Source organism: Arthrobacter sp. efr-133-TYG-118, from assembly GCF_030209755.1.
Taxonomy (GTDB): domain Bacteria; phylum Actinomycetota; class Actinomycetes; order Actinomycetales; family Micrococcaceae; genus Arthrobacter.
The window spans coordinates 1-57,671 of the sequence record NZ_JARVRH010000031.1 but is presented as its reverse complement, the minus strand read 5'-3'; the positions used below and the strand labels follow the sequence as shown (position 1 = coordinate 57,671).

The window sequence follows — 57,671 nt, the reverse complement described above, 5'->3', positions numbered from 1 at the left end:
ACTGCGGGGCGAGGTCGAAGACCGGTTTGCCATCCGAGGAATCGGGTGTGGACGGTTTCATGAGATCCTCCTTGATCTGTGGAGCGCGCCTGCAAATCGCGAATGGCCCAACAATAACATGAAATTCGCGCAGTAGCGGGACTTTCGCCGGTCCAATCAATTCAGCCATCAGGAACGCCTCACTCAGCAGGCTCAGGGCACCAGAACTTCGCTCAAACTTTCGTCCCGCCACTGTGACAGGAGCCTGTGGAAGGCCACAGGTCCGGGACCATATGAGGTCATGGGCGATGGTGCGCCTTCCCGGTTGTAGTAGCCCGGCGTGCATTCGACCTTGAAGTCGTAGTTGTCCAAGGCGTTCTCCTGAATGACCTGATCCCAGAGAGCTTCGGCTTCGGCGGAGGGCTCGACATAGCTGGCTCCTGCTTCTCGAGCACCGGCAACGACAGCCGCTATGTGAGCTGCTTGCTCCTGCAGGATGTGTGCATAATTCACTGAGTTGGCATTCTGCAGGGATCCAAGATGGAAGAGGTTTGGAAATCCGTGGCTGAAAAAGCCGTGCAGGGTCCTTGGCCCCCGGGACCATGCTTCCAACAGTGGCTGGTCGTTGCGCCCATTAACGGGGAGCGTTCCGGAAACGGCTCCTGACACTCCAACTTCGAATCCCGTGGCAAAGATTACGCAGTCAACCTCATACTCCGTGTCACCGACGACGATTGAGTTTTCCGTCATCCGTGTGATCCCGCCAAAGTCGGCGGTATCCACGAGCCTGACATTGGAGCGGTTGAAGGCTTGGAGGTAACTGTCGCTGAAGCAAGGACGCTTGCACATATAGCGATACCAGGGTTTGAGGAGTTCCGCGGTGCTCGGGTCAATGACTATCTGATCCACCCTGGCCCGGATCTGGTTCATCTTCTGGAAATCGATGATCTCGTCGAGTCGCTCGCGCTCCTCATCGGACAATGTGGTGTGGAACGCTCCGGTGATCATCTTGCGCTGCAACCGCGCCGTGGAGGTCCAGCCATCCTGGACCAAGTCTTCCTTAGCTTGTTCACCGGACACCATCGCGAGAAAGTTCTCCATCCGCGCCTGCTGCCACCCCGGCGTCAGGGATTCAACCCACGCCGGTTCAGTGGGGTGGTTGTCGCGGCGATCCACAGTGGAGGGCGTCCGCTGGAAAACCAACAAGTGCGCGGCATCCTCAGCGACCTTCGGGATTACCTGTACCCCCGTCGCCCCCGTGCCGATCACGGCCACCTTCTTGTCCGCCAGCTTGTGCAAGTTCCCTTCCTGATTTCCGCCTGTGTAGTCGTAATCCCACCTGCTGGTGTGGAAAGTATGACCGCGGAACGAATCGATTCCGGGAATGCCAGGAAGCTTGGGCTGGGTCAGGGTCCCTGAGGATGCAATGACATAGCGAGCTCGCATCCGGTCACCACGGTCCGTTTCCACGATCCACTCCATTGCCGGTTCGTCCCATTTGAGGCTCGTCACCCGCGTCTGAAAGACCGCGTCTCGATACAGATCAAAGCGCTTAGCGATGGCGACAGCATGTTGGCGAATCTCCTCGCCGGGTGCATAACGCATCGTCGGGATGTACCCCACTTCTTCGAGCATGGGCATGTAGACGTAGGACTCGATGTCACAATGGATCCCCGGATACCGATTCCAGTACCAAGTCCCGCCAAAGTCCCCCGCTTCGTCCATCATCCGGATGGATTCAAAGCCCGCCTGGCGCAATCGCGCGCCTGACACCAGCCCTCCGAAACCTCCTCCGATGACCAGCACTTCCACCGAATCAGTCAACCGGTCCCGCTCCGTGCGGGGGGTGTAGGGATCGGCGGCATAGTATCCGAACTCCCCTGCCGCCCGGTGGTACTGTGCAGATCCGTCTGGGCGGATGCGTCGGTCCCGCTCTGCCTTGTACTTTGCCCGCAGCGCATCCACATACGCTTCTCCCCCTTCCAAACCGTCAAGTGCCGTTGACTCCGTGCGAATCGTGGTCATGGTCTTTTCCTCGCTTCGATTTATCCGTCTTGGCCCCGAACCGGCTGCCGATAGTTAGTCAACCATTAGAAGGTTAGGATCAAGCTAAGCATCTAATCTGAGAAAAGTCTGACAATTGGAATACGGTTGGGGAATGACAAAGGAGACAGACCGGCTCGAGCGGGATCGCCTGCTACAACACCTTGAGGAGATCTCCGCGTCCTTCGAGACCATGGCGCTCCCCTCAGTCGTGGGACCGCTGCGTTCGATCGAACTGACCATCCAGCAAATGAAAGTACTCATGGTCATAGCAACCACTGAAGACGGCACGAACGGTCGCGTCCTGTCAGAGTCATTCGACGTTTCCCTGGCATCTATGTCCGGGCTGCTGGACAGACTTGCGGCGCAAGGCATGCTTGTCCGATCCTTGGATCCCGAGGACGGCAGGGTTCGAAAAGTGCATGTCACACCCAAGGGGCGCGCAATGCTGCGCAGCCTTATGGCCGCCCGCCCGGAATTCAGCCCGGACATTCTGGCGCTCCTCGACCTGGAGGATCTCAAGGCCCTCGAACAAGGTCTGCGGGCCATCATGGCGAAAATGCTTTGGCTCAGCGGGCAGGGATGAGGTAGCTGGGCGGCTGACTGAATCCCAACCTGCCTTGCCTCACTACATGAGCGGCGGAGCCGACTGTTCGTTCCGGAATGGCATGCACGATCGTCGGCGTTCCTTGTACTATCAGTTTCGTCTTGCGTGGTCACGTTCGCGGGTGAGGCCGAACGGCACGTCGTGGGACAGTGCGACGGAAAACCAATCGAAGTCGTGGCGAGTGACGAGAACTCCACGAGTACCGTTCCCGACTGCTTCGAAGTAGGCTTCCGCAACCGCAGCGTCAAGCTTTTCGTACATCTCAGTCCTGCATTTAACGCGGAAGTCCGCGATAATCTGATTCGCTTGCATGCTTGCTTCCTCTTGGAGTAGTCCGTATTGGTTGGCGATAAGAAAATGATGACGTCAGGCTTATTTGCCCGTTAGTGCTTGAGCGGTCGAAGGAAGTGGTGGATCGCTGCTGGTCATCTATTTTGCGGTAGACGTGTGCGGCCACGAGGCTTGACTCGCTCCCGACAGGCCATGAATGGGGTGGACAGGGCATGGTCGCCTCGGCGGGACCTCGTGGTTCGGACGAAAGGAGCCTCGCGTAAGTTCCCGGCTGATTGATGACAAGTCGCCGCGAAGCCACGCCGTCGAGAGCCAGCCAGAGGATTGATCCGTCCGGCATTGCTGCTTCGACCCGCCCGACATCTACAACCTTGTTGCGTTCGTATATCTGGACGTATCGGCCGGTGAGTTCAACCCAGTCATCAACTGGTTGCCACGGGAAATCCGACGCAGACATATCATCTCCGCCTTCCGGTGAAAGCCCTGTCGAAGAAGCGTCGAACCTGGGCGACGACCGCGTGGTCTTCTGGCGCCTGACCGGCAAAGATGCCGTGCACGGCTGCTTCGAACACGTGCAACTCGGCGTCGACACCCGCATCCAGGAGCGCCCGGTGCATCCGTACGGTGTCGGAGAGCAGGAAATCGCGCGTTCCGGTCACGAGCAGCGTGGGCGGCCAGTCCGCGGCGAACTCACCATATAGGGGCGAAAGCAGCGGATCGCTAGGGTCCGCGCTGCCGGCATAGAGGGCGAGCGCTCCGGAGAAGTCCGAGCCGTTTCCGAAATCGTTCACGCTGAGGCTGTCACCAGACATCGTGAGGTCAACACCAGGGCAGTTGAGGACCAGGCCGGCGGGGAGGGGGAGGCCCTCCATCTGGGCGCGCAACAGCACCGACGCGGCGAGATTACCTCCCGCGGACTGGCCGCCGATGATGATGGAAGCAGGATCGTGCGTCTCGAGCAACAGGCGGTACGCTTCGACGCAGTCGTCGAGCCCAGCAGGGAACGGGTGGTCGGGAAGCAGTCGGTAATCGATCGTCCAGGTCGTGATGCCGTGCGAACCGGCCACCAGCCCTGCGGAGAGCCTCGCGGCGAGGCCGCCCCCGTCAGTGAACCCGCCGCCGTGGATCGCGAAGTACACCCGCCCGTCCGCGCTGGAGAGCTCTTCAGGGACTCCGACGTAGACAGTCGAATACGAGAGGGCGATCTCGCGTGTTTCCGTTGCTGCACCCGTGTCCACCGAACCGGTGGTGGCCAGCGCTATCGCGTAGGCCGCCTCCGGTGTCTGCCGGCTGGCCTGAACAGCCCGCCATGCGTCGAGGTTTCCCGGATTGAACGAGGGCATCTCCGGCCTCTTGGACAGCATGTTCAGGATCGCCTGCGCCTGCGGGCTCACTGTGGAGGGCGTCGGGAGTTCTCGCGCCGGGAGTTGCGCCGGCGGGTAGGAAGGATTCTGGGCCATGACTTCTCCATTCTCAACACCGAGCTGCATCGCAAGGTTTCCAGATCATATCGAAAATACACTTGCGATGGCAATTTCGATTAATGAAGGCATCTTGAAACTTCCGCCGTGGCGCGAAATTTGCTAGCGTCTAGCCAGCGCGCCACGAGGGGGTGCTGTGTGAGGAGGAACAAGTGATTGCAGCAGAGGCGCCCGCCTTAGACGGAATCATCGAACAGAGCGATGTGATGGTCTCCATGCGCGACGGAGTCAGACTCCGAACTGACATCTTTTATCCAGAAGGCGGCGGGACATATCCCACCCTTGTCCATCGGTATCCGTACAGCCCGCACGACGGGACCATGAGTATGTTCGCTCGCCTGATCGCGGGCCAGGGTTACGCAGTCGTCGTTCAGAGCACTCGCGGTCGCTACGGTTCCGAGGGCGTGTTCAATCCGCTCCAGTCCGATGTCGAGGATGGCTACGATACCGTCGAATGGGCGGCCGCCGAGTCATGGTCGAACGGCAGAGTGGGGATGTACGGTACCTCATTCGCCGGTATCACCCAATGGCTCGCCGCCATCGCGGGTCCGCCCCACCTCGTGTGCATCGCACCGACGGTGGCTCCCTGGGACGTCGCGCACGGAGGCTTCTACCACTCTCCAGGCATCCTGGCGGTCGGTCTGGCCACCATCTGGAATGCGCAAATGACTGTTTACGAAGCCGAGTCGCGAGGGGCTACCCCGCCGATCCCCGTTTTCGCCGAGGGGGAAAGGATGATGGAAGCTGGCGGACTCGGTGATTCCGAAATGCGCGCGAAGCTCTTCGCAATGCAGCCGGAAGCCGCGCGGGCGCTGATTGACCACCGACCCTTGCGCGACATTCCTGAGTTCCGTGAGTTCGCTGCCTGGTTCCGCGAGTGGTGCGGGCACAGCGACGCGCGAGACAGCTATTGGCAAAGGATCAGCGCCTCCGCGCACGCGGCGAACATCGCGCTGCCCGTGCTGCACATCGCCGGGTGGCATGACTACTTCACCAAGGGAAACTTGGATGCGTTCTCCACCCTGACCCATTTCGCCGACGCAGGCGTCCAGCGCCAGCAGCGGCTGGTAGTCGGTCCTTGGAATCACAGCACCATGCAGCTGCGTCCCGATCCGGGAGCTAACGCTGGCACCTTCTTCGATTTCAGCCCGGAAGGACCGACCATGCGGTTCTTCTCGCACTACCTGAAGGGAGAACTCCCGGACTACGAGCAGGAACCGCCCGTGCACCTCTATGTCATGGGCGAGAACACCTGGCGTGAAGAGAAAGAATGGCCCCTCGCCCGCACGGTCTGGACGCCGTACTACCTCCGTGCGGAGGGGCGCCTGACTCCGGACGCGCCGAGAGTAGAAGACCCGGACTATTTCACATACGACCCGGCTCATCCCGCCCCGGGACCGATCGCCCAAGGGGCAGTCTACGGCGACGCCGTCGACCTCGACGCGCTGCCCGAACGCGAGGACGTGCTCGTCTACGAGACGGAGCCGTTTGACCGTCCCGTCGAGATCACCGGACCGGTCACGGTTGAGCTTTGGGCTGCCAGTGATGCACCGAGCACGGATTTCACCGCCTCACTCGTCGAGGTCTTCGAGGACGGCACGACGGTTCTGCTGTGCCAAGGCATTGTTCGAACCAGCCACGACGGTATCCCCAGCGTTCCAGGAGCGGCGTATCGATACGAGATCGATCTCGTGGCGACGAGCGTGCTCCTCGGGGCCGGCCACCGCCTCCGGCTCGACCTGTCCTCGAGCATCTATCCGACCTTCGAGCTCAACCCGAATACGGGGAAGCGAATCACAGAAAGTGCCGAGACAGCGGTGGCCGCTCAGACCGTGTTCCATGATTCCGTGCATCCGTCTCGACTGATCCTGCCGATCATTCCGCGCTGAACGGCGCTGTCGAGCGGTCCGGCCGGTTTGCCGGACCGCTCGACAGCAGTCACTTGAGGAGACTCCGTGGCAAGCCGTGGTTCACCGAGACGTCGAAGGGACTCGTGCGCGGGCTACCGTGGAGGACGGGAGCTCAATAGGAGTACGTGCGCACCTTCAGGATCGCCGTCGCCTCCGTGAAAGGTGGGATCGGGAAGATCGACGGCAAGACCTCGCCTAGAGCGGGCAGCCTGACGCGTGATCCGGACCCGGTCTGATCGCCGTTGAGCTCGCGGACGACAGACCAGCCGTTGCCCAATTCGAGTTCAGTCACAGCCAGGATTCCGATCTTAGTGTCCCCGGAACCGGTGAAGGTAACGACGAACCCACGTCCGACGACGAACAGCTCGCCGGGGCTCGCCTCGACGACGATGCCATACGCAGGGTAAACCGGAACCTGGAACCCGTATGGATCCGCGGTCCCGACGAGCGCGCTGAATCCCTCGAACTCCAGCTCGGTTGTCGGATGGTCGACGTCCAGCATAAAGCCCCGCATGTGCGCGGCCGGGTGCTCGCGTAGGATTTCGCTCACGGCGGTCAGGAGCCGGTAGCCGTCCTTCAGTATCAACTCTTCGTCGGAATCGCGGGTAACTGCGTCCACACCGAACGGTGAGACGCCGACCGCCCGGTGCTCTCCGATCGCACGGAACATATGCGAGACGCCGATGGCGCTCGTCCGCATCTCCGGTATGAACAAGTGGCCGAATGTGGCTCGGTACGAAGCGAAGATGTCGTCGAACTCCCCGAAGTAGACGTCGGGAGAGACGAAATCGAGGGTTGGAGCGCACGCAGCCCACAACCGCGCCACTCGCATGACGGGCCCGCCGCTCGGGTAGATACCCGGCTGCATGCCGCCGGCGACGGCGAGGGCGGATTCCTTGAAACTCTCCGGCAAGTCCAGTTCGATGTCCGAATCCAGCCAGACGTTCGCGAAGAGGGGCACCGGGTTCACCTGACGCCCGGCGCGTGACACCGCTTCGACATAGGTGGCGTATCCCCACGCCATGAATGCTTCTTCGGCGTCGGTTCCCGTCCCGAGGACCTCGCTCCACGAGCCCTCGCGTCGAGCTCCGTTCGACCTCCAGGCGGAGTAAGCAGGCGTCTCCGTCGCCTCGGCAATGGCCGTCACGACCTCGGCGGGAACCGGCTGGGCCCACGCGACGTCTGCTGCCGAAGAGCGGTCACGTGAATCCCCGAGGAGTCCGACCTCGTTCTGAACCTGCACCAGGATTACGCGCCTCGCGACATCAACCCGGTCGATGTGTGCCATAAGCGCGGCGAAGGCGGTGGAATCGGCGAGACGCGATTCCACTCCGAACGGGGACAAATGCTCGATGATTCCGGCGGCACTCGTCCGCGCGCGCACGAAGCGTTCGGTGTCCCGCTTCACCCAATCCGGGGCATAGCTGGACATCCCGTTCTTCCAAGAGGCGAACCAGAGTGGAATTAGCCGGAGATTGGTCCTCGTTGCGGCCTCAAGCATCGCATCGATCAAGGAGAAATCGAACCGGCCTTCAACCGGCTCGAACTGCGCCCAGGACACGGGCGCCAAAACGGTGTTCGCGCCAAGGCTCCGGACATGCCGGAAGCCGGTATCGATCGCTTCGGCAGTACTGGAACTTGAGTTGTGCAGTTCCCCGCCCACGACGATGAAAGGATCGCCGTCGATCAGAAGGCCGGTTTCGGCGAGTTCGACGGCGGGGCGCGTGAGCTGTGGTGTCATGACTGACCTCTCGGACTGCGTGGTTGGAGGCGAAGAAGAATCGTCGGTGGCGGCGGGGCTGGTAAAGCCTTTCAGAACTCTACGGACGACAACAGAAACAGTATCCAATTCTGTTTCTTGGCGCAAAGACAACCGAAGACCAAGAACGGCCTTCGACCAGCAATTGCGGCCGCGACGCCTCGGACCGGCAGGAGAGCGCGAGGAACGTTTCGTAAACAATTGAATTTCGCGTTCCGATGGTACTTTAGAGCAGGACCATCTAAGGTCCACCAGACCATCTGCGACAAGGGAGTTACGCATGACCGAAATCTCATTCAACGACGGGTGGAGCGTTCGGCCGAAGAGCAGCATTTTCGCCGAACTGGGCGGCCCAGCCCCGGCTGCCGAGGCCGTCCGGCTTCCACACGACGCCCTCATCAAGGCAGAACGCGCGGCAACCGGTACCTCCGGTGCCCCGGGTGGCTACTTCCCGAGCGCGGCAGTCGAGTACTCAAAGACCTTCGACGTTCCCGAGGAATATCGAAGTAAGCGCCTGGCGGTACTGTTCCAGGGCGTATACCGCGACGCCATGGTCTACGTGAACGGGATCTTCGCAGCCCAGCGGCCCAATGGCTACTCGACCTTCGTCGTTCCGCTCGACCCTTATCTCCAGTACGGGTCGGCAAACACGATCCGGGTCGAAGCACGTGCCCACAACGACTCGCGCTGGTACACCGGAGTGGGAATCCACCGGGACACCAAGCTCTTCGTCACCGACCTCGTCCATGTCGCCGTCGACGGGGTTCGGGTCACTACGCCCGACATCGACGCCCGTCGCGCCGTAGTCGAGGTCGCCACGACCGTGCAGAACGACGGAATCGACACCCGGCATGTTTCGGTCACGACGAATGTCCATGATGCGGAGGGGGCCGTCGTCGCAAGCGACATCGCACCGGTCACCTTGCGCGCGGGCACGTCGGCTGTTGCCCATCAGCGCCTCTACGTACGGCAGCCCAAACTCTGGAATGTCGATTCCCCTTCGCTATACACCGCCACCTCGATGATCACCGGCACCGACGAGATCCTCGATGAGCGCGAGACCACGTTTGGCATCCGCACTCTTCAGCTCGATCCCGAGGACGGTCTGCGCATCAACGGCGTAACCACAAAGCTGCGGGGCGCGTGCATCCACCACGACAACGGGATCATCGGCGCCGCCACGATCGGCCGCGCCGAAGAACGGCGCGTTCAGATCCTCAAAGAGGCGGGCTTCAACGCCATTCGAAGCGCCCACAACCCCATCAGCCAAGCAATGCTCAACGCCTGCGATCGGCACGGGATGCTCGTCATGGACGAGACCTTTGACATGTGGGCCGAGAGCAAGTCGCCCTTCGACTACTCCCTGGCGTTCCCAGAATGGTGGGAACGCGACGTCGAAGCAATGGTCGCCAAGGACATCAACCACCCCAGCGTAATCTTCTACGCCATCGGCAACGAGATCCCAGAAACCGGCACCCCCCTCGGCTCCGGCTGGGGACGGAAGCTCGCAGAGAAGATACGCTCGCTCGACAACACCCGCTTCGTAACCAACGGCATCAACGGATTCGTGTCCGTCATGCCGGACGTGGTCACGATGATGAAGCAGCAAGACGAAGGGGCCGAACCCGGTGGGGTCAACACGGCCATGAGCCAGCCAGGTGACTTCATGAACATGATCAGCGCCTCTCCCTTGGTCACAGAGAAGACAGCGGAGTCGTTCTCCGTGCTTGACGTGGCTGGCATGAACTACGGCGACGGAAGGTACGTCCTCGACCGCGAGCTCTTCCCCAACCGCATTATCGTGGGAACCGAAACGTTTCCTGGCCGCATCAACGTGAACTGGCGTCTCGTCGAGGAGAACACGCACGTCATCGGAGACTTCACCTGGACCGGCTGGGACTACCTCGGCGAAGCGGGAATCGGCCGGATGCAGTATCTGGACGGCAACGAGCAACCGCAGTTTGGCGCCCCATACCCCTGGCTGCTCGCCTGGTGCGGGGACATCGACATCACCGGTTACCGTCGGCCCGCCTCCTACTACCGGGAGACGGTCTTCGGCCTGCGTCACGAGCCCTATATTGCCGTACAGCGACCAGAGTTCCACGACCGAAACCGCCAGCCAGGCCAGTGGACCTGGTCGGACTCCATCGCGAGTTGGAGTTGGGCGGTTCCAGAAGGCTCCCCCGTCACGGTCGAGGTATACAGCGACGCCGACGAGGTGGAACTCCTGCTGAACGGCAGGTCGGTTGGGCGCGCTCCCACCGGTCGCGAAAACGCGTACCGCGCAGAGTTCGAGCTGCGGTACGAACCCGGCGAGCTTGCCGCCGTCGGCTACGTGGGTTCGAGGGAACACGCGCGCACGATCCTTCGCTCCGCATCCGACGAATTCCAACTCGACGTCCGTGCGGACCGAATCGAGCTGAACGACGATGACAGCGATCTGGCGTTCGTAGCCATCGAACTGCGCGATGACGAGGGAGTTCTCGCGACGCACGTTGAGCGCAAGGTCTCCGTGGAGGTCACCGGCTCCGGCGTACTACAAGCCCTCGGCAGCGCGCGCCCCGACCCCGTCGACCCCTACGATGGCAACTGGCACAGCACCTTCGACGGACGCCTTCTGGCCGTCGTGCGCCCAACGGGACCTGGCCCGATCACGATTCGGACGACAGCAGAAGACGCCGACACCGTGACGACCACTCTGTATGTATTGGCACAGAATGTCGGCCGGCCGCAACCGGGTCAGGCGGACGGCTGAGAGAGCATCGTCTGCTCCGCAGGCTGCTCGGCTTCGCGCTCGACAGTTGCGGGGCAGACGGTCGCGAGGAAACCCAGTACGGCCGCTTCGACATCGATGCTCCTGTCATAGAGCCACTGCAGTTGCACACCATCAATAAGTCCGATGAAGATCTCCGCGAGCACAATCGGATCCAGCGGCGACTCAAGTTCGCCGGCGCTCTTGATAGATTCGAACGTCTCGGCGATATAGCGGCGGAAGTCGGCATAGCGCTTCGCGTAGTGTGCATGAGCGGGATGATCGGGCGACGTGGCCTCTGCTGAAATGATCGTCCGCAGTTCGATGAGTTCAGGGACCCTGGCGTTGTCGCGCACGACCTGAAGCAGCCCCTTGATCTCGCCACCTTTCCCTTCCAGTGGAAGCAGCAGTGCGGTCTTCCGGTCCCGATATTCGAGGACCTCAAGGAGCAATTCGTCCTTGCTTTTGAAGTGATGCACGAGACCACGCTGACTGATGCCCGCGCGCTCGGCAACGTCTTTCATCGTAGCGCCGCGGAATCCCGATTCAGAGAACACGCTCGTCGCGGCCTCGATAATCCCGACGCGCACCCTCGCGGTCTTAGCGTAGGGTCCCCGCGGTCCGGCCGTTGTCGTCATACTTCCCACAATATCTCCCACTCATCCTTACTGCTGCAGGTGCTTGGACATCGTCCACGAATCCCGGACGATAGGCGCACCCATCGGGCTATACTCAAATTACCATCTTAATGGTATTTTGCCGGTTCGCAGCATTCAACGGAGGTCCTGTGCCCACGCCCCTTTTCCCTTACCAAGACTCGACTGTCTCTATTCCGCAACGAACCGAAGACCTACTGGGGAGGATGAGCGTCGCAGACAAGGTCGGACTGATGTTCCACCCAATGGGCTTCCTCGCCCCACCGGACATACAACTCCCCGGTCTCGGCATCCCTCCTTTGCGTACGATGGTCGAGTGCCAGCGCATCTCCCACGTCAATCTCGTCAACTCGGCCACGACGCCGCGGCAAATCGCCGAGTGGCACAACGAAGTACAGCGGATCGCCGAGGAATCGGCGTGGGGCGTCCCCGTTACGGTCTCCACGGACCCAAGGAACTCCTTTACCGACAATCCCGCCGCCGCCCTGGCTGCCGGTGACTTCTCGCAGTGGCCAGAACCCCTCGGCCTTGGCGCAATCGGGTCGACACAGACCACCCAGGAGTTCGGCGACATAGTTCGCCGTGAATACCTTGCCGTCGGCATCCGGCTCGCCCTCCACCCACAGATCGACCTGGCGACCGACGCGCGATGGGCTCGTGCGAGTGGGACGTTCGGCGCCGACGTGGAACTCACATCCCGTCTGGGAGCCGCCTACGTGCGCGGATTGCAGGGTGAGGTCCTCGGCCCCGACTCCGTCGCCGCGATGATCAAGCATTTCCCCGGGGGCGGCCCCCAGAAGGACGGCGAGGACCCGCACTTCCCGTGGGGCAAGGAGCAGATCTATCCCGGCGGCCGATTCGCGGAGCACCTCAGACCCTTCGAAGTTGCGCTCGCTGCCGGCGCATCCCAGGTCATGCCTTACTACGGCATACCCATCGGGACCGAGCATGAGGAAGTCGGATTCGGATTCAACAAGTCGGTGATCACGGACCTTCTCCGAAACGTGCTTGGCTTCGACGGGATCGTCTGCACTGACTGGAGCATCCTGAGCGACCAGCAGCTCTTCGGTGGACTCGTCGGCGCCCGCGCCTGGGGCGTCGAAGGCCTGACCGTGGGTGACCGTATCGTGAAGGCGTTGGACGCCGGGGTGGATCAGTTCGGTGGCGAACACTGCACGGACGAACTCCTCGCTCTCGTGTCTTCCGGACGCGTTACGGAGGATCGACTGGATGTATCGGCGCGACGGATCCTCCACGAAAAGTTCACTCTCGGCCTGTTCGACGACCAGCGGTACGTCGACGTCGACGCAGCCGACGCCGTCGTCGGGGCCAATGACCTGCTACGGGCCGGCTTCGAGGCCCAGCGCGCCGCGACGACCCTCCTGACGAACAAGACACTTGCGGCCGGTCCAGTGCTGCCTCTCGACCGCGGGATCTCCATCTATGCCGAAGGCATAGATCCTTCAGTAGCCGCCGAGTATGCGGCCGTCGTCGATGATCCCGGCCAGGCCGACGTGGCCATACTCCGGCTGCAGACGCCGTTCGAGCACCGCGAAGGCCCCATTGCGTCGCACTTCCGAGCCGGTTCGCTCAAGTTCACGCCTGACAAGGAGGCTCACGTGCTGGATATCTGTCGAGCAGTTCCAACGGTCCTCGACGTGTTCCTCGAGCGGCCGGCTCTTCTCGCACCGCTCGTGGACGATGCGGCGGCGATCATCGCGAACTTCGGTGCGAGCGACCGCGCCTTGCTGGACGTGCTGTTCGGCGACGCCCAACCCGAGGGTCGGCTCCCCTTCGAGATCCCGTCGTCGACCGAAGCGATCGAAGCGAGCCAACCCGACGTCGCGTCCGACACCACCGATCCTCTTTTCCCGATCGGCCACGGATTGAGCTACGTACGAAGTTCAGTCCGCAGCTGACGGAACGGCGGAAGGTCTGACAGGTGATTTTCGCCGGTTTTTCGAGGATCCTGCAACACGACTGAAGGTGAAGCACAGATCACGCAAAACGCTCGGCTGGGATTTCCCAGCCGAGCGTTTTAGGAGCAGTCGGGTCCCCTCACACCGCGGATCCGTCGATCGCCACCGTCGTCGAAAAGTGGACGTCGGCCGAGCTGAGCGCAGCCATCACCGTGATGTCGCCCGCTTCGATTCCCCGCCGACCGTCCGCCATCGTGTAGTGCAAGCGTTCGATCGGTGCCGTCAGCGTGATGTCCTCGCGTCCGCCCGCAGGAATGCTGACGCGCGCGAACTCGAGGAGTTGCCGGACAGGTCTGACGATGCTCGCGGCTTCGTCACGCGCGTAGACCTGGACGACCGTTTCCCCGTTCAAGTCGCCCGTGTTGATTACCCTGCAACGGACCACCAGCACATCGCCGTCTACGGCGACCCCCGGGCCGAGCGGCTCGATCTTGAAGCTCGAGTATGAAAGCCCGTGGCCGAACGGATACAGCGGATCCTGGACGTCCAGATCGCCATACCCGTGCCTCGTCCCGGTCGGGTGGTCGTAGCCGCTGCCGAAGTGGTGCCCGTGGTAGATCGGGATCTGGCCGACGGTTCGCGGGAACGTACTCGGAAGCTTCCCACTCGGGTTGACCCGTCCGTACAGCGCGTCCGCGATGGCGACGCCGGCCTCCTCCCCAAGCAGAGGAGCCAGGAGCACAGCGCTTGATGCCTCTGCCAAGTCGCGAACGGCGAGCGGACGGCCGGACACCAGAACCGTCACCACCTGTTTTCCCGTCGAGGCGACAGCGTCGATGAGATCGTTCTGATTGCCGGGCAGCATAGGATCAGCCGTCGACTGTCCCTCGCCCGCGGTGTTGTTCCCGACCCAGCCGGTGCGCTCACCGACCACGACGACGACGATGTCGAAGTCTGCGACGGATGAGCCGACAAGGTCGCGGTCGATCTCCTCACCGGACTCGAAGCTGCCCAAAGGTGCGAAGGCGACGGTGGCATCGATGTCCCGGAGCGCGTCGATAACGACGCGCGCTCCCCCGTGGAGTTCGCGTGTCTTCGCCTCGAAGCGGCCCTCGATACCCGGCATTCGCGCCTGGAAGATGTCGGTGAAGTTGAAGGTGGAGGGATCGATCCCGGGGATCTCGCCGTTCCGGAGCGCCATCTGTCCGACCTGCATCTCCATGTTTGAGACCGAGGTGTAGGCACCGAAATGGATGCGTAATTCGTCAGCTGCAGGACCGGTGACGACCACACGCTTTCTCCCCTCGCCAAGAGGCAGCACGCCGTCATTTTTGAGGAGGACCATTCCGCGTTCCGCGATCGAGCGCCTGACTTCCGCGGCCTCCGCGGCGTCGGGCCGAGCGGCCGTCCTCGTCGCCCCCCGCATGTCGGGTAGCAGGCCTACGATCTCCTTGATGCGCAGTACACGGGCGACGGCCAGATCGATGATGTCCTCGCCGACAGTGCCGTTCTCGACCGCGGCGCGGAGATGGCTGAAGTTCGTGTCACCTGGAAGCTCGACGTCCAGGCCCGCTCTGACGGCCTGTGCCGCTGCGTCCTGCTCGCTCTGGGCTGTGTGGTAAATGGTTCTCAGCATGTTGACGGAGTCGTAATCACTGACGACGGCACCCCGGAATCCGAGATGGTTCCGCAACAGTTCGGTCAGCAGCCAGGGGTCGGCCGCCGAGGGCACACCATCGATCTCGTTGTAAGAATTCATCACGATCTCGAGTCCGGCGTCGCGGATAGCCCGGCGGAAAGGCTCTGCGTACTCATCCGCAAGGACCCGGCGGCCCAGCTGCGAGACGGCCTGGTTCAAGCCTCCCTCGGATGCGCCATATCCGACGAAGTGCTTGCCACCCGCGAGAACGGCTGGCCCGGCTCCGGGAGCTTGAACCCCGCGTACGAAGGCGACGGAGATCTGCGCCACCAGCTCTGGGTCCTCCCCATAGGTCTCGTGCACTCGGCCCCAGCGCGGATCTCTTGCGAGATCCATTACCGGCGCGAAGAGCAGGTGCACACCGGCGTCCCGCATATGGGCAGCCGTGACAGCCGACGCGCGTGAGACCAGTCCGGTATCCCAGGTGGCGGCCTGTGCCCACGAGGTAGGAAACTGCGATCCTGAGTCGTGCAGGAAACCGTTGATTCCCTCGTTGTGAACGAGGGCTCCGATACCGAACGGCGTTACTTCGCGAACGCCGTCCTGAATGCGGGCGATGCCGGCCCGCAGGCTGTCTGCCGTGTTCCCAAGGAACCAAGCCATCGAGAGGTGGCCGACTCCGTGCGGCCGGATGCCCGCGAGGCGCTCTGTCGCGAGCCCAAACGGTTCGTCGGGGGAAGTTGGTGGCCCGAACAGGTCAGTGACGAACATCCCTGTGAGCTGTGCGATCTTTTGGTCGAGGTTCAGTCTGCTCAGCAGTGAGAGGACGGTGGCTGAATCGATGGTGTCTGGCATGGGGTTCCTTGGGCTCGGAGGTTGTTGTTGCGATCATGCACCCGCGGAGTGCAGTTGCATCCGCCAGGTCCATGAGTACGTCCGTTCCTTAAGACGGAACTCCGAACGGACGTCCGGGCCGAGGATTCCCGTGCCCACTCCGCGGTGTGCGAAATCAAGATGGATGATCGTTCGAGAACTCGGCGCGAGCTTCCACCAGTGTGTGGCGTCTTCGAGCTCTTCGACTGTGTGCCGTCCGACCGTCATTTGGAAAGGCGAGGAGTGCGAGGTGGACATGGATCCGCCTCGGCCGGTGACGCGCAGTTGCTCGACGCCGCCTCGCCCGCCGTTCTCCTGTGGTAGCAGGTAGGGAACAACGAAGTCGTCGATGGTCGAGGACCACCGTCCGAGCAGGGCGGATGAACTCCGGTCCGGGTAGTTCTCCCACGGGCCCAGTCCCACCCATTCGAGTTCGTCGAACTCACCGGCCAACTCGACCTCGATGCCTACGCGTAGACCATCTTCCGATCCTTCCGGCAGCTCGACGTGTTCGATGAACTCGAACTCATCGGGTCCGGCCTCGACGATCCGACGCCTGTGGACCACTTTGTCGCCGAACGCGGTCCGATAGCCGATCGTGACCTCTGACAGTCCACTCTCGGGGTAGCTGACCTCGATCGATTCCCGTTCCAGACGGAAGAAGCCTGTCCGGATGAATCGCTGGTCCAGGAAGAAGGAACCGTCGTTGTCGGTGAGGGGACGCCAGAGGCAAAGACGTGGCGTCCGTGCGAGGAGGGGATGCAGCAACTCGCCATCCTCCTCGATCGGAGGAACGCCCGTGGCGCTCACCGCTGACGGCATCTCATCGAACGACCGGGCCAGGAGTACCTGGTGCTGGGCAATCAACGTTCCGCCATCGCCCCAGGGAGCGTCAACGGCAATCCGGACGTTCACAGTCAGGGCCAGCGCATCCGGGTCGGCGAGGAGATTGAGGAGGTGTGGCGGGACGGTGAACGAGGCGACTTCGCCGGCGTCGGCGCCCACTTCGATGGGGTGCCACTCGGAGGTTCCGGAGGAGAGCTCGACCGCGACCTCGAGTCGTAGAGTGGAAAGATCGGCGAAAGTCTGACGGTTGAGCAAGCGCACGCTCCCGTTGAGAGCTTCGGCTGGCGTGGACAAGATCCGGACGGGGCTGAAGATGCCCCGGGCTTCGTACATGGCCGGTTTCGGAGTGCCGTCGGCGAAGACTATGCCATTGAGCAGGACCGGCCCGTCGTTGGGCTCGTCCCCGAAGTCGCCGCCGTAGCGGTAGTGACCGTTGTGCTCTGGATCGAGCGCGTGGTCCTTGAACTCCCAGATGAAGCCTCCCTGCAGACCGGGAAGGGACTCGAACAGGCGCCAGTACTCGGCAAGGCCACCGGTCGAGTTCCCTTGGGAGTAGGAATACTCGCACAGGATCACGGGCCGGTCCACGGTCGGATCCTGCGCGTACGCCTCCAATGCGGAGAAGGCGGGGTACATCGGACAAACGATGTCCGTGGCCGCATGCCCCCCGTGCCAGTCGAGAGAGATTGCACCTTCGTAGTGAAGGGGACGGGTCGGGTCATAGTTCCGCACCCACCCCGCCGCGGCGTCATGATTGGCCCCATAGCCAGTCTCATTTCCCAACGACCAAGCGATGATGGAGGGGTGATTCTTGTCGCGGATCACCATTCGTGAGACGCGATCGACGAAGGCCGGCAGATACTGCGGATCCGAGCAGATCGAACTGGCATAGGCGTGCGCCTCAATATCCGCCTCGTCCACGACGTAAATGCCGAACTCGTCGCACAAGTCGAGGAATACCGGATCGTTCGGGTAATGCGAGGTACGAACGGCATTGAAGTTGAAGCGTTTAAGCAGCGACAGATCAGCGATCATGTCATCTCGGCTGAGGACGCGGCCGGTGTCCGGGTTGAAGTCGTGACGGTTCACCCCCTGGATCCAGATCCGGCGCCCGTTCACGAGCAGGTCACGACCCACGATCTCGACCCGGCGAAAGCCGGTACGCACCTCGGTGCGGTCAATCACCGCGCCGGCATCGTCGAGGAGTTCGACGACGACGGTCTCCAGGTGAGGCCGCTCGGCTGACCAAGGCTGCACATCCAGGTCGTCGAGACGCACCTTGCTCGAGCCTGGTATCGCAGCCGATTCCGCACCCGGATTCATGAACTGTGCCGCCTGCGCGAGTGGTGGGGGCATCGCCACCCGTGCCGCGCTCAGGCTAAGGATGTCCATGAATCCGTCCGGGAGGCTCTGCGGCGGTCTGGCCGACCGATCGGCCACGCCCGCGGGGATGGTCTGCGGACGTGACCGCGGCACCACTCCTTGCGCGGCCTGGAGTCCGAGTGCCATCACCCGAATCGAGTGCGTCCGCTCTTCCTCATACTCAAGACCCGACGTCGACGCAACGACCTCGAGCGAACCCGTGCCTTGGTCAGGGTCGAAGTCCGCCCTCACGACAACATCCCGGAGACCTACCCGCGGCACACGATGGATCTCGACCGGGCGGCTGATCCCGGCCTGCCACCATTGGTCCTGGTCCTCCAGATACGTGTGGAAAGACCACTTGGCGACGCGGAGTTCGACTTCGTTGAAACCGGGTACGCAGAAGTCCGTGATATCGAACTCGGCAGCCAGATGCGAATCGGTACTCTCACCGACCGGATCACCGTTGAGGAACACCTGCAGGTAGCCCTCTGCTGCACCTACGTGCAGGATGATCCGGTCCTCTCCCGTCGCGTCGAGCCGAAATGTTTTCCGATAGACGCCGGTCGGGTTGGTCTCCGGTATGTACGGGGGAACCAGATCAAAAGGCATGTCGATGTTGGTGTAGTGCGGCGGGTCCTCCGGCTCTCTCATCGTCCACAACTCGGGCACGGTGACGGATGTCCATTCCGGGCCGAGTTCGTGTTCGAAGGTCGGGAGCAATTGGAACGACCATTCACCGTCAAGAATCAGTTCCGGCAAACGCCTGAGAGAGTGCATCGGAAGTCGGTTTCTTGCGACCGTCGCCGATGATGGACCGCTTGGGCGGGGGGTAGTCGAGGCCAAGGGTTATGCTCCTTCGAGGTCCGCGGTGAAGTGGCTCAAGGCCGCGTGGAGGCGGGTGCGAGGATGTTCGCGCCGTTCAGACGCGCAACGTTGCCGAGCCAGCCGAGACTGGGCTTGGGTGTGCGCACGAAAGTTTCGCGGTCGACGCCGACCAAGCCGAAGGTGGGCTCCCAGTGGCCCCATTCGTAGTTGTCCAGAAGTGTCCAGTGCAGGTAGCCGCGGACGTCCACACCGTCTTCGGAAGCCGCGATGAGGTGCCCGAGTGCTTCCTGCGTGTAAGCGATTCGGCGTTCGTCATCTGTGGTCGCGAGTCCGTTCTCGGTGACGAGAACGGGCACTCCTTCCGTCACCTCCCAGGCATGCCGAACGGCCATTCCGAGCGCATCCGGACGATAGGCGGTGCCCACCATGGTGTTGTCTGGGTGTGGTGGGTGCGGAACGAGGCCGCTGGCATCTACTGCCTGCGACGAGTATGACTGGACGCCGATGAAGTCGTCTCCCCGTGCTGCCTCGAGGTACAGATTCTCGTAGTCGTATTGCACCTCGATGAACTTCTCCTCGTTACCCGGAGTCGGGGTCAGAGCGGCAGAGGCGACGGTCCAGCCCACCTTGGCATCCGTCAGTTCGTGTAGGACTTCCCGCGCTGCGTGATGCGCTTCGACGAACGGCTCACCGTACTTCCGGTGAGGAACCGGCAGGTTATTCGCGAGGTTCTTGCCCTCCTCAGCGGCTTCCACAGTGGGGCTCTTCCACTCGGATGCCTCGCCTGACTTCATCTGATCCATCAGCATTTCCATCATTGCCAGCATGTTCGGCTCATTGATGGTGGCGACCCACTCAACCCCGCCGAGGATGCTGGCAACCTCCGTGACGTAGGCACGGAAGTGGTCGATGGCGCCGTCGGCGGTCCAGCCTCCACGGTCGGCGAACCAACGTGGGCTGGAGAAGTGGTGGAGAGTGACCACAGGTGTGAGGCCGAGTTCGATCGCTGTCTCGATCATCCGGCGGTAATGGGCCAGCTCCGCCCGGGAGAAGTGGCCGGGTCGTGGTTCGATGCGCGCCCACTCGACGCCGAACCGGTAGGAGTTGCAGCCTGCATCCGCCAGCAGCTGCATGTCCTCGCGGTAGCGGTGGTAACTATCGACGGCATCGCCGCTGAGCTGCATTCCTGGAGAGCTTTCTTCACGAACCCACCAGTCGCTGTTGATGTTGTTGCCTTCGATCTGATGCGGAGCGGTTGACGCGCCCCAGAGGAAGTCGGGTCGGAGAGTTGTCATGGTTGAGCCTTTCTCAGTGAGAGCGATCGTCCTCGATCTGCCCGTCGCCAGGTTGCGGGTACGAGAATGACCACGACGTTACCACCAATTTCGCGGTCATGTGGTATTTTCGATTCACTCACCCAAATCCGAGTGAGCACTCACTCAATGACGGCGGCTTTTGATGACCCCCACTGACTCCTTGACCCCGGCGAACGGTTTCGACACGCGACGAAGGGCTCCCGCTCTGGCCTTGCACGAACGCCAAAGTATGATCGTTGACGCCGTCGTGCCCCTGCTTGCCGAGCATGGAACCGACCTGACCTCAAAGCAGATCTCGGAGGCGGCTGGCGTGGCCGAGGGCACGATCTTCCGCGCTTTCGGCGACAAGGAAACTCTGCTTCGCGCAGCTGCGGAGCGATACTTCCATGAGGACACCATGATCATGGGGCTGCGTGACATCGACGTGGACGGCGACCTCGAGTCGAAACTCGCGCAAGTCGTCAGGTTGATGTGTGTTCGATTCACCGGTGCGATTCGCGTAGTCTCGGCGCTCGACGGCGAGCGACCGAACGGCCACAGCGACGGCGAGGAGCTCGCCGTCGTCGTCGACCTGATCTTCGAGTCCGACGCTGAAAGGCTCGCGTGGAAGCCGGATCGGATCATGCACATCGTCCGCTTGCTTTCGTTCGCGTCGTCCGTCCCCGAGATCGCGGGGTCGGAGACTTCGTTCACCCCCGAAGAATTAGCGCGGATCCTCGTGCACGGAGTAACCGTCGAGGAAGCTCCGACGTCTCGGTCGAAAGGCCTGGACGGATGAAACTCCTTCGACTCATCGGCCCATACCTGTGCCCGCACGGTCGCTCGATTGTTCTGGTGGCTCGGGGCGACTCTGTTTATATCCTCTTCGCGGGAGCATGGATGCTCGGGATCACGGTGCTGCAACGCCATGTCGGCGCCGCGGGCGAACCGTACGAGCTTCGTTATCGCTCATCGCCTGTAGACGATCCGCGACGCCAGTTCGCCTCAGCCGCTCCTGTGGGAGCCCCCTGACGCACACCATCATCGCGCACACAGAACCGACACATCCCAACAGAAAGTCCGAAACAATGACATCGAGCGATGGCTTACGAAACCTCACCGTCCGCACCGGCGCGGCGACGAAGAAGGTTAGTCCAACACTGTTCGGCCTCTTCCTTGAGGACATAAACTTCGCCTGCGACGGCGGCCTGAACGCAAATCTGGTCAACAACTACAGCTTTGACGGCGTCTATCTTGTTAACGGGGTGATTCCCTACCTGCCGTTGGAACTCGTGCCTGAGGAGCATAGGGAGCGGCTCGCCAACACGCCGCCGGAACTTCTCACGACTCCGGCGAACACACCGGCTGGCCGGCTGGTCGATCACCTTCGTCATTGGACGATTCAAGATGGGCGCATCGAGGCGTCAGAGGAAAAACCCATCGCGCCAGGAGCCGGGTTCGCACGCGTCGAGTCGGCCGGGAGCGCCCGGTTGGAGAATCTCGGCTACCCGGGCAACCGACCAGGAATGCCGTTCGCGACCGGACGTCCTCTGCTTTTCTCAACGTTCGTCCGCGCCGACGACTTCATCGGGGCGGTCGAAGTCCGCCTCTTGGACTTGGAACGGCGTGTGGTCGCCGCGGGCGTCCTCCCATCGACTGGGTCTGGCTGGCAGGAGGCTGAACTGCGGCTCGTCCCGACCGCTACCGGTCTTGGCTCGCTCCAGCTCGTCTTGAACGGCTCCGGCCGGTTAGACCTCGATGAAGTCAAGCTGATCCCCACTGACCACTGGGGTGCCGATAACCCGCGATGGGGCCAAGGGCGCCTCCGACGTGACCTCGTCGAGACGATGGCCGCGCTAGCTCCCCGTTTCCTGCGTTTTCCAGGTGGCTGCATCGTCGAGGGCTGCGGGGACGGAAGTCACTACGACTGGAAAAAGACTGTAGGTCGGCTGGAAACGCGTCGTCAGGAATACAACCTGTGGGGGCAGGCTCGAGCGGACGGCGACTACAGCCAATCCAACCAAGTCGGTTTCTACGAGTATTTCCTTCTCTGCGAGGACCTCGGGATGGAACCCGTACCGGTTGTCTGGGCCGGGATCAGTTGCCAGACCCGGATGGATAAACATCTGTCAATGGAGAGCCCCGAGTTTGCCACAGTGGTGCAGGATGCGGTCGACCTGATCGATTGGGCGACGGGCGACCCGGCCACGAGCCCATGGGCGGCGCTACGGGCTGAGGCCGGCCATCCGGATCCGTTCCCCCTCCGCTACCTCGGCATCGGCAACGAGAACTTCGGTCCGGAGTATCTGGAGCACTTCGCTCGGATCAAGGAAGCAGTGGACCAGCTCCATCCAGGGCTGACCACGATCGTGACGGGCGGTGTTGTCCCCTCCGGTGAGCGGGTGGATCCTGCCTGGACTGACTGGGGCCACGACGCGCAGATCCTGGTCGACGAACACTTCTACAACTCGCCTGCGTGGTTCCTCAACTCGACCGACCGCTACGACGGCTATCCGCGTGGAGGCGCGAAGGTATTCTTGGGCGAATACGCCGCTCACCTGTCGTACGACCTGGGCGATCGGAACCCGGCGGTTCCCGAGAGTCTCCTCGCGCCCGAGCCGAATACGTGGCTCAGCGCCCTTGCGGAGGCCGCGTTCCTGACCGGAGTGGAACGCAACTCCGACATCGTGGGATTCTGCTGCTACGCACCGCTTCTCAATCTGGTCGAGAACGGCCAGTGGCCTCACAACCTCATCGACTTCAGTCCGACCGAGGTCGTCCGGACGACGAACTATCTCGTTCAGGAGCTCTTCGCCACACGGATCGGCGAACGGATCGTCCCGGTCGACGGCGATCTCCCAACCACGATGTTCGCGTCAGCGAGCATCGGAAAGGGCATGCTCCACATAAAGTTGGTCAACACTGGTTCGTCGGCGCTCGACGTTGCACTGCAGATCGATCGCGCACTGGACTGCACTGCAGAGGCCGTCCTGCTCCACGGTCCCCTCGACGCCATAAATCGACTCGCCTTCGATAGCACCCCGCGAATCTCGATCCAGCCTGAACGCTCGGACTACGCCGTTCGCGGCGGCGAAGTAACCCTGCACCTCGAAGCGACATCGGTGCTCGCGCTTTCGGTACACGTCGAGGACGTTGGTTGAGCCCGGACAGCTTGGAGGATCTTGTCAGGCAGATGCGTCGCGGCGCATCCAGTTGGCGATGTTTTCGATAGTCCTCGGCCCGTCCTCGGCCGGACGAGACAGCGATCCGTGCAGCGCTTTGGGCTCGAGCACCTCCTGAACGATCACTCCGGCGTCGACGAGTGCACGCGCGTAGGGTTCGCTCGAGCGCCGGAGCACGTCCCATTCGCAGTGGACAACCAGGGTCGGCGGATGCCCGGGGTCGACGTCACCGTTTGCGGGGACCGCGTACGGGTTCGCGAGAAGCGGCTCCTCCCCGACGTAGTTCAACAGGCAGAGATACGAGAATGATTCGGGGAAAAGGAATGCACGCGCAGCGTCTAGTCGAGCCTGCGTAGTCTGGTCCTCCCACGGCGGAAGCGTGGCGTGGAGGGCCGGGTACGCGAGCACAACGGATGCGGGGAGGGTGCCTCCTGAGGCGAGCAGGCGCTTCGTCACCCCCTCCGTCAGGTTGCCGCCGGCGCTAGCACCCCCGAGGTGGAGTGCAGCCGCGTCGACCCCGAAAACATCGGCGTTGTCCACCGCCCATTGCCAGCCCGCGAGGACATCATTGGACGGAATGGGGAAGTGCGTTCCGTCGACAGCCTTTCTGTAGTCCAGGGAGAGCACGGGAATCCCCTGCTCGGCGAGCGCGAGCCCGACCCAGCTCGCCTCGGCGATGTCGAGGTTCCCAGTGACGAATCCTCCACCGTGCACCCAGACCAAAGCCGATGTTGGCGTCGAATTCGGACGACGGTAAAGCCTCGCTGCCGTGCGGCCGTTCGGTCCATCGATGCTCAACTCCGTGACGTCTACGGCGGAGAGCTCCGGCTGGAGCTCCAGCAGCTCCCTCAGAACCTCGGCGGGAGCCGTCACCGGGGCCGACGCCCGGAGCACCTCCACCATGTGGGCGACGGCACCGGCCGTAGTTGGCTCGTTACCCTCGTCACTCAACATGGCCACCGCCCGCCGAGAGTTGCTTGTGGAAGAACGCTCGGAACTCGCCGTCCCGTTCCAGGTCCTCGGGGCTCTGGAAGTCGAAGCCGCCGTGCGGTAGCCCCTCGAAGACGTGCAGTTCGGCCGGAACTCCCGCCCGACGCAACGCCCGGTGGAATCGGACCGTGTCGGAGAGGAGTCCGTCGCGGGTGCCGGACACCAGGATGGTTGGCGGGAACTCAGACACGTCCCCAAAGATCGGTGACAGATAGGGGTCACGAGGGTCGTGGCCGCGCGCGTAGTAGTCAGTGAGGGTGCCCATGTGCTGGCCGATGATCGGATCGAGACCATCGTTCGTGTGCCAGCTGTCGCCGTCGCGCGTGAGATCCACGGAAGGACTCCAGAGTCCCAGTGCGGCCGGTGTTGGAAGGCCCTCGTCGCGGGCGCGAAGGAGCATGGCGGCAGCGAGGTTGCCCCCCGCCGATGTACCCATCACGGCAATGTTTTCGGGGCCGGTTTGCCTTAGGAGCGCACGGTACACCGTCACACAGTCGTCCAGGTGGGCCGGAAAGGCGTGGTCGGGAAGCATCCGGTAGTCCACCGCCCACGTGCGCAGCCCGAGCTTCGATGCTTCCAACGCCGCGGTCATCCTTGTGAGGGGTCCGCCACCCTGGATCCATCCGCCACCATGCAGCACCAGGACGCCACGGGGGTCACTTTCGTTGAAGGTCCGGGGGGTGCCGATTCCAACCGGCACTCCACCGACGTCCACCAGGGCGACGTCCGCGTCCATGCCGGATATGTACATCTCCATGATCCCGCTCGAAACGAGCTGTTCTTCCTGGGCCAAAACTGTACCGATGACCTGCCGCCATGCCTCGTCGTCATGGGCGGCTGGAAAGATTGTCCGCGGCAAAGTCTCGGAGAGTTCCAGGGCCTTACGGGCGCCTTCGCTGAGGGACTGCGGCACCGGCACGTGGCGGGCGGGGAGGGTTCGGACGGGGGCGCCGGGTTCTTCTGTCATGTTTCTTAGTTCTTTCTGGCCTGGATGGATTGGCTTGTCGGCGCTGCACCGCCGACTGTGGCGGGCCACCGCCTGTCATTCAAACGTGACGACAACTTTGTCGGTCGTGCCGGGCGTACCTGCCAGCCGGATGGCGTCCTCGACGTCCTCGAAAGGACGGACGTCGCTGACGATCAGGGCGTACTTCTCCCAATTCGCCGTGAGATCGTCGGCGACTTGGAAGAATTCCTCGGAGTACCCCATCGAAGCGACGATGGTGAGTTCCTTGGGGATGAGGCCCTCGAAGTCGACCTCGATGGGCTTGCGGTGAATGGCGACGATCCCGAGCGTTGCATCCTGCTTGGCCGACTGGAGGACGGTCTGGACAACCGAGGGCACACCGGCGGCGTCGAGGTAGATGTCCGTTCCGGGGAGCCCCTGCACCCCGAAGGCGTCGCTCGCAGCGCCGTGCAGAGCGACGAGTCGTTCAAGCAAATCTTCCTCGGCGGAGTTGACCACCGCGTCGGCACCGAGCGCAAGCGCTTTCGTGAGGCGGTTCGTCTGGACATCGACGACGACCACGTGCTCCACGCCGAGGGCCTTGTACGCGAGGAGTCCGCCCAGGCCGACAGGACCAGCGCCGAAAACCACGACCTTGTCTTCGGGCTTCGGGCGGGTGCGGTTCACGGCCCGACGCGCAACCGACATTGGTTCGACAAGTGCGGCGACATGGAAGGGGATCTGTGGGGGCATGATCTGGAGGTTGCGGCGCAGTCCCGCGTCGCGGACGAGGACATACTCGCTCAGCGCGCCCTGGTGGCCGCCGCCGCCGATGATCGCATCGGGTACGCCCATCGGGTTGATGACGACGTGGTCGCCGTCGGCGATTCCGGTCACCTCGGCGCCCACTTCGACCACTGCCCCCGCGGGCTCGTGTCCGAGCCTGGTCTCTGGAGCGCCCGGGACAAGGAATCCCGCCCGCAGGCTGTGTGGGTCGGAGCCGCACAGCCCGCAGGCCTTCATCTTGACGAGGACGTCCGTCGGCCCTGGTGCTGGTGTCTCCACCTCTCGGATGCTGAGTTGATCCGGCCCGGTGACGATTGCTGCCTTCATGCGGTTGTTCCTCTGATTCCGGTTTCATGCCTCTTGGGGCGTTAGTGCCGCGGTCGGCCGACGATGTGCCGACCGACCGAGCGATGATGCTCCGCTACGACAGCGAAAGCCCGTTGGTCCTTGCGACCTCGCCCAGCCAGGCGAGGCTCGGTTTGGGCCGCCGTTCGAAGGTCTCCCGGTCGACGGCTATGAGGCCGAAGGTCGGCTCCCAATGCCCCCATTCGTAGTTGTCAAGTGCGCTCCAATGCAGATACCCCTCGACCCGCACGCCGTCCGCGATCGCGGACGAGAGGTGATGGAGCGCCTGTGAGGTGTAGTCGATGCGTCGGGTGTCGTCGGTGATCGCGATGCCGTTCTCGGTGACAAGGATGGGAACGCCTCCTGTCACGTCCCACGCGTGGCGGACCGCAATTCCGAGTGAATCCGGCCTGAAAGCCGTGCCGACCAGGGTGTTGTCCGGGTTCGGCGCGTGCGGGACTGGGCCGTTGGCGTCGACTTCTTGAGTGGAGTACGACTGGACGCCGATGAAGTCGTCGCCGCGCGCGGCCTCCAGGTACAGGTCCTCGCGGAGGTAGCGCTGTTCGATGAGCACGTCCTCGAACTCCGGCTTCGCCGTGAGTGCCTGGTTCGCCACAGTCCACCCTACGGCCGCGTTCGTCCTCTGCTTAAGGATGTCGCGCGCCGTGTGGTGCGCTTCTGCGAGGCGTCGCCCGACCTCAGGGTCCGGGGCGGGCAACACCATCTGCGTGTCGCCCTCGACGGTCGGGCTTTGCCAGTCGCCCTCGCCCGATTCCATCGACTTCATCATCGAGCCGATCATCGCGAGCATGTTCGGCTCATTGATTGTGCACACGAAGTCGACGTCCTCAAGGATTGTCGTCGCTTCGGTGACGAAGCTGCGGAAACGGTCCACGCTGCTCTCCGCGAGCCAGCTGCCTTCGTCCGCGAACCACTTTGGGCTCGAGAAGTGGTGCAGGGTGACCACCGGGGAGAGCCCCAGCCGACGAGCGGTGGTGATCATCCGGCGGTAGTGCGCCAGCTCGGCCTTCGAGAACTGGCCGGGGATCGGCTCGATGCGCGCCCACTCGATGCCGAAGCGGTAGGCGTTGAGCCCCGCATCCGCGAGCAGGCGCATATCCTCCTCATAGCGGTGGTAGCTGTCGATCGCATCACCGCTGAGCGCCATGCCGGGTGTGACCTGTTCGTTCGCCCACCAGTCGCTGTTGACGTTGTTGCCCTCGATCTGATGAGGAGCGGTTGATGCCCCCCAGAGGAAGCCGTTCGGGAAGTCTGTCATGGAAGTCCTTGTCTCCTGGTTCGCCGTATTCATTCAAATCCGTTCGCCGTGTTCGCGCGTCGGAGCACGTCCTCCACCAGTCCTGCGGGAATGGCGCCTCCGAGGGAGCCCAGGAACCTGCCGAACGGCGACGAGTCCAAGATGGGCGTGAAGTCGACGTCCTCCCCCGCGCTGAACTGCTCGAACATTGCGGCGAAGTATCCCTCGAATGCCGGCCCGGCGATGGGGTCGCGCATGATCTCGCCGAGTGATGATTCGCTGCCCAGCCGGTAGCGGATCGGGTCCGAGCCGACCGCGAGCATCGACTGCAGGCGAATGTCCCGGCTCGATGCCGCAGCGAGGATACTGTACTCCCCGGCTTCGACAACCCATCCGTGCAGCTCTTCGTCCCAGTAACCAAGCTCGTCGCGGGGAATCTGGACAGTGACGTCTGCTGACTGTCCGGGTTCGAGGTCGACGGAACCGAAACCGACGAGCCACTTCGGTGCGCGCGCGACGGCGGATCCGGGAAGGGACGCATATATCTGCACGATCTCGCGTCCAGCTCGCTCACCGGTGTTCTGCACCGTGACGGTCACGATGAACTCGTCTCCGACGGTCTCCACACTCAGCGACTCGTAGGAGAACGAGGTGTAAGAAAGGCCATGGCCGAACGGGAAGGTCACGTCGATGTCGCGAGCGTCGTACCAGCGGTAGCCGACGTAAATACCTTCGCCGTAGCGCACATGCATCCGTTCGCCGGGGAAATTCGTGAACGCCGGCGTGTCCTCTAGGCGCTCAGGAACGGTCTCGGTGAGGCGCCCGGAAGGGTTCACCACGCCGAATAGGACGTCAGCGATCGCGCCGCCCGCCGCTTGGCCAAGCAGTGAACCGTCGACGATCGACGCCGGTCCTGCCGTGATCGGCGCGAGCCGCAGTGCACCGCCGTGCGAAAGCACGACGACAGTGCGAGGCTGAACCGCCGTGACCGCCTCGAGCAGGTCAAGCTGATCCTGCGGCAGCTCGATGTCCGGCCGGTCGGCGCCCTCGGCCTCCTGCCTCTCGAACAGACCGAGGAAGACGACGGCGACGTCGCTCGCGGAGGCAACCGTCACGGCGTCTTCGCGCAAGGCGGCTGCGTCGGCGTCGGTTGCGGACGAGAAGCCGCTCGAGTACTCGACTGCCGCGTCGCCCGCGAGGGCGCGGATCTCATCCAGCGGGATGTCGACCCGGGTCGGATGCACGTGGGAACTCCCACCACCCTGATAGCGGGGCTTGGCCGCAAACTCACCGATGACCGCGATGGACCCGACGGGCTCCAGCGGAAGCAGATTCTGGTCGTCGCGCAGCAGCACGATCCCCTTTCCCGCTACTTCCCGGGCGAGCGCGTGGTGTGCGTCGACATTCCACGTGGTTTCGGGTCGACGGGACGCGTCAGCGACGCGCGCGAAGCGTTCCAGGCGCTCGGCGTTGCGTGTGACGAGTGCGGGGTCAAGTGTCCCGTCATGCACAGCAGCCACGACCTGCGCGTCACCGTTCTCGTCGCCCGGCATTTGCAGGTCCAGGCCCGCCGCCACGGCTGCGACACGGTCGGCAACGGCGCCCCAGTCGGATACGACGATTCCTTCGAAGCTCCAGTCGCCCCGAAGGACATCGGTCAGGAGCCACGAGTTCTGCGAGGCGTGCACACCGTTGATCCGGTTGTAGGAGCACATCACTGTCCACGGTTGCGCGTTCTCGACCACTCGCTGGAATGGTCTGAGGTAGATCTCGCGCAGGGGGCGAGGGTCGACGTCGGCGCTGACGCGCATCCGGTCCCACTCCTGGTTGTTCACGGCGAAATGCTTGAGCGATGCGCCGACCCCGGTGCTTTGGAGGCCATCCACCCAGGCCGTGCCCAGTGCGCCAGCGACGTGCGGGTCCTCGGAGAAGTACTCGAAGTTACGCCCGCCGCGAGGGTCGCGCTTGATGTTGACGCCGGGGCCGAGTAGTACCTGAACGTCGAGCGCCTGACTCTCGTTCCCCAAGGCCTCTCCGATCCGATAGACAGACTGGGGATCCCATGTCTGGCTGAGGGCAACCGCTGGGGGGAAGCACGTCGACGGCAGGCTGCCTGAGAGCGAGAGCTGGTCGCTACTGGCTTCCTGCTTCCGCAGGCCGTGAGGGCCGTCGGTCAGCATGACCGACGGAACGTCGCCGAGCTGTTTGGTCGTCCAGAAGTCGGCACCGCTGCCCAGCTGAGCTTGCTGTTCGATGGTGAGCGCTTCGAGTGCGGGGACTGTGTCAGTCATTGGTCTCCTTAGGTTGGATTTAGTGAGTTCAGCGTGCGCGGATGGGCACGATCGCTACCGCGGCGAGTCCGACGAGCACGAGCGCGGCCACCCATACGAGTCCGTATCCTCCGCTCGACGCGACCACGGCGCCGGCGAGAGCGGGGCCGAGCGCTTGACCCAGGTTCGTCGCAAGCCCGGCGACGCCGAGATCACGGCCGACGGCGTCAGGGTCTGGCAGCACATCGACGAGGAGTGCCTGGTCGACGGGGATATAGATACCAAACGCGATCCCGGCAACGATCCCCTGCACGAACAGCCCCGTAACGGTCGGCGACATCAGCGGGATGGCCATTGCCGCGGCCATCATGACGGATGCCACGAACACGAAGCTCTTGCGTCGCTTCAATTTGTCGGACAGCGCGCCGGCGACGACGATCGCGAGGACGGTGCACGGCAGGCCGGCCAACATGAGCAATGGAGTCAGAGCCGTAGCCTCTGCCTGGCTGAGGGCAGGTTTGACGTAGCTCTGAAGCATGTAGAGACCCAGTGCGCCGGAGACGCCGTATCCGAACGTGAGCAGGATGCGTGCAATCCAGACCCAACGGTAATCGCGGCTCCGCAGAGCGCAGGTGAAGCCGAGGAAGAACCTCTTCCATCCGAACTTCGGAACAGAAAGCTCCAAGGAAGATCGATCGGGGACCTTGAACACAAAGAGGAGCACGGCTACGAACACCAATCCGGCGAAGACGAAGTAACTGTTCACCCCGACGGTGATGAAAGCGACCCCCGCAGCGACGCTACCGAGGAGACCTCCGACAAAAGAACCCAGTCCACCGATGCCTGAGATCGTTCCCCGCCGCCCTTCCGGGACTCGATCGGCCAGAGTGGTGCTGAGCGGGGCGAGGGCCACGTTCAAGGCCACCTGGGCTACGGTCCAGAGCACGACGAGAACGGCGACGGTCGGTGCGAAACGCACTCCCACGAGGAAGCCCGCGCCGATAATGACTCCGACCAGAGACCACGGCGCGCGCCGGCCGAGACGCGATCGAGTCCGGTCGGAGAACACACCGATCAGCGGCTGGATGATCATCGTCCCTGCGACACCGATTGAGGTGACCATGGCGAGGGACGTAGCGCGGCTCGAATCGAAGGACGCGAGGATACCGAGAAGCCGGGACTGATCGGGCGTCGCCGTAGCCGTACCCGCGGCAATGGCATCGCGCAAAGCGGTCAACTGCTGCAGGTCGACTCCAGCGTCCCCTCCGACGAAGAATCGCGCCATCTCCAAGAGCTGCACCTGATTCGGCAGGAGTACGGCCCCCACTCCACCCCAGATCGCGGAGAACGAGACGAGCGCGAGCGCGTACCACAGGCCATAGCGGCGCAAGGCTTTTCCGCGAAGGTATTGCGCCGAGGTGCCCAGCACCGTCGGCTCGAGAATGTCACCTTGCGGTTCGTTGAGGTGCCCTGCGGGATCTATCTTCGGGGCGCGCGTGGACGACGGCGTTGTCATGTTCTCTCCAAAGCTCGGCATTGAACCAGAATGACCGGACGACTCGCGCTTCCACGGGAAGGGAAATTCAGAAGGGCCGCTCGATTACAGAAACAGTAACGGTTTCTATTTTGGAACGCAATAGGTGCCCGCTCCCCAGTACAGTTGAGTGCATGACACGCAATTCGTACCCGAAGGGAGTCGCGAAGCGCGAGGAGATCCTCAAGAACGCCCTCGAAGTGATCGCACAGCGCGGCTTCAACCGAGCGACCCTCCGCGAACTCGCCGACGCCGCCGACCTCAGCATCACTGGCCTCCTCCACCACTTCGGGACAAAGGAGGAACTCCTCACCTCCGTGCTCCGCCGTCGTGACGAGCTGGACGTCGCGAACTACTACCAGGAGACCCCGGACTCGATCGACTCAATGGTCGAGCGCTTGAGTACCCTCGTTCGGCACAACACCGACGTTCCCGGTCTCGTGAAGGTCTACACGAACCTCTCGGCAGACGCCACGGCGTCCGATCACCCCGCCCACGAGTATTTCCGCAGCCGCTACGAACGAGGCCGGGAAATCGGACGGGAGTCGGTGACTCACTTGAAGGAAAGCGGGCATCTTCCACCGGAGGTCGACGCTGATGACCTCACGTTGCTCATGATTGCGATGGTCGACGGGCTGCAACTGCTCTGGCAATTCGACGAGAGCATCGACATGGCCCGAACCCTCGAAACCTTCGGGCGCATCCTGCGCCTTGCCGAACGCGGGAGTCAACACACCGACCAGACTCCACACCCGGATGAGAGCCAGGGCAGCGATTCCGCTAATGGCCGGGGCGGGGCGTGAGTTCAAACCGAGACATTTGAGTCCGGATTTAGCGTCAAACTCCTACGCGCTCCATTATCGGGCGGAAACCCGCTGAACGTGGCGACTACTGCGGTCGCAGTAGTGCATTACCTGCGCCTGCGGGACGACGCGCGAATCATTCACGCCGAGACTGTACGAGGCGATAAACGATCGCTCCCGACAGGAGGCTAAAATGGCTCGATTGCTCTATCAACTTGGAATACTCGGCTCGCGACACAGAGTGTGGTTCTTTGCGGCGTGGGCAGTGATCTTCGTTGCGCTGGGGGTGGTCGTTTTTGGCGGAGTGAAGTTCAGCACCGACGCCTTCAAGATTCCAGGCTCTGAATCAATGCAGGCATTGAAAGTGGTCGACGAGAAGTTCCCGGCGTCGAAGGACGCACCAAAGTCCCTGACACTTGTGTTCAAAGCCCGGGATGGTGCCGTCACTAGTCCCGCGACGGTGCACGCGATCGGCGGCGCACTCACGGAAATCGCGAAACTCGACCATGTCGCCGCGGTGAGTGATCCGCTCAGCCAGACACGTCCCACCTTGTCCCCGGATCTGAGTGTCGCCGTCGCCACCGTCACACTTGACGGAGTCACAGACGGGAACGCGCCGGAGATTGCCAGCAACCTGAAGAGGGTTGCTGACTCTGCCTCCAGCTCTGAACTCACGATCGCCGTAGGTGGTTCAATAGCTGGAAGGCCGGCTCCTAGCCAAGCCGGACCCAGCGAGATGGTCGGCATTGTCATCGCGTTCGCGGTTCTGCTGATTACGTTCGGCTCCCTCCTCGCAGCAGGTGCCAACATGCTCTCGGCAGTCGCGAGTGTTGGCGTCAGCATGCTCGCGGTTCTAGGATTCTCGACGATCAGTCCCATCCAGAACACGACGCCGACCCTCGCCATCATGCTCGGCCTGGCGGTAGCGATCGACTATGGACTGTTCGTACTTGCCCGCTTCCGTGCAGAGTTGAAGGACGGAAACACAGTCGAAGAGGCTGTCGGTCGTGCCACGGGCACAGCAGGCACCGCAGTGGTCTTTGCCGGCTCGACGGTAATGATCGCCCTGCTGGGCCTGGCCGTTGTCGACATTCCATTCATCACCGAAATGGGCGTCGCAGGAGCGATTGCCGTGCTGATCGCAGTGCTGATGACATTGACATTCATGCCAGCGGTCATGCGAAGCCTTGGCCGCCGAGCGCTGTCGCGACGCGATCGGAAGTCATCAACCTCGTCTCGCGACAACCGCCAACTGAAGGCCAAGATCATCGAACGCTGGGGCAGGTCAGTCATAAAACGACCACTCATCAGCGTTGTTACCGCAGTCACCGGCCTGCTCATCGTCGCCATTCCGGTTCTCTCCATGCAGACGTCACTGAGCACTCCAGGAGGCGAAGATCCCAAATCGACCCAACGCATTGCGTACGACATCATGACGCATGCGTTTGGCGCAGGCAGCCAAGACCCATTGATCGTGCTCGTGGAGGGTGACCATGCAAGCTCGAGGACAAACGCCGTCAACAGCATGATCCGATCGACCAAGGGCGTCAAATACTCCGTCGCAGGTGCAGTGACCGGCGACGGTAACGCCGCAATCATCCAAGTGATACCCGCAACGGGACCTCTGGACCCCGCCACCACCGAATTGGTACACGCCATCCGGGCCCAGGCGAACGATATTCAAGGCCTGCACCTTTCGGTGACCGGGTCGACAGCGGTCGCACTTGACACCAACGAAAAACTGCAAAGCGCGCTCATCGCCTACCTATGCGTGGTGGTGGGGTTGTCGCTCCTCCTGCTGATCCTGATGTTCCGCTCCATCCTTGTGCCGCTGATAGCAACTCTCGGATTCCTATTAACGCTGGGCGCCGCCCTCGGCATCGTTGTCGCAATCTTCCAGTGGAGCTGGTTCGACGACATCATCCCGGCCAGCCAGGGCAATCCGATCCTTGCGCTACTGCCACTCATGGTCACCGGAATCCTGTTCGGTCTTGCCATGGACTACCAAGTATTTCTCGTCTCAAGAATACGAGAGGCGTACGTACACGGACACGACCCGAAAGAGGCGATCCGCGAGGGCTTCCGTCTCTCAGGACCAGTTGTCGTGGCGGCCGCGAGCATCATGGCCGCTGTCTTCGGCGGATTCGCATTCAGTGATTCAAGCTTCGTGGCACCAATTGGCTTCGCTCTCGCCGGCGGGGTGATTGTCGACGCTTTCATCGTGAGAATGATCATCGTGCCAGCACTCTTGTCACTGCTGGGTCGGTCCGCTTGGTGGATTCCCCGCTGGCTCGACCGCGCTCTCCCTGACTTGGACACCGAGGGACATTCACTGGAACGTGACATTCCGCAGAGAGCGGAAGAGGAAAAGCAGTTGGTCTAGTCCGAGTAACTCCCGCTCCGGAATCCCTTTAGGACAGGTCTTCGCGGGCGCTACTAATCTAAAGAACGTTTCCTGAGACATAAGATGGAGAACGGAGGTCTAAGTTCGACGATGATGCACTACTTCCCCCGGGGTCAGCCGGTCGACCTTCGCTTGTGGATCGAGATTCTCTTCGATGCTATCGGCGTGGCCTCAGTCGGACTTGCTCTGCGAGGCCTCGCGCTGGAGTCCTCGGGGGCGGTGGGCTACATAATACTCGGAATCGCCGCGGTGGCATTCGCGGCCCGACGGTGGTTACCCCTGACGTCCGTGACCGCCACAGCAGCGCTATCGCTGGCGGCAGCCGCCGTCGGTCAGAACTCGATTTGGATGTGGCTGCTCACGCAAGCCTGCCTCGTAACCGTTGGCATGTGGCGTCGTCGAAGGACAGCCTTAGTCGCCTGCGTCACCGTCGGTTCCGGGATGTATATCTCGGCGATATGGGCTGATGGTCAACTCCCCTTGGCGCCATATTCGCTGTTGACGATGGCATGGACAGCGTGCATGGCTGTCACAGGCATCGCGATCCGCCTCCATCACGACTACATCTGGTCCCTCCACGAACGGGCGCTTGCGCTCGAACACGATCAAGCCCGCGACCTGCGGCAGAAAGTGATTGAAGAGCGTATTCGTATCGCGAGGGACCTCCACGACGCTGTAGCGCACAACGTCACTGTCATCAGTGTGCACGCAGGTTCAGCAGAACGCCAGCTCGATCGCGATCCCGCGCGCGCTCGGGCATCATTGGTCGAGATCAGGGATGCGGCGCGGTCGATCATCACCGAAATCGAAGAGGTCCTCCGTATCCTGCGGGATGACCAGAGCCCGTTACTAACCAGCCTGCCCCGTCTCGCAGAACTGGAAGGCCTAGTTCAGACGTACAGAGAACTCGGCCTGGATCTCGTCACGGAGATCCAACACCTCCCTGAGGACATCCCTGAGACAGTCGATCTTGCCATCTATCGCCTTGTGCAGGAGGGTCTCACCAACGCTCACCGACATGGTTCAGGCACGGCGACTCTCAAAGTCTGGTCGACCCCCGATGAACTGTTTGTCGAGATAGTCAATCCGGTGGGCCAGTCTCCGTCGCCACACACGACCGGATGGGGACTCATTGGCATGCGCGAACGGATGGCCTCCGTGGACGGCACTCTCCTTTTAGCTACAAAGAATGGGTCGTATACAGTGCGCGCTGAAATACCGCTCGCCCGCGTGACGAGGCGGGATCGACCGTGATCAAGGTTCTCCTGGTTGACGACCAGAACGTTCTCCGCGCGGGCCTCAAGGGCATCCTGGAAACGGCAGACGACGTCATCGTCTCCGGCGAGGCCGGCAATGGACGCGACGCAGTGTCCATGATCACCGCCCTCAAGCCCGATGTGGTGCTAATGGACCTACGGATGCCTGTTCTCGACGGGTTAGGCGCCATCAGAGAATTGAGAGCGGACCCACGGAACGATGGGGTACGCATACTTGTTCTCACCACATTCGAGGAGGACGACAACGTCGTATCGGCCGTCCGCGCAGGCGCGGACGGTTTCGTAGGCAAGACCATCGAGCCTGACGAACTCGTCGAAGCGGTACGCTCAGTCGCACGGGGCGACGCACATCTGTCCCAGGCGGCAACGCACACCCTAGTGCGACACACGCGCGAGGCCGTCGAGCCCGCTCCGCCCGACGGCGAATTGCTAGATCGTCTGGGATTCCTGACTCATCGAGAGAAAGACGTGATCATCGGGGTGGCCGAAGGCCTCACCAACGCCGAAATCGGCGCCCGACTCTTCATCGCACAAGTCACCGTAAAAACCCACCTGAATCGGGCGATGGTCAAGTTGGGGGTGTCTGACCGCGCGCAGATTGTGGTAACTGTCTACCGGGCTGGGTTGCTGAACAAGTAAGGTCACTGCTAATCCACCACAGCCTCCCATCGCGCTCCCAGACGCGCCACCACCTCCGAGTTCACCGGCGACATAGAACTCAACCGCAGGCGGATGCCACACAGCGCTAGGGCGACTGCGACACAACGCTCCGCCGCGCGAACCATGGACGCCGAAGGTCGCCGATTTCCCCTCCGAACGCCTTGGACACACGAGGTCTAACTGCCTGAGTATGTCCGCCCCTGTACTTTGCTGGCCACCCGGCCTGGCAAAGCCACGGAAGGAGGACGTGGGCCACACACCTCCACGATACTGATGCGCGGGGCACACTCTGTGGTGTCCGCAAGGCAAATCCAGACCGTGCCGGCGAATAGGCGGCACAGTCATGGCCCTCAAAGAAGACGAAGAGCCTGCTGCTTCAGGGCTTCGCCAAGCTGAACCGCCACCTCTCAAGACACTGCTAGGTTGAAAATAGGCCAACACACAGAGCGGGCGCGGACATGCATTTACCGTGCCGGGCTCCGAGCGAGCCCGGCGAAGCCGTCCCCGAAGGAGAAATCAAGCCGCTTCTCGGCGTCGCACTCCTGAAAACGGACACCGAAAAGAAGGCAGGCGCGGGGGCTGTTGTCCCGATTCGACATCCAACCGATGCCGTCAAACCCGGGGTTATCGGCCGCTGCCATCGTGGGGTGTGAGAGCCATATATCCACGGGATAGCCTCCCTCCCCTTTCGTGTCGGAGGGAGCATGCATGATGAGCCGATGACCTTTCCCATGCGCACCGCCCGCCGCGACCGGGGACTCCCGCCCGGGCGCATCCTCCACGACATCAGCGCACCGGTCCTGCTGCTGCACACCTCCAGACCGAGGACGCAGTCCGTCAGCTCCTCACCACCGGGCATATTGTGGCCGACCCTACACGGGCCTGGACCGAGTTCCCGGACGCCTACGCCTGGATGTACCGGCAGATGCAGTCCCGCCTGCCAACCCGGGGCAAAGGTGTCTTGTGGCTCTGGGCGAAAATCAGGCGCCGGGACCTGCTGTCCCACTGCCGCCGGTCCCGGGGCAAGGTGCTGCTGACCTGCCGGATTTCCCGGGAACGCGTGCTCCTGTCCGAGTTCGACGACTGGCACCGGGTACTCAACGGATCACCCAACCTCTTGGCCCACCCGGGCGAAAGCGATGACGCCTACAGCAACCGGCTCAACATGGTGCTCGATAATTTCTTTAACCAGGTATCCGCCGCTGGCGTCGAGCACGAGCCGGTCAGCACCTGGCCGGCGGACCTTCGGCACGAGATTGAAGCGAGCTGGGAATCGATCTTCGACCCAACCAACTACCCCCGGATCTCCTACTGGCAGGCCACCGTACACGAATTGCGTGCTGAAGACGTGACGGAGGCAGTCCGCTTCGTGGACTAACCAAGGAACGCGCGCCTGCACGTTGCCGGACGCGTTTCACGGGGCGCCATCACGCCTGAGGACCCTACGGTTCAGACGGGACGGTGTGCAGCTTCGTCAAACCCTGACCGATTCACGCTTCACCTCGTCCTGATGCTTCATTGTCGCTGGGCGGGCCCTCCGCGCAACCAGGGCGCTACGCGCCGCTCGCAATCCAAAAGTTCGCCCGACGCTCCTACGTCACTTGTCTCCTCGCGAACTTTTGGATTGTTCCCGGTACCCCAAGTTGCACTCCGGCCCTTGAACCCAGCGAAGGCTCCGCTAACAGAACGACGCCGAACATACCGATACGCCGTGTTTCACCGGGACCCGACGTAGCTATCAAAAGCCCCAGCCCGGGTTGCCGTATGCCAGCCGCGTCCGGGCAGCAAACCCAACGCGACCAACTCCGCCGGAAGTCATGTAGAGCGGCCATCCAACCCACCATGAAGAAGCAAGACCGCAAACCCCTCCCTCAATCAGAAAAGTGAGGCAGAGAACACAAAAGGACCCCGAAGGGGCCCACAAAAAGCTGATTTGTGCACAGTCAGAGGGCCAAAGGCCCCCTGACCTGCGGAAACACGTGCCCAAGGTGGGACTCGAACCGGACTCCAGCCCCTGCAAATACTGGGAAGTTCAAGAAACATGCCGAATCCGGCCCAGTCCGGCACCAGTACGACCCGATCCGACGGCAAGGGTGTGCACATTGTGCACACCCTCTTTCTGTGCCCACGCATGCTCCGGTCAGGCTCAAGGAGACCATCGCGCAGGTGCCCGCTTTCAGGTCCGACAGGAACCCCGCAACCCACGAATGACTCCACGGTCCGGTCACAGTTCATCAGTACTCACCTCCTTCACCATTCATGGTTTTCGAGACGGAAAGTGTGGACATTGTCCCACTCCCTTTTTTGCTCGTACTGATGGCTGCCAGAACAGGGTTGAAAGGAGAACCAAAGACCCACCAGGCGGCCAAGGAGCACTCGTCTAAAGCGCCAGCGTTGGCCAGTGCTGAGCAAGCCGATTTCATCGCATTCCCTCCTTCCAAACATCCATTGTGGCTAGACCCGAGGGCGCAATGACAATGCAACCCCCTTTTTCGAAAGATTATCCAGAGCACTCCTATGCCGGCGATCGAAGCCGCAGATGTCAAGCAACTGTTCTACAGCGAGACATGGCAAAAGCAAGCATGGTGAAAGTGCCTCAAAGCAGCGCAGTGTATGGACAATCGACGGACAGGTTTTTGACGAATTGGCCGTGCACGTCAAGGCTGTCCTGCGGCCTTAGTCGAACTAAGATGCCGAGCCCAGCAAACTGCAATGGGGATTCATGCGAATCGTTCAACCAGCCTCAGCCGAGGCTGTTCTGCGATTCGGTGCCACGCGGGATGGTGTACTGCGAAACCACGACTTATGGAGCGATGGCGGATCAAGGACGTTTTGGTCTTCTCGTTCCTTGAAAGCGGCTGAAACACTGTACAGCCGGGCGTTCAGCTAATGCGCGCAACACAATCGGATGGTGAGCGCTAGATGCCGGCAAAAGCTGTGTTCGGACCCAGATTCCGGGCCCAGAGTTAGAAGCATTTGCTGGCTTGGTTCTCAGGGCAGGTCTCCCATTCTTGCGATAGCAACAGGAACTGACGCGTGGGACTAGACCGCCAGCTCGTCGTCCCCCGGCTGCCGTACCCTTGACCAATGACACGTAATCCTTTCCCTGGCGAGCTTGGCTCTGTTGGTCGTGGTCCTGTTGTGTGGGAAGCCATACATGCGGACTGGCCGGCCTATCCGGGTGATGAAAGCTGGGAGTTGGGCTTGCTCCGGCTAGGCGACTTTCCGCTGGGGACCGAGTTCCAATGCATAAGCGTCATCGACCAATGCGCCCTCTTTGTAACGCAAATCGACAAGAAAGAGCCGGATCTGTTCAGTGAAAAGCACATGCACGTGGCGATCCGTCTCACCGAACTCCTCGAAATGGACGAGCGGGGCCTCGTAAATGGTGTGGTGATAGAGACTGAAATGTCACCGGCCCAGGTGCACGCTAAGCGCTCCCAAGGTCCTGAGCTCTGGGCGAGGACCCAAGCCGGCGAAAAGGTCTACATCCAACTGGCGAACGGTCAGATGGTTCCTGTCGAATTGGACAGGGACGAGGAATGGACTGAAGATGACAGAGCTTTCGCGCTAATGTCGCCTCGGAGCACTGAGCTCGTCGGCATGTACGAAGGCACACTGATCTCCCTGACATCTGCTGCTGGACCGGAGATCGAGAGGTTGACTCGAGAAGCCCTCGAGATACCTCCGAGCCTGCAGGATCGGATTACAGTCCAATTGAATGCTGGTCTATTTGACTCCGTCATCCGAGACCTAGGAGCAGCTCTGGAGACACGCATGCGGGTTGTGACCGGTAGTCAAGGGTTCGGGAAGAACCTGATCGAACAATACATAAAGGCATTGCAGAAGAACCAGGACGATCTCCCCGCACACATCAAGTCACTGCGCCAGGAATTACGTTCGATTTTCAAATTCATCCGCAACGAGTTCGCGCACAACCTGGTAGAGCTTGAGCCCAGCCGCGGCTATGCTTTCATTTCCCGGCTCTGCTGGCATGTTCGTGACGTTGAATTGGTCATAGAAAGCCGCGACTTGTAGTTCTCTCCAGTCCGATCGAAGCCATCTTCGGATTAGAATCCGTCGGCGGTATCGGAGGCTCAAATGTGAGTTCGTCACCATTGCTCGTCTTGCGCAGATGAATGTCCTTCATCGCTCCACAGAACCCAACCATCAGCTCACCTACTTGGTCCGGCGGCACAGCGGCGTCGCCATCTCCTTTCAGAACCCTATCGAACAAGGTCAGGCTGGGAGAAGAATGATAGGCAAGTCAACATCCACTCGGACAGGCGCCGATGGTGACCCCTGCTTCACCCCCACGAAAACCGCACCGGTCATACTCAGCGACGGGACGGAAGAGAGGGCAGATTGAGAATAAGGCCACGCGCCGAAGGTTGACACGGCAGTGACGAAGATGGCTGCCACCAGTTGCGCCTTCTCGTTTGTCTTCACCATCCCAGCAGTCTATGAGCATGGACATGAAGTCTGGTCTGGTTGCGTTGGGCACACCCCATCGCCACAGTCGCAGACGCCCGTTTCGGTGTCGCTTAGGATCATTTCATGCCTTTCGCAACAGCAGGGCGAGGCTCTAACATCGCTAACGATGCCCGCGGCATAGCCCCTTAGGAGATCCGTATTCGTGCATGGCGAACGCTGAACCGCCGGTCAATGCGCGAGGGGGGAGGCTGGCTTAAGTCTTCCTGTAGTGGAGGCACCGGAGTGGGGAGGAGGGGTTGTCCGGCTTCGGCAATGCCGTCCCGAATTTCGCGCAGTGACGAGCGCACCGATGTACGGCTCGCACGTATGAAGAAGGATCAAGAGGGGCCCGCGTGGTTGGACGCGACCGGGCTGCCGGTCTTTACCTGGGGCCTCATACTGAGGGGCGTCCCCCAGGAACTAGCAGCTACTCCAGAATGGAGTTGGCTATTCGTCCTCGTGGGTATCTTCCGGGGGGTTCGCCATGTTTGAGAAGACCGTTTAGAGATGGAGCTTGGGACAAAAAGGGTATCGAAGCCTGAGTACGATTGCCAGATGGATGGGGAGACTATACGGCTGATCGTTGTGGCCTGCGGAGCAATTGCAGCGGGTCTATGCGGAGCCCTGATTGCGGGTGCTTTCAACAGCCAGAACACACTAGCGACAATTGAGGGCGCACGGGTGGCGGCGGAGGCGCAGCGAGAGCACGAACAGGAACTGGAACAAGCTCAATGGCTGCGGGAGCGCAAAGTTGAGGTCTACACCGACCACTTAGCCAAACTTCACGAGCTCGAATTAGCTATCGCGGAAACAAAGATGGACTATAGGCCATCCGGTGCCCCGCCCATCGCGACATTATCTCGCAACTTGTCGTCAACTCTTTCGATCAGACTATTTGCCCCGGACCAGGTTCAAGTCGCCCTTGCTGAACTAACAAAAGTTGTTGTCTCTATCATGAATGTGATGCAGGTTTCAGACGCACCAGAGCGTGACGCGCTCTATGAGCAAGCCACGGGACTCTTCAATCAGAAGGCTGGGGAACTTGAACGGCTGATCCGCCAAGACCTGGGCGTAGAAGAGTTCATTGAGGAGACTGCTGTCTGATGGACTTCAATCCCGATACTTGGGGAACCGTCGCTGACTGGGTCGGCGGAGTTGGTACAACCGCAGCTTTCATCGCCACCTTCGTCGTCATTTTGCGCGATGCGAAACAACGCCGTCGGCAGCAAGCTCGGAAGATCGCCTTCTACGTGGACGACCAACTTCTTGCCGATCTGCGTGGAGGCGGCACCGTCACGTACAACAACTTCACGGTCGCCAACCTAAGTGATGAGCCCATTTACGATGTGAGGATTTTGGCAGAACCGCGAGGCGAGTACCGCGATAACGTCCGCAGCGTCCGCCATCTGCAACCTGGCGACAAGCTGGTGTATTCAGTCGAATGGTCTATCAATGCACTCTCGGCCCCCGCGTTGTTCCGCGATAACTCGGGGAGACGATGGCACAGAGACTCCAGAGGTGAACTTCATGAGCTCGGGCTTCTTAGACGAAAACTCTGGACACAGAGTATGAAAATCTTGCGATCGGAAAAGTCAGGCTTTTTCGGCAACGGATAGGCATTGCCGTTGTAGTCACGAGTTCGTCCCCTGACTTGGCTTGTCAACGGCAACTTGGAAATGACCGGGCGCGGCATGTTGAGTTGCCCGTTGGCGGCAAGTGATTGACCGGGCGCGGCATGTATTTTTGGACAGGGTCAGGCGCCCCGGGCGTGCCGTGTTGGCGGGGCGCCTAAGCAGGTTTTGGGTTAGCTCATGGGGCGGGTTCCTTTCCCGTTTTGGGCTTGCATGAGCCGGACGGACTCGCCGCTGGTCTGGCAGAGGTGGGCGTGGTGGAGGAGCCGGTCCACTGTCGCGGTCGCAATGGTTTTGGGCATGAGCTCATCAAACCCGGACGGGTGGATATTCGAGCTGATCGCCAGGGAGCGCTTCTCGTAGGAGGCCTCGACAACCCGGTAGAAGCCCTCCGCGGCGTCGGCCGATACCGGCAAAAGCCCGATGTCATCAACGCAAATCAAATCCACGCTGGTGGCCCGGACGATGGCTTTGTTGACGCTGTCATCGATGCGGTGCCGGCGCACGAGAGCGCCGAGGTCTTCCATGCTGAGCCAGGACACGGACATGCCTTGATCGATGGCCTGCTGGCCCAAGGACTCCAGCAGCAGAGTCTTGCCCGTGCCGGAGGGCCCGCAGGCGATCAGGTTCTCCCGCCGCCGCACCCACTCCAGGGTCCGCAGGAACGACGTCGTCGCGGCCGGGAGGGTGGAGAGGGCTTCGTCCCAGACGTCGAAGGTCTTCCCGGAGGGAAAGCCGGCGCGTTTGCGGCGGGTGGCCAGCATCGAGGCGTTCCTGCCGGTGGCTTCGGCTTCGAGGAGGACACGGATGACTTCGGTGGGGTCCCAGCGCTGGGCTTTCGCGGTCGCCAGGACGTCGGCGACGACGGCGCGGGCGTGCGGCATCCGGGTGGTGCGCATCAGCGCGATCACGTTCTCCACCGCCGGGTCGGATAGCGGGCTGGGGGCAAGGGCTGTCGCGCTCATTCGGTGGCTCCTTCAAAGTCTTCATCAGCGGTGGTGGCGGCCGGGGTGGTGCCGAAGTTGGCCCAGCCGCTGGTGCCCTGGCTCAGCCACTGGCCCTGGTCGGTGACGGTGTGGCTGGTGCTGGTTGTGCGGGTTTTCCCGCCGGCGGTATTGATGATGGAGACCAGGTCCTCGTGGGTGAAGCGATGATGCACCGCGGCCGCTCCGAGGCCCTTGTCGACTTCGTCGGTGCCCAGGACCTTTGCCAGGGTGACGGCGCGTTCCATTTTGTGCCGGATCTTGCCGGTCCCGGCCGCGGCGGCTTCCTTGAGCCAGAGCGCGGCGCCGGCACCGAGGGCCAGGAAATCTTCCTCGGCCTTATTCGTCGGGCGGATGACCCGCTCCAGGGCCCCGGCCGGGGCCGGCGGGAAGTGGGCGTCAATGATCGCCGGGGTGCCGGGAAGGGTGACCTTGTGGCGGGCGACCTCGACCGGGCCGGCGTCGCCGACATGGACGATGACGACCTCGGTATCTGTCCCGCGCACCCAGACCATCTCACCCACCAGGGTGTGTGGGACGGAGTAGCGGGATTGTTCGAAGGTGATCATGGGCATGTTTGGCGGGACCTGGCGGGTGTGGCCGAAACTCGCTGTCACCGGGGTTTCCGGGACCGGGTGCAGGCGGGGGCGTTCGATAACTCGGAGCATGTCCTTGGGGATCTCCAGCGTGGCCCGGTGAACCCGCGAGTTCACCTCCTCCATGAACGCTTCACAGGCGGTTTCAAGCTCGGCGAAGGACCCGTATTCGGGTAGCAGGTTCGTCTCTTTGGGGACGAGGTCGGCTTTGGCGATCTTGACCGCGTTCTCGACCCCGCCCTTCGAGGCCGGGTCAGCCGGGATGCAGGTCTGCATGGACGTCGAATAGTGCCTGGAAAACGCCACAATCTGCGCGTTCCGCACCGGGATCCCGGCGACGTGCTCGATCGTGACGGTCTTCTCGTTATCGGTGAGTACGTAGGTCGTGACCCCGCCGGCCAGCCGGAACGACCGGTCCAGGGCGGCGAAAACGCTCGGCATCGTCTTGTCCCGCAAGGCAATCACGATCCGGAACCGCGAGAAGGCCAGCCAGGCCACGAACAACACGGTCTTCACACCGTCAACCACGGGGCCATCCCCGTAGTCGAACTGTGGCCAGAGACCTGGCTCCGGGGTCCAGGGCCGGTGCACGCGCACGTTCCGGGCCCGGTATTTGGCCTTCAGTTCGGCCAGGGCGGTCCGGGTCGTGCGCTCACACCCGGTGAACCCCAAAGCGACGAGCTTCTCATGCACCACGTCGCCGCGGATCTTCCCGCGGGACTGCTCGACCCAGGAGATCATCTGCGGCAGGAACGGGTCGGTCATCCGGCCGCGTTGCCGGGCCACCGGTGCCTGGGCGCCTTCCTGACGGGCCTTCACATACGAGCGCACCGTGTTGTGCGAAACGCCGCAGATCTTCGCGGCATCCCGGTAGGACCGGGTCAAATCATAAGCAGCTAAAATTTCCATGAACTCTCCTGGAGACTTCACAACGAGCCCCCTCCTTCCGGTAACGGGTGAAATACAGACGATCGACATCGCCATTTCACCGCGGAAGGAAGGGGCTCTCCCCGTAACGACACGAGGGATGGACAAGGGAATCCCCGGCACGCGACGCCACCAAAGATGGCCTAATGCTGTTCAAAAATGCTTGCCGCCACGGGTCAAAACCTTGCCGCGAACGGTCAGTCAGATTTTCCGACTCCGGTCAGTTTAAAGTTGCCGCTTACATTGGCTCACGTGTAGTTGACTCCTGACCACCCGAAGCTTTGAGCTGTGTTTATGTTTTCTGGGGTAGCCTCTTTCACACACTAATGGTTTGGCCTAATGTCGCCGACGTGGTCTATGTCAGGCGGGTGCGGACGGCGTCTTGGGCGTCGGTGGTGAAGATCGCCGCGTATGTGCGCGGGCGCCAGCAGATTGTGGAGCATGTCGGCTCGGCGCATACAGAGGCCGAACTCGGCGTACTGCTGGAACGCGCACGAGCTGCATCAGGACCCGCCCTGGGGGCGCTTGACTTCGGAGTCGAGCCCACACCGGCGGTGAAGAGCCTGATGCGCTGCCTGGAGTCTGGCGACCCAGTCGATGGCGGTCTCGAACAAGACCCGGTGGCCCAGCTGTGTGGCCCGCAGCACCGGCCCGGTGGCGAGGTGGGTTTTTCCCGTACCCGGTGGGCTAAGCAGGACGATGTTGGATGCTTCGGTGAGGAAGGCGCCGGTGGCCAGTGCGCGATGGTGTCGCGCTTGGGGCCGGGCTGGTGATCGAAGCTGAAGTCCTCGAGCGATTTGGGGGCGATGACCTCCCGGGAAAGGACCGCGGAAAGGTATTCCTCATGGGGTCCAGCATGCCTCCCGGGCCTGGACCGCGACCCTAGCTGCTGCTTCCCGGGTTCGGGGTGCCTTCATGGCCGGGGAGTAGCACTCGATCTGGACGGCGTTCTCTTTGGCGTCGAATCGACTTCGGCCTGCCTGGGCCGCGAACAGGCTCGGGCCGCGAAGGCCGGCGCACAGCAGATCGCGCACTCCCCAGAGCACGCGACCGCACCCTCTAGGCCCACGAGGCCCCCGCAGCCCGGCAACCATTCGGAAGAGCGCGCATCACGCAGGACAAAATGCTGGCCATAGCCCTGTACTTGCGTAACCAAGAGATGGGTCACTTGGTTACGCATCGAGACTCACTATTTATGCACAACGGAGCCGAAATTAAAAGAGGGAATGTCTGCCACAGACATTCCCTCTTTTGTACTACTTGGACCTCGGGGACGGAGGCTTCGGTGGGTTCTTCGTCCCGTTCCTGCTCTCGCTGAAGGTTCCCCCACCCTTGGACACCGTCACAGTCGTGCGGGGAATCCTGGTCGGAGGTTCAGGGTTGTAACGCGGAGATTCTTCCTTGCCCACTGAACCAACTTTCTAAATGATGTGTGCGCTAATTAGCCCCACGGTGACCGGCATCGCGAGCCAAGCTAACACAACTATCCCATAGCCCACGACAATCAACTTGGCCGCCTTCTCTATCCGGCCCAAATCATCAGTAAGGCCCTCCATGCTGTCAATGACAATGCTGTACTCCGTGCTATAAGGCTCGGCCACTAGGCGCTCCTTGAAGGCTAGCGTTGCGTTTGCATCTATACCTGGGGATGGTCGCATCGACCAGAGCCCAATGCAGGCGGCGACGATCGACAAGGTGATACCCACGAACTGCCAGCCACTTACCCAGTTGTTCGCCTGAACTGCGCCATAGACTCCGGAAGCGGTAACCAAGATAGCGGCACGTGTATGCATGTTCCCCATGCGCTGATTGATGGCAGCTCTCTGCCTGTCTACTTCGGCGTGTACTAGCTTCAGCTGTTCAACCGGAAGCAGAGGCTCATCTGAATCCTTATTCAGAAAGGAAAGTCGCATACTCCTACCCTACGGTTGCAGCTTCACGCGCCGTCGCAGGCTGACGAGAGGGCCGCAGAATGTCAGTGGTGCTCAGTAAGCTCGAAGGACTAACTATTTGAGGGGGACAGAGGGTGTCAGTCAAGGCAGACGATATCCAAGCCAAGATCTCAAACATCTTGGCAGTGCCGTGGGTCATCGAGAACGGGCGCGTCGTGCCAAAATCGGTGGACGTTAACCAGAAGAACGGCGGCAAGAGACTCGAAGCTACGTATCTATACGCAGATCTAGCCGACTCAACACTGCTAGCCAAGCGCTTCAAGGCAGAGTTCGCTGCCCGAGTGGTCCGAATGTATCTGCGTGGGGCAGTCGATGCCATCAGGCACAAGGGCGGCCACATCCGCAGCTTTGACGGCGACCGAGTCATGGGTATTTTCATCGGCGATCGTCGGCGTAACAATGCCCTCGAAGCTGCACTGCACATCAACTGGGCGGTTAGCCAAGTGATCAATTCCCAGCTCACCAAGCGCCTCAAGACATCAACTGCTTCGTGGCAAGTGAGCCACCGCGTCGGCATCGATGACGGTGAAACGTTGATAGTGCGAGGTGGGGCGCGGGACAACAGCGACCTGGTATCAATCGGCACAGCACCAAATATCGCTGCAAAACTCAGCAGCATTCGAGGTGAAAGTGGATCAATTACCGTGACGAGTCGCGTTCACGGATTCCTTCTGGACACGAATAAGGTCCACGAGGGCGGGCCATGTGGGGCAGTGCGAGTTCAAGGATCCTCGGCACCCATTCGGTGACGACATATAGCTCGGGCTGGTGGCGGCGCCCGTGAACAGGATAGATAAAAGATCTGTCAGCCACTTCGAGTTGGAGCGTTAATGTATCCGTCCATTGAAAGCAGCGTCACTGACATCTTGAAGGCCGCCTGGTCGATCACAGACGGACGAGTAGTACCGAAGACGGAGGACATAGTCATGAAGAACGGTGGGCGGCTGGTGGACGCCACCTACCTGTACGCGGATCTTGCCGGGTCTTCCAAGTTGGCAAATTCGCTGTTGAAAGAGACCACGGCCAAGATCATCCGTGCCTACATCAACACTGCCTCACGCATCCTCCGGAACTATGGCGGGGAGATTAGAAGCTTCGACGGTGACCGGGTGATGGCGATCTTTATGGGAGCCGATAAGGAAACGAAGGCTGTACGTGCTGCTCTCGCGATCAACTGGGCAGTCTTCGAGGTACTTCGTCCAAAGATCAAAGACAACTGGAGCGATGGCGAGGACTTCTGCAACATCACCCACGGCATAGGTATTGATACAGGCGAAGCGTTGATTGTCCGCGGCGGAGTCCGTGACAACAATGACTTGATCTCCATCGGCAAGGCCCCCAACCGCGCCGCCAAGCTCAGTGAACTACGCGGTTCTCAGCAACTGACGATCACTTCAGCCGTCTATGACGCGATGGATAACGAGGTTGCCTTCATGGAAGACGGTACGCGGTTGTGGGGCCAGACATACAACAGAAATGACAGTGGCCAGAACGAAACGGTCTATCGTTCCTCCGCCTATTGGGGAGTCTAAGTGGAGGATAAGGAAGCGATCGATAACGCTTGGAAGATTCACGCTGCTCAAGTTGATTGGACCGGCAAGGTTGACGCCAAAGCATCGTTTGCGTTCGCACTGGAGTCCGCTGTCATTGCTACGACGGTCGCCCTGTCTGCCGATGGCCGGCTTTTTTCGAACCTTACTACCGGCATCACGCCAGTGTTCTACTGGCTAGGTCTGCTGTCGCTGGTCGCCGGCGCATTCTTCGCTCTTGTCGTTGTCCGGCCGCGCCTCAAGGCTACCGGCCTGCAAAAAGCTAGCAGCGAGAACTACATCTACTTCGGCCATGCTCAGTACTGGGAGAGCGACGAACTTGACGCAGCACTCAGGAAGGGCGACATCCTTCCGGTGATCACACGGCAGATAGTAGTTATGGCCGACATCGCATGGCAAAAGCACCGCTGGGTGCAGTGGTCGATGACGCTAGGTGGGGTCGGGGGCGCGCTATTAGTAGCCTGCGGGCTTATCCAGAGTTTTTAAGAAGACTCACGATTCGCACAGAACACGCATTAGAATCCAGCGTGCGGCCGTTTTGATAGCAGCACGCACTCTGTCGCGACTGTTCTTCCAAGCATTTTCCACGGCACGATCAGGAACAGGAATCCTGATGACTGGCGGCCAGCCAGCGGCAGGGATAGACAGGTCTCTCAACGCGTCATAGAGGGCACGTTGTTTGCCTCTCCCCCTCGGGCCAAAGCCGATCGCACCTGTGTGTACATATGCGCGTTCCGCTTTCTGGCCGTAGATGCGGCAGAGATCCCGGTATTCCTCGATGTCAAAGCCCAAAAGGAGTTTCTAGCGGATAGTGATCGAACGTGGTCAACCGATGGGAGGTGAAGTGCTGAATCTCATCCACTTCGATCACGACAGCAGTTTCCTTGTGCATCAGATCGACAGTTGGCTTCCGGATTCGCTGAGCGTTCTTCAGAGCCTCCTGATCAGCACCGAGGGCAACCGCAATGGACATCACCGGTTCGAACACGCTCATAGTCTCGGGACTAAGCCCGTACGGCCCTTTTGTACCAATCCAATCGAAGCGGATACCTGGAGACAGATACTGCCCGTCTTTGGCCGCTTCAAGAGCGATGCCAACTTCACACTCACACGCCAAGTTATCTCCTAGAATCTAGCTCTGCCCTCATGGTCTATGAAACAGTGTGTTCAAATCGGCGCTTGGGGCTGCTGCATGGATAGGTGACAGTGATTAGTCATGCGGCCTGTGTGACCTGCGTGTTCGTGATGGACTCGTATTCGATGGGGGTCAAACGGTCGAGCGTGGCTTGACGTCTTCGGCGGTGGTAGGTGCGTTCGATCCACGTCACGATCGCGATCCTCAAGACCTCCCGGGCTGGCCCAGGAGCGCCGGTCCAGGACATTCTTTTGCAGCAGGGCAAAGAGCGATTCCATGTCGCATTATCCCTGCATGCCCCGGCCCTGCCCATCGACACGGTCATGCCATGGCGGTTCAGGGCATGGACGAGTTTCCGGCTCCGAATTTGGGATCCGCGATCGGTATGCAGGATGCAGCCAGCCACCTCACCGCGCCGGGTGACCGCACTGTTCAGTGCTGCCACGGCCAAGCGGGATTTCATCCGTGAGTCGATCGAATAGCCGGCGACAAGTCATTGAACGGAGTGACTGCTGCCAGGGGAGTGCTGGAAGTCCCGCGAACGCTGATGAGCCTGTCGAAGCGATCGGAACATACTTGGACTCCGCGGGCCTCATCTGTGCAGTATGCTCAGCCGACAATCGCGTGAACCGGCAAAACTCCATCCGTAGTACTGCTGTGACTACAAAGAAGATCTAAGTGTGGACAATGTCCACACCCCCTTTGGCCTGACAAAGCATCCATCAGCCAAGTCTCATCGCTCCAGGAACGAGCCGAACCCAAGGTTTTTGACGAAGGATTTCGTTGTCATGTCGTGCGCAGCACCCCTACCCATGAAGAGGTGTAGGCCAACCACGACCTACCGAATGCACCAAGAGAGGAACACATAGCCCCAGCACAGAGCCAGCGGATGGCCCACCAGCCACGACCCTGAACCCGCTCCCCCACAACTGCACAGGCGACCCGCGGCGCCAGGCACACCCCGCGGCCAGTGTCAGAGGACCTGACCTCCCAGAATGTACACACGTTAAAGCAAAAACCCCCTCTGACGAGGGGGAATGCTGTGCCCGAGGTGGGACTCGAACCGCATTCCGGGCCGCGGAAACACTGGGAAGTCGAGAAAACATAGGCAGTACGGGCCAGTCCGGCCGATGTACGACCCAGTCCGAAGCCACAAGTGTTGACACTGTCAACACACCCTCGGTTCCCGATTTTGAATTCGCTCACGGGCACGGCCATGTTGTTCGAATGTCTCTCGCTCGTGAAGGGAAACCGTGAAAAAATCTAAGTGTGAAATTGGGACCTGATCGTATGGCCCAGCATATTCAAGGATGGCTGCAGGCGCTGGCCCATATCGGTGCGGCAGTCAATCGTGGCGTTTCGCTGAGCGAACTGTTGGACCTGATCGCCGCGACGGCCTGCAAATTGATGTCGTACGACTTCTGTGCGATCTTCATCCCGGACGCGGCATCGCAAGTCCTGGTGATCGAAGGCTCCTACGGTCTCTCGGCCGACTACATCCGGGACATAAACGCAGCGCATCCGGTCCGACTTCACGGCCTTCACACCCCCACGCCGGCCGGTCAGGCGTTCGCGATGGGCGTTCCCGTGCAGATCGAAGACTTCGGAAGTAATCCGACGATGCTTACTTGGAGAGCCGCCGCAAGGGACCAAGGATATAACTCCATGATCTCGGTGCCTTTGAACACCGCCGATGAGACGCTCGGTACCCTCAATTGCTACACCCGATCGACACATCACTTTACTAAAGAAGAAGAATCGCGCCTTTTGATGTTGGCGGACCAAGCGGCAATAGCCATCACCACCAGCCGTCTGCGCTCCGAACAGGCGAAGAAGATCACGGTCCTCAACGAGCTGAATGAGTCGCTTGAGGAGCAGTACGAACTGCAAAGACAAGCCGAATCGATCCACGAGCGCTTGACGGCCTTAACGCTCGAAGGTGGCGGAGTTCGAGCACTTGGCGGAGCCCTGGCAGAGATCCTGGATCGTCCCGTCGCTGTCTGCGAGACCAACGGGACCATCCTCTACAACACCGGACGCGACGGCGCTTCGCTCCCGGCCACCCTCCTCGCGAATCCCGCGGGCCTCCCCCTCCCTGATGCCGCGTCCGCAGGCAATGCCGGATTGCTGTCCGAAGTTCATCTTCCGGATCCAACAGGGTCGGGGAGTGTTGTTCGGGTTCCGGTGATGATCAAAGAGAAGATCGTCGCGTGGATCTGGACGAGCGGGAAGCTCTCCGAACTGCGACCGCTGGATCGCCAGGCGATAGAACGCGCGGCGGCGCCCCTGGCCCTGGAACTCCTCCGGACCCGGACAGCGACCCAGGCAGAGTGGAGGGACACCGGCGAGATTCTCTCCGAACTCCTGTCAGGCAAACGGCGCGGCTCCACAACGTTCTTGAGCCAAGCTGCACGGCTCGGCCACGATCTGTCACTTCCCCACGCAGTCATCGCAGTCCGATTCGAATCCCGTATCGAAAGCGCTCGACCATACTGGCTTGCCGCCGCGTTCGAACGGATGGCACGACAAGTCTCACCAAAGCCGCTGCTCGGATCCCACGAGGAGCACATCGTTGCTCTCTGGCCGCTGGGACCAACGACGCGGATCAACGAAGTGCGAGGCATCGGCGACCAGGTCAGGCAGATTTCTTCAGAACACAATCAAGGCACGGATCGCGCGCACGCTGCCATCACGGGACCGGTCACAAGCATCGCTGACTATCCGGCAGCGTTTGCAACGGCCCGCGGAGCCATTGAGCTGGCAGCCCTGCGCGAGGGGGCCCCCGGAACCCTGGTGTTGAGCGATCTAGGACTGACCGGACTTCTGCTTCAGCTCCCGGATTTATCCGCGCTGAGCCACTATGTCGACGCCGCGCTTGGCCCGTTACGTGCCAACGACTTAGCCCAAGATCCGTCGCTCCTGCCGACCTTGTCCGCCCTCATTCACAACGATCTCAATGTTCGTATGACGGCCGAGCAGCTGCATATCAAAAATGACTTCGTCATCGAAGCCCGCCGACGCATCGAGGATCTGCTCGCAGTTGACCTTTCACGTGCTTCCGATCTCACGCGCATCTCAACGGCCGTCGAAGTCGACGACGTCGTCCGAGCCAGGCAGCGCACCATCGACGTCTGATCGCCGAGCGCTGGCGCATTCCCCAAAGGCGCCCGTGGGCGACCCGCGGCTACCCGACGCCTCGGGTAGCCGCGTGAGGGTAAAGGGATTTGCATAGAGGGGGTGCTGGTTCCACCGAGGCCCCGAGCTGGCAGATCTATTGGAGGCTGACCGGTCGCGCCTCGGCGAGCACCTGATGCGTCGGACTACCCCCACGCGAAAGTTGCCGCTTTGCGGCTGCCGTTTGACTTATACCGCTGGGCGCACGGTGCCGGAGGGGCAAGCTGACATGAGACACGGGCCGCCGATTGGTTATGGGCGGAATGTTCCAAAGAGCCCTTTTCTGCCATTCATGCGTATGATACTAATTGTTTATATGCGAGATGAATCATGACTTTCTGCACCCAACCGAAGGGCTGGATCTGGATGACCGGGACTGACCTATGCCGGCCGGCTGAATGCGCGTGCACCAGTGGAGGGTCACGACGAAACCGCACTTGCCTCGAACTGCCACCAACGTTGCACTGGCGCGATTAGACGGCGGAGAATGGCCGACTTAGCGGCCCTTCTTGCTTTTGATGTCGCCGCAAGCGCAGCCACACAATTCCTCAACACTGAGAAGGGGATCCCGTGGTACTCAATACACCTCCACCGGCAGGCCGGAAGGCTGGATTTTCCAGTCAGCTCGAACCGCAGCACCGACACAGCCTGCCCCTTAGCCGGACTCAGCCTCTCTTGGTTAAGCAGTGGAAGTACCTGTGGCGCAAGGAATTCGTCGAGCTACGCAACAGTCGCAACGTATCGACCACCGGATGGGTTGATGACATCACCGCAGATGGCTTGACTATTTGGATCTATCTGAGCGGGGGAATGGGTCGGGTGATGATTCATCAATGCGACGGGATCGACGTCTGGCGCGTCGACTCCCGGATCTGCCAGAACCGCAGCGATCCCGCAGCGGAATAAGCCCACCCAGCCTAGGCGTCAAGGGCTCGATGGGCATCGCCCATCCACAAGCCGCGGCGGGGCTGCAAAAGACGATCACCCGGATCGTCGCCTATCGCAACAACTGCCGCCCCGCCGCTCACAACACGTTGCCATCCGCAGCCAGGGATGACCCGAGGAGTACGTCTCAGTCCAAAGTCCTGGGAACTGAATCGGTTCGTGCCGCTCTATAGTTCGCACCCAAACCAGCAGGAGATGCCAGTGCCTATATCGCAATCTACAAGTACCGACTGTCACGGAGAGCCCCAGCGAGATCCGACGGCAGAAGACTTAGCCTCGCCGTCGCAACAATCTCTGGAGGATGAACTTACCGCAGCACCCTGGATTGGACTCCAATACAGGAGCGAAACCCGCTAAGGACCCCAGCGGTCAGCCCGCCCCACTGGTCACAGGCAGTTCTATTCGTGGCGTAGGTTACCGTCCCCGCTCAGGGATCGAGTCTTTCTCCTCGTATGCGCGTCGATTTTGTCGCCCGATACGACCGGGAGAGGAGCTGATCCGACCGGTATCCCAGTTGGCTCACAGAGCCCGGTGTGCTGCTCGTGGCTTCGTTGTCCGATGCCTACCCGCGATTTCGGCTGCCCGTGTCCCGCTTCCAGGTTGACCAGGGGCCGCTTATAAAGCGCGAGAACGAATGTTTCTTGGCCCGAGCGGTGCGGCGTTTATCGCGTCACCTTGCCGGTGAGGGTCGCGACGGGCCGCAGGAAGAGCGGGCGTGCCAGGAACCAGGACGCGCTCATCAAGGCCAGCGAACCGGCGAACATCCAGAAGCCGAGCCAGCCGGCGTCGTCCCGTGCAGCGTACATGTGGTTCAGGTTTCGGAGTGCCCCTGTGGTGAATACCAGGACCACGTGGATGACGATGAACAGCACGAAGAACAGCATCGTCGGGTAATGCAGGGCACGGGCCATCTCGATCGTGTACGCCCTGTTCAGCCGGGCAGTGTGCTGGGGCCATGCGTTGGACATCCGCAGCCCGGTGGCGATCGCCAACGGCGCTGCGATGAACACGACCGCGAAATATGAAAGCAACTGCAGCGCGTTGTAGTTACTCCAGCCACTCTCCAGCGGCCAGTCCAGGGACGCATACTGCAACGCCGCCGACAGCGCGTTCGGGATGACGTTCCAGCCTGTCGGCACAATCCGCAGCCATTGGCCCGTGGCGAAGAGCATGATGAAGAAAACGATCCCGTTGAGCACCCACAATGCGTCCAGGCTCAGGTGGAACCAGAGGTCCAGGCTGATCTTTTTCGGCGGGTTCTTCGTTTTGATCAGGCCCTTGTTGTTCCGGGTCCAGTTCGCCTTGGGCCTGGCGGTGGTGCGCACCAGCCAGCCGGAACGGACGATCAGCAGGATCAGGAACGCGTTGAGGAAGTGCTGCCACCCCAGCCAGGCCGGCAAGCCGAGCGGGGTCGACGCGGGCAGCTCGGCCTGCCCCGGATACGTCGTCAGGAAATCCTGCATAGGTCCGAGGGTGCGCAGCCACCTGGCCAGCAGCACAACCAGCGCCAAAACTACGACGGCAGCCGCACCCGCCAGCACCGCCCGCACCCACCCGGGCCAGGCCGGCTTCCTTGGCTTCCCGGACTTAGGCGACGACGGCGCGGACGTCGAGGGCATGTTTGTTGGCGAGGACATTTCGGTGGCTTCCTTGTTTGAGCGGTCAGCGGCTGGCGGAAAGCTGGCGGGCCTCAACGGCCGCGATCAACTGGGGAACCACGGTGAACACGTCGCCGACAATGCCGAAGTCGGCGACGTCGAAGATCGGGGCATCCTCGTCCTTGTTGATCGCCACGATGGTTTTGGACGTTTGCATCCCGGCCCGGTGCTGGATCGCCCCGGAAATACCCAGCGCGATATACAGTTGCGGGGATACTGCGACGCCCGTCTGCCCCACTTGGTGCGACTGCGGTACGTAGCCGGCATCGACCGCGGCGCGGGAAGCGCCCACTGCCGCGCCCAGCGCATCTGCAAGCTGCTCGACAAGGACGAAGTTCTCCTTCGAACCAAGCCCGCGCCCACCGGAAACCACTACCGCTGCCCCACGCAGGGCCGGGCGTCCGGAATCCACGGTCGTCCCAGTTGAGGACTCGATTCTCGCGAAACGCCCGGCACCATTCTCCGCCGCCACTCTGACGGCGTCAGCATTTACTGCCGCGGCTCGGTCGTCAATAGCTCCCAGGCGCAGTGTGATGATCGGCAGTCCCCCGTCGACTGCCGACTCGGTGGTGTACGCGCCGCCGAACACCGAGTGCGTGGCAATGACGCGATCCCCCTCGGCGCGCACGCCGACTGCATCGATCAGCAGCCCTGCGCCCGTTCGCACTGCCAGGCGCGCGGCGACCTCACGGCTTTCGACCGTGTTGGCCACAAGCACCGCTGCAGGTGAAAGCACGCGTACGGCATCCGACAACGCGTCCAGGTCCGGGGCAGCCAGCAACTGGCCGGCCCGGTCGGATTCATAGATACGCACGCTGGCCGCGCCCAGGGCACCGAGTTCGGTGGCCAGATCGCCGCCCGCCCCGTGCACGACGGCGGCAACCGCCACCGGGGTGCCCAGCAACGAGGCCGCACCGAGCAAGGAGGCTGCGGTGGATTTGGCCCCGCCCGTGTTCGTGGTTTCGATCAAAACAATGACATTGGCCATCGGAAATGTCCCTTCGAGTTCTTGTAGAGGTTCAGATGAGCCGGCCGGCAACAAGGAAATCGGCTAGTTCGGCGGCGGCATCGCCCTCGTCGACGACTTTCCGGCCCATGGCCCGAGGCGGGCGCCCATTCGCGGACACCATGACGCTGCGAGTGGGACTGAAGCTTCCTACGCCGAGATCCGATAGCCCGAGGGTTTGCAGCGGCTTTTTCTTCGCTTTCAGGATTCCCTTGAAATTCGGGAACCTAGCCTCGGCAGCACTCTCTGTCACCGAGATCACCGCCGGCAAATCTGCGCTCACCGAGAGTGTGCCGCCTTCGACCCCGACCAAGCCGCTCACGGAACTCGACGTGATCGTCGCCGTGCCCAAGGAGGGCAGCAGGGGCAAGCCCAGCCGCTCGGCAACCATCGCCGGCACGACCCCGCCGCGCCCGTCGGTGGACTCATTGCCGGCCACCACCAGGTCATATCCGGTCCAGGACAACGCCGCTGCCAAAGCCGCGGAAGTCGCGGACGCGTCAGCCCCGGCCAACCCGTCGTCTGCGACATGAATCGCCGAGTCCGCGCCCATCGACAACAGTTTGCGCAGCGACTTCGTGCTCTGCGCCGGACCGACGCAGAGCACGACGACCTCGGCATCCTTGTTCTCATCTTTGAACCGCAGGGCCACCTCGAGGGCACGCTCGTTGATCTCGTCCGGTATCCGGTCCGAAGCCACCCGGTCCAGCAGGCCCGTCTGAAGGTCCAATACCCGCTCCTCTTCCGTATCCGGAACTTCCTTCGCCAAAACAACGATCTTCATGTTGTTCTCCTCGGTCCTTCTCTCATTGCAAATATGGTGGATGTGCGGATGGCACCGGCACGCAAAAGTAGTCCATGTACGTGAGCATCTCGACGAGGCTGAGCTCACTCATCGTTGCTCGCCTTCCGCGAAGAAGTCCAGGAGGGAGTCGGTGAACTGTTT

General features: G+C 61.6%; 44 protein-coding genes and 2 pseudogenes (1 of these 46 running past the window's edge). 21 read left to right on the top strand and 25 right to left on the bottom strand.

Going from position 1 to position 57,671, the window contains the following annotated elements; translation table 11 throughout:
* Together QRN59_RS21500 and QRN59_RS21495 are read right to left on the bottom strand one after the other, a co-directional pair.
* A protein-coding gene (locus QRN59_RS21500) for an MFS transporter (protein WP_284984482.1) crosses the window boundary here: on the bottom strand, window positions 1–61 show its 5' end (the start). Its footprint begins 1,316 nt before the window's first position; 61 of the gene's 1,377 nt are visible here — the first part of the coding sequence; its start codon is at window positions 59–61; its stop codon lies off the left edge, out of view.
* Between the two features lie 131 nt (window positions 62–192).
* Window positions 193–2,004, bottom strand: a complete 1,812-nt coding sequence (locus QRN59_RS21495) for a flavin-containing monooxygenase (protein WP_284984481.1) — start codon at window positions 2,002–2,004, stop codon at window positions 193–195.
* A gap of 133 nt (window positions 2,005–2,137) precedes the next feature.
* On the opposite strand from QRN59_RS21495, the gene QRN59_RS21490 reads away from it, so the two are divergent.
* Entirely contained in the window at window positions 2,138–2,608 is a 471-nt protein-coding gene (locus tag QRN59_RS21490; RefSeq protein ID WP_284984480.1) for a MarR family winged helix-turn-helix transcriptional regulator, read from the top strand.
* Between the two features lie 111 nt (window positions 2,609–2,719).
* Here QRN59_RS21490 and QRN59_RS21485 read toward each other — a convergent pair whose 3' ends face one another.
* A complete protein-coding gene (locus QRN59_RS21485) occupies window positions 2,720–2,941 on the bottom strand; it encodes a hypothetical protein (RefSeq protein ID WP_284984479.1) in 222 nt (73 codons plus the stop codon).
* 437 nt (window positions 2,942–3,378) lie between these two features.
* Window positions 3,379–4,380, bottom strand: coding sequence for an alpha/beta hydrolase (locus QRN59_RS21480; RefSeq protein ID WP_284984478.1), 1,002 nt, complete (start codon window positions 4,378–4,380; stop codon window positions 3,379–3,381).
* Between the two features lie 227 nt (window positions 4,381–4,607).
* Here QRN59_RS21480 and QRN59_RS21475 point away from each other — a divergent pair, with 227 nt between their 5' ends.
* Window positions 4,608–6,290, top strand: a complete 1,683-nt coding sequence (locus tag QRN59_RS21475; RefSeq protein ID WP_350225256.1) for a CocE/NonD family hydrolase — start codon at window positions 4,608–4,610, stop codon at window positions 6,288–6,290.
* 133 nt (window positions 6,291–6,423) lie between these two features.
* Here the strand turns inward: QRN59_RS21475 and QRN59_RS21470 are convergent, their stop codons facing one another.
* Window positions 6,424–8,052: a DUF5597 domain-containing protein gene (locus tag QRN59_RS21470; RefSeq protein ID WP_284984477.1), complete on the bottom strand. Its 1,629-nt coding sequence runs from the start codon at window positions 8,050–8,052 to the stop codon at window positions 6,424–6,426.
* A 298-nt stretch (window positions 8,053–8,350) separates the two neighbouring features.
* Between QRN59_RS21470 and QRN59_RS21465 the strand changes: the two genes are divergently transcribed.
* A complete protein-coding gene (locus tag QRN59_RS21465) occupies window positions 8,351–10,825 on the top strand; it encodes a glycoside hydrolase family 2 TIM barrel-domain containing protein (protein WP_284984476.1) in 2,475 nt (824 codons plus the stop codon).
* Here QRN59_RS21465 and QRN59_RS21460 read toward each other — a convergent pair.
* Window positions 10,810–11,412: a TetR/AcrR family transcriptional regulator gene (locus tag QRN59_RS21460; RefSeq protein ID WP_284984475.1), complete on the bottom strand. Its 603-nt coding sequence runs from the start codon at window positions 11,410–11,412 to the stop codon at window positions 10,810–10,812. The two genes, QRN59_RS21465 and QRN59_RS21460, sit on opposite strands and share 16 nt — an antisense overlap.
* 272 nt (window positions 11,413–11,684) lie before the next feature.
* On the opposite strand from QRN59_RS21460, the gene QRN59_RS21455 reads away from it, so the two are divergent.
* Entirely contained in the window at window positions 11,685–13,397 is a 1,713-nt protein-coding gene (locus tag QRN59_RS21455) for a glycoside hydrolase family 3 protein (protein WP_284984474.1), read from the top strand.
* 139 nt (window positions 13,398–13,536) lie between these two features.
* Here the strand turns inward: QRN59_RS21455 and QRN59_RS21450 are convergent, their stop codons facing one another.
* The 3 genes from QRN59_RS21450 to QRN59_RS21440 all read right to left on the bottom strand — a co-directional run bounded on the left by QRN59_RS21450 (window position 13,537) and on the right by QRN59_RS21440 (window position 20,240).
* Entirely contained in the window at window positions 13,537–15,891 is a 2,355-nt protein-coding gene (locus tag QRN59_RS21450; protein WP_284984473.1) for a glycoside hydrolase family 3 N-terminal domain-containing protein, read from the bottom strand.
* Between the two features lie 33 nt (window positions 15,892–15,924).
* Window positions 15,925–18,897, bottom strand: coding sequence for a glycoside hydrolase family 2 TIM barrel-domain containing protein (locus QRN59_RS21445; RefSeq protein WP_284984472.1), 2,973 nt, complete (start codon window positions 18,895–18,897; stop codon window positions 15,925–15,927).
* A gap of 101 nt (window positions 18,898–18,998) precedes the next feature.
* Window positions 18,999–20,240, bottom strand: a complete 1,242-nt coding sequence (locus QRN59_RS21440; protein ID WP_284984471.1) for a glycoside hydrolase family 1 protein — start codon at window positions 20,238–20,240, stop codon at window positions 18,999–19,001.
* A 163-nt stretch (window positions 20,241–20,403) separates the two neighbouring features.
* On the opposite strand from QRN59_RS21440, the gene QRN59_RS21435 reads away from it, so the two are divergent.
* From QRN59_RS21435 to QRN59_RS21425, 3 genes are read left to right on the top strand one after another with little or no spacing between them, the layout of a single operon-like run.
* Complete coding sequence (locus QRN59_RS21435) at window positions 20,404–21,039, top strand: TetR/AcrR family transcriptional regulator (protein WP_284984470.1); 636 nt, start codon at window positions 20,404–20,406, stop codon at window positions 21,037–21,039.
* Complete coding sequence (locus QRN59_RS21430) at window positions 21,036–21,272, top strand: hypothetical protein (RefSeq protein WP_284984469.1); 237 nt, start codon at window positions 21,036–21,038, stop codon at window positions 21,270–21,272. The genes QRN59_RS21435 and QRN59_RS21430 overlap by 4 nt, the downstream gene beginning before the upstream one ends.
* A gap of 56 nt (window positions 21,273–21,328) precedes the next feature.
* Window positions 21,329–23,401 carry an alpha-L-arabinofuranosidase family protein gene (locus QRN59_RS21425; protein ID WP_284984468.1) on the top strand — a complete coding sequence of 691 codons (2,073 nt, stop codon included), beginning with the start codon at window positions 21,329–21,331 and terminating at the stop codon, window positions 23,399–23,401.
* A gap of 24 nt (window positions 23,402–23,425) precedes the next feature.
* Here QRN59_RS21425 and QRN59_RS21420 read toward each other — a convergent pair whose 3' ends face one another.
* The 6 genes from QRN59_RS21420 to QRN59_RS21395 all read right to left on the bottom strand — a co-directional run bounded on the left by QRN59_RS21420 (window position 23,426) and on the right by QRN59_RS21395 (window position 31,533).
* On the bottom strand, window positions 23,426–24,376 hold the full coding sequence (locus QRN59_RS21420) for an alpha/beta hydrolase (RefSeq protein WP_284984467.1): 951 nt from the start codon (window positions 24,374–24,376) through the stop codon (window positions 23,426–23,428).
* Window positions 24,366–25,379, bottom strand: coding sequence for an alpha/beta hydrolase (locus QRN59_RS21415; protein ID WP_284984466.1), 1,014 nt, complete (start codon window positions 25,377–25,379; stop codon window positions 24,366–24,368). The genes QRN59_RS21420 and QRN59_RS21415 overlap by 11 nt, the downstream gene beginning before the upstream one ends.
* Before the next feature lie 75 nt (window positions 25,380–25,454).
* Window positions 25,455–26,471: a zinc-dependent alcohol dehydrogenase gene (locus QRN59_RS21410; protein WP_284984465.1), complete on the bottom strand. Its 1,017-nt coding sequence runs from the start codon at window positions 26,469–26,471 to the stop codon at window positions 25,455–25,457.
* 94 nt (window positions 26,472–26,565) lie between these two features.
* Complete coding sequence (locus QRN59_RS21405; RefSeq protein WP_284984464.1) at window positions 26,566–27,768, bottom strand: glycoside hydrolase family 1 protein; 1,203 nt, start codon at window positions 27,766–27,768, stop codon at window positions 26,566–26,568.
* Window positions 27,769–27,797: 29 nt separating this feature from the next.
* The gene (locus QRN59_RS21400) at window positions 27,798–30,038 is read right to left on the bottom strand and encodes a beta-glucosidase (protein WP_284984463.1); all 2,241 of its coding nucleotides are present in this window, start codon (window positions 30,036–30,038) and stop codon (window positions 27,798–27,800) included.
* A gap of 28 nt (window positions 30,039–30,066) precedes the next feature.
* Window positions 30,067–31,533, bottom strand: coding sequence for an MFS transporter (locus QRN59_RS21395; protein WP_284984462.1), 1,467 nt, complete (start codon window positions 31,531–31,533; stop codon window positions 30,067–30,069).
* 152 nt (window positions 31,534–31,685) lie between these two features.
* Between QRN59_RS21395 and QRN59_RS21390 the strand changes: the two genes are divergently transcribed.
* The 8 genes from QRN59_RS21390 to QRN59_RS21355 all read left to right on the top strand — a co-directional run bounded on the left by QRN59_RS21390 (window position 31,686) and on the right by QRN59_RS21355 (window position 42,784).
* Window positions 31,686–32,354 (top strand): TetR/AcrR family transcriptional regulator, encoded by a 669-nt coding sequence (locus QRN59_RS21390; protein WP_284984461.1) that lies wholly within the window; start codon window positions 31,686–31,688, stop codon window positions 32,352–32,354.
* A gap of 193 nt (window positions 32,355–32,547) precedes the next feature.
* A complete protein-coding gene (locus QRN59_RS21385) occupies window positions 32,548–34,737 on the top strand; it encodes an MMPL family transporter (protein ID WP_284984460.1) in 2,190 nt (729 codons plus the stop codon).
* Between the two features lie 111 nt (window positions 34,738–34,848).
* Window positions 34,849–36,012 (top strand): sensor histidine kinase, encoded by a 1,164-nt coding sequence (locus QRN59_RS21380; protein WP_284984459.1) that lies wholly within the window; start codon window positions 34,849–34,851, stop codon window positions 36,010–36,012.
* Complete coding sequence (locus QRN59_RS21375; protein ID WP_284984458.1) at window positions 36,009–36,674, top strand: response regulator; 666 nt, start codon at window positions 36,009–36,011, stop codon at window positions 36,672–36,674. Before QRN59_RS21380 ends, QRN59_RS21375 begins: the two co-directional genes overlap by 4 nt.
* A gap of 883 nt (window positions 36,675–37,557) precedes the next feature.
* Entirely contained in the window at window positions 37,558–38,073 is a 516-nt protein-coding gene (locus tag QRN59_RS21370; protein ID WP_350225255.1) for a DUF3841 domain-containing protein, read from the top strand.
* 1,709 nt (window positions 38,074–39,782) lie between these two features.
* Window positions 39,783–40,733: a hypothetical protein gene (locus QRN59_RS21365; protein WP_284984457.1), complete on the top strand. Its 951-nt coding sequence runs from the start codon at window positions 39,783–39,785 to the stop codon at window positions 40,731–40,733.
* 990 nt (window positions 40,734–41,723) lie between these two features.
* On the top strand, window positions 41,724–42,272 hold the full coding sequence (locus tag QRN59_RS21360; RefSeq protein WP_284984456.1) for a hypothetical protein: 549 nt from the start codon (window positions 41,724–41,726) through the stop codon (window positions 42,270–42,272).
* Window positions 42,272–42,784 carry a hypothetical protein gene (locus tag QRN59_RS21355; protein ID WP_284984455.1) on the top strand — a complete coding sequence of 171 codons (513 nt, stop codon included), beginning with the start codon at window positions 42,272–42,274 and terminating at the stop codon, window positions 42,782–42,784. Before QRN59_RS21360 ends, QRN59_RS21355 begins: the two co-directional genes overlap by 1 nt.
* A gap of 188 nt (window positions 42,785–42,972) precedes the next feature.
* Here QRN59_RS21355 and QRN59_RS21350 read toward each other — a convergent pair whose 3' ends face one another.
* Window positions 42,973–43,764, bottom strand: coding sequence for an ATP-binding protein (locus QRN59_RS21350; protein ID WP_284984454.1), 792 nt, complete (start codon window positions 43,762–43,764; stop codon window positions 42,973–42,975).
* Entirely contained in the window at window positions 43,761–45,308 is a 1,548-nt protein-coding gene (gene istA, locus QRN59_RS21345; RefSeq protein ID WP_284984453.1) for an IS21 family transposase, read from the bottom strand. Before istA ends, QRN59_RS21350 begins: the two co-directional genes overlap by 4 nt.
* 347 nt (window positions 45,309–45,655) lie before the next feature.
* Between istA and QRN59_RS24690 the strand changes: the two are divergent.
* Window positions 45,656–45,871: pseudogene (locus tag QRN59_RS24690) on the top strand (IS1634 family transposase); the annotation flags it as partial.
* On the opposite strand, the gene QRN59_RS21340 reads toward QRN59_RS24690, so the two are convergent.
* The 3 genes from QRN59_RS21340 to QRN59_RS21330 form a co-directional block, all read right to left on the bottom strand.
* Window positions 45,809–46,000 (bottom strand): ATP-binding protein, encoded by a 192-nt coding sequence (locus QRN59_RS21340; protein ID WP_284984537.1) that lies wholly within the window; start codon window positions 45,998–46,000, stop codon window positions 45,809–45,811. The pseudogene QRN59_RS24690 and the gene QRN59_RS21340 overlap by 63 nt on opposite strands.
* Before the next feature lie 147 nt (window positions 46,001–46,147).
* Window positions 46,148–46,351, bottom strand: a complete 204-nt coding sequence (locus QRN59_RS21335; protein ID WP_284984452.1) for a hypothetical protein — start codon at window positions 46,349–46,351, stop codon at window positions 46,148–46,150.
* A 375-nt stretch (window positions 46,352–46,726) separates the two neighbouring features.
* Window positions 46,727–47,218 (bottom strand): hypothetical protein, encoded by a 492-nt coding sequence (locus tag QRN59_RS21330; protein ID WP_284984451.1) that lies wholly within the window; start codon window positions 47,216–47,218, stop codon window positions 46,727–46,729.
* A 113-nt stretch (window positions 47,219–47,331) separates the two neighbouring features.
* Here QRN59_RS21330 and QRN59_RS21325 point away from each other — a divergent pair, with 113 nt between their 5' ends.
* The 3 genes from QRN59_RS21325 to QRN59_RS21315 all read left to right on the top strand — a co-directional run bounded on the left by QRN59_RS21325 (window position 47,332) and on the right by QRN59_RS21315 (window position 49,293).
* Window positions 47,332–48,006, top strand: coding sequence for an adenylate/guanylate cyclase domain-containing protein (locus QRN59_RS21325; RefSeq protein WP_284984450.1), 675 nt, complete (start codon window positions 47,332–47,334; stop codon window positions 48,004–48,006).
* 81 nt (window positions 48,007–48,087) lie between these two features.
* The gene (locus tag QRN59_RS21320; protein WP_284984449.1) at window positions 48,088–48,789 is read left to right on the top strand and encodes an adenylate/guanylate cyclase domain-containing protein; all 702 of its coding nucleotides are present in this window, start codon (window positions 48,088–48,090) and stop codon (window positions 48,787–48,789) included.
* Window positions 48,790–49,293, top strand: coding sequence for a Pycsar system effector family protein (locus tag QRN59_RS21315; protein ID WP_284984448.1), 504 nt, complete (start codon window positions 48,790–48,792; stop codon window positions 49,291–49,293).
* Between the two features lie 295 nt (window positions 49,294–49,588).
* Here QRN59_RS21315 and QRN59_RS21310 read toward each other — a convergent pair whose 3' ends face one another.
* Both QRN59_RS21310 and QRN59_RS21305 read right to left on the bottom strand, forming a co-directional pair.
* Window positions 49,589–49,801: a hypothetical protein gene (locus QRN59_RS21310; protein WP_284984447.1), complete on the bottom strand. Its 213-nt coding sequence runs from the start codon at window positions 49,799–49,801 to the stop codon at window positions 49,589–49,591.
* A gap of 220 nt (window positions 49,802–50,021) precedes the next feature.
* Window positions 50,022–50,432: pseudogene (locus tag QRN59_RS21305) on the bottom strand (transposase); the annotation flags it as partial.
* A gap of 800 nt (window positions 50,433–51,232) precedes the next feature.
* On the opposite strand from QRN59_RS21305, the gene QRN59_RS21300 reads away from it, so the two are divergent.
* Together QRN59_RS21300 and QRN59_RS21295 are read left to right on the top strand one after the other, a co-directional pair.
* On the top strand, window positions 51,233–53,077 hold the full coding sequence (locus QRN59_RS21300; protein WP_284984446.1) for a helix-turn-helix domain-containing protein: 1,845 nt from the start codon (window positions 51,233–51,235) through the stop codon (window positions 53,075–53,077).
* 609 nt (window positions 53,078–53,686) lie between these two features.
* Complete coding sequence (locus QRN59_RS21295) at window positions 53,687–54,022, top strand: hypothetical protein (RefSeq protein ID WP_284984445.1); 336 nt, start codon at window positions 53,687–53,689, stop codon at window positions 54,020–54,022.
* A gap of 701 nt (window positions 54,023–54,723) precedes the next feature.
* Here QRN59_RS21295 and QRN59_RS21290 read toward each other — a convergent pair.
* The 3 genes from QRN59_RS21290 to QRN59_RS21280 are packed head-to-tail and all read right to left on the bottom strand — an operon-like array spanning window position 54,724 to window position 57,509.
* Window positions 54,724–55,698 carry a cytochrome b/b6 domain-containing protein gene (locus QRN59_RS21290; RefSeq protein WP_284984444.1) on the bottom strand — a complete coding sequence of 325 codons (975 nt, stop codon included), beginning with the start codon at window positions 55,696–55,698 and terminating at the stop codon, window positions 54,724–54,726.
* A gap of 25 nt (window positions 55,699–55,723) precedes the next feature.
* Window positions 55,724–56,707, bottom strand: coding sequence for an electron transfer flavoprotein subunit alpha/FixB family protein (locus tag QRN59_RS21285; protein ID WP_284984443.1), 984 nt, complete (start codon window positions 56,705–56,707; stop codon window positions 55,724–55,726).
* 31 nt (window positions 56,708–56,738) lie between these two features.
* A complete protein-coding gene (locus tag QRN59_RS21280) occupies window positions 56,739–57,509 on the bottom strand; it encodes an electron transfer flavoprotein subunit beta/FixA family protein (protein ID WP_284984442.1) in 771 nt (256 codons plus the stop codon).
* Window positions 57,510–57,671 lie beyond the last annotated feature (162 nt).

What these genes read in the sequence shown, in the direction of transcription:
- QRN59_RS21495 (WP_284984481.1), bottom strand. Translation starts at nt 2,004, where the DNA reads ATGACCACGATTCGCACGGAGTCAACGGCACTTGACGGTTTGGAAGGG.
- QRN59_RS21490 (WP_284984480.1), top strand. Translation starts at nt 2,138, where the DNA reads ATGACAAAGGAGACAGACCGGCTCGAGCGGGATCGCCTGCTACAACAC.
- QRN59_RS21485 (WP_284984479.1), bottom strand. Translation starts at nt 2,941, where the DNA reads ATGCAAGCGAATCAGATTATCGCGGACTTCCGCGTTAAATGCAGGACT.
- QRN59_RS21480 (WP_284984478.1), bottom strand. Translation starts at nt 4,380, where the DNA reads ATGGCCCAGAATCCTTCCTACCCGCCGGCGCAACTCCCGGCGCGAGAA.
- QRN59_RS21475 (WP_350225256.1), top strand. Translation starts at nt 4,608, where the DNA reads ATGGTCTCCATGCGCGACGGAGTCAGACTCCGAACTGACATCTTTTAT.
- QRN59_RS21470 (WP_284984477.1), bottom strand. Translation starts at nt 8,052, where the DNA reads ATGACACCACAGCTCACGCGCCCCGCCGTCGAACTCGCCGAAACCGGC.
- QRN59_RS21465 (WP_284984476.1), top strand. Translation starts at nt 8,351, where the DNA reads ATGACCGAAATCTCATTCAACGACGGGTGGAGCGTTCGGCCGAAGAGC.
- QRN59_RS21455 (WP_284984474.1), top strand. Translation starts at nt 11,685, where the DNA reads ATGAGCGTCGCAGACAAGGTCGGACTGATGTTCCACCCAATGGGCTTC.
- QRN59_RS21450 (WP_284984473.1), bottom strand. Translation starts at nt 15,891, where the DNA reads ATGCCAGACACCATCGATTCAGCCACCGTCCTCTCACTGCTGAGCAGA.
- QRN59_RS21445 (WP_284984472.1), bottom strand. Translation starts at nt 18,897, where the DNA reads ATGCACTCTCTCAGGCGTTTGCCGGAACTGATTCTTGACGGTGAATGG.
- QRN59_RS21440 (WP_284984471.1), bottom strand. Translation starts at nt 20,240, where the DNA reads ATGACAACTCTCCGACCCGACTTCCTCTGGGGCGCGTCAACCGCTCCG.
- QRN59_RS21435 (WP_284984470.1), top strand. Translation starts at nt 20,404, where the DNA reads ATGACCCCCACTGACTCCTTGACCCCGGCGAACGGTTTCGACACGCGA.
- QRN59_RS21430 (WP_284984469.1), top strand. Translation starts at nt 21,036, where the DNA reads ATGAAACTCCTTCGACTCATCGGCCCATACCTGTGCCCGCACGGTCGC.
- QRN59_RS21425 (WP_284984468.1), top strand. Translation starts at nt 21,329, where the DNA reads ATGACATCGAGCGATGGCTTACGAAACCTCACCGTCCGCACCGGCGCG.
- QRN59_RS21420 (WP_284984467.1), bottom strand. Translation starts at nt 24,376, where the DNA reads ATGTTGAGTGACGAGGGTAACGAGCCAACTACGGCCGGTGCCGTCGCC.
- QRN59_RS21415 (WP_284984466.1), bottom strand. Translation starts at nt 25,379, where the DNA reads ATGACAGAAGAACCCGGCGCCCCCGTCCGAACCCTCCCCGCCCGCCAC.
- QRN59_RS21410 (WP_284984465.1), bottom strand. Translation starts at nt 26,471, where the DNA reads ATGAAGGCAGCAATCGTCACCGGGCCGGATCAACTCAGCATCCGAGAG.
- QRN59_RS21405 (WP_284984464.1), bottom strand. Translation starts at nt 27,768, where the DNA reads ATGACAGACTTCCCGAACGGCTTCCTCTGGGGGGCATCAACCGCTCCT.
- QRN59_RS21400 (WP_284984463.1), bottom strand. Translation starts at nt 30,038, where the DNA reads ATGACTGACACAGTCCCCGCACTCGAAGCGCTCACCATCGAACAGCAA.
- QRN59_RS21395 (WP_284984462.1), bottom strand. Translation starts at nt 31,533, where the DNA reads ATGACAACGCCGTCGTCCACGCGCGCCCCGAAGATAGATCCCGCAGGG.
- QRN59_RS21390 (WP_284984461.1), top strand. Translation starts at nt 31,686, where the DNA reads ATGACACGCAATTCGTACCCGAAGGGAGTCGCGAAGCGCGAGGAGATC.
- QRN59_RS21385 (WP_284984460.1), top strand. Translation starts at nt 32,548, where the DNA reads ATGGCTCGATTGCTCTATCAACTTGGAATACTCGGCTCGCGACACAGA.
- QRN59_RS21380 (WP_284984459.1), top strand. Translation starts at nt 34,849, where the DNA reads ATGATGCACTACTTCCCCCGGGGTCAGCCGGTCGACCTTCGCTTGTGG.
- QRN59_RS21365 (WP_284984457.1), top strand. Translation starts at nt 39,783, where the DNA reads ATGACACGTAATCCTTTCCCTGGCGAGCTTGGCTCTGTTGGTCGTGGT.
- QRN59_RS21360 (WP_284984456.1), top strand. Translation starts at nt 41,724, where the DNA reads ATGGATGGGGAGACTATACGGCTGATCGTTGTGGCCTGCGGAGCAATT.
- QRN59_RS21355 (WP_284984455.1), top strand. Translation starts at nt 42,272, where the DNA reads ATGGACTTCAATCCCGATACTTGGGGAACCGTCGCTGACTGGGTCGGC.
- QRN59_RS21350 (WP_284984454.1), bottom strand. Translation starts at nt 43,764, where the DNA reads ATGAGCGCGACAGCCCTTGCCCCCAGCCCGCTATCCGACCCGGCGGTG.
- QRN59_RS21330 (WP_284984451.1), bottom strand. Translation starts at nt 47,218, where the DNA reads ATGCGACTTTCCTTTCTGAATAAGGATTCAGATGAGCCTCTGCTTCCG.
- QRN59_RS21320 (WP_284984449.1), top strand. Translation starts at nt 48,088, where the DNA reads ATGTATCCGTCCATTGAAAGCAGCGTCACTGACATCTTGAAGGCCGCC.
- QRN59_RS21310 (WP_284984447.1), bottom strand. Translation starts at nt 49,801, where the DNA reads ATGAGCGTGTTCGAACCGGTGATGTCCATTGCGGTTGCCCTCGGTGCT.
- QRN59_RS21300 (WP_284984446.1), top strand. Translation starts at nt 51,233, where the DNA reads ATGGCCCAGCATATTCAAGGATGGCTGCAGGCGCTGGCCCATATCGGT.
- QRN59_RS21290 (WP_284984444.1), bottom strand. Translation starts at nt 55,698, where the DNA reads ATGTCCTCGCCAACAAACATGCCCTCGACGTCCGCGCCGTCGTCGCCT.
- QRN59_RS21285 (WP_284984443.1), bottom strand. Translation starts at nt 56,707, where the DNA reads ATGGCCAATGTCATTGTTTTGATCGAAACCACGAACACGGGCGGGGCC.
- QRN59_RS21280 (WP_284984442.1), bottom strand. Translation starts at nt 57,509, where the DNA reads ATGAAGATCGTTGTTTTGGCGAAGGAAGTTCCGGATACGGAAGAGGAG.